This window comes from Bradyrhizobium sp. AUGA SZCCT0177 (assembly GCF_018130125.1).
Taxonomy (GTDB): Bacteria; Pseudomonadota; Alphaproteobacteria; order Rhizobiales; family Xanthobacteraceae; genus Bradyrhizobium.
This window is the reverse complement of sequence record NZ_JAFCMA010000026.1, coordinates 1-57671: the sequence shown is the minus strand read 5'-3', so window position 1 is coordinate 57671 and position 57671 is coordinate 1. Positions and strand designations below refer to the sequence as shown.

Annotated in this window: 47 protein-coding genes and 1 pseudogene (1 of these 48 running past the window's edge); 27 read left to right on the top strand and 21 right to left on the bottom strand. The window is 63.6% G+C overall.

All coding sequences use genetic code 11. The features are described from left to right. The 3 genes in view from JQ597_RS26900 to JQ597_RS26890 are tightly spaced (each overlapping or abutting the next) and all read left to right on the top strand, a layout consistent with a single transcriptional unit that may run on beyond the window. On the top strand, positions 1-499 hold the 3' portion of the coding sequence (locus JQ597_RS26900; protein ID WP_212268375.1) for a branched-chain amino acid ABC transporter permease. It extends 482 nt beyond the left edge of the window; 499 of the gene's 981 nt are visible here — the last part of the coding sequence; its start codon lies beyond the left edge, outside the window; it ends in the stop codon at positions 497-499. Then, positions 496-1230 (top strand): ABC transporter ATP-binding protein, encoded by a 735-nt coding sequence (locus JQ597_RS26895; protein ID WP_212268373.1) that lies wholly within the window; start codon positions 496-498, stop codon positions 1228-1230. Before JQ597_RS26900 ends, JQ597_RS26895 begins: the two co-directional genes overlap by 4 nt. Continuing rightward, positions 1214-1918, top strand: coding sequence for an ABC transporter ATP-binding protein (locus JQ597_RS26890; RefSeq protein WP_211997511.1), 705 nt, complete (start codon positions 1214-1216; stop codon positions 1916-1918). Before JQ597_RS26895 ends, JQ597_RS26890 begins: the two co-directional genes overlap by 17 nt. Positions 1919-2076: 158 nt before the next feature. On the opposite strand, the gene otnC is transcribed toward JQ597_RS26890, so the two are convergent. Next, positions 2077-2742 carry a 3-oxo-tetronate 4-phosphate decarboxylase gene (gene otnC, locus JQ597_RS26885; RefSeq protein WP_212268371.1) on the bottom strand — a complete coding sequence of 222 codons (666 nt, stop codon included), beginning with the start codon at positions 2740-2742 and terminating at the stop codon, positions 2077-2079. A gap of 36 nt (positions 2743-2778) precedes the next feature. Here otnC and ltnD point away from each other — a divergent pair, with 36 nt between their 5' ends. From ltnD to JQ597_RS26850, 7 genes are all read left to right on the top strand, one after another. Further along, a complete protein-coding gene (ltnD, locus tag JQ597_RS26880; RefSeq protein ID WP_249132926.1) occupies positions 2779-3771 on the top strand; it encodes an L-threonate dehydrogenase in 993 nt (330 codons plus the stop codon). 24 nt (positions 3772-3795) lie between these two features. Then, positions 3796-4578, top strand: a complete 783-nt coding sequence (otnI, locus tag JQ597_RS26875; protein WP_212268369.1) for a 2-oxo-tetronate isomerase — start codon at positions 3796-3798, stop codon at positions 4576-4578. Continuing rightward, positions 4575-5852, top strand: coding sequence for a 3-oxo-tetronate kinase (gene otnK / locus JQ597_RS26870; RefSeq protein WP_212268367.1), 1278 nt, complete (start codon positions 4575-4577; stop codon positions 5850-5852). The genes otnI and otnK overlap by 4 nt, the downstream gene beginning before the upstream one ends. 176 nt (positions 5853-6028) lie before the next feature. Next, on the top strand, positions 6029-7720 hold the full coding sequence (locus tag JQ597_RS26865; protein WP_212268365.1) for a methyl-accepting chemotaxis protein: 1692 nt from the start codon (positions 6029-6031) through the stop codon (positions 7718-7720). 225 nt (positions 7721-7945) lie between these two features. After that, complete coding sequence (locus JQ597_RS26860) at positions 7946-9976, top strand: methyl-accepting chemotaxis protein (RefSeq protein WP_249148226.1); 2031 nt, start codon at positions 7946-7948, stop codon at positions 9974-9976. 300 nt (positions 9977-10276) lie between these two features. Then, positions 10277-13456: an efflux RND transporter permease subunit gene (locus JQ597_RS26855; protein ID WP_212268362.1), complete on the top strand. Its 3180-nt coding sequence runs from the start codon at positions 10277-10279 to the stop codon at positions 13454-13456. Further along, positions 13446-14645, top strand: coding sequence for an efflux RND transporter periplasmic adaptor subunit (locus JQ597_RS26850; protein WP_212268360.1), 1200 nt, complete (start codon positions 13446-13448; stop codon positions 14643-14645). Before JQ597_RS26855 ends, JQ597_RS26850 begins: the two co-directional genes overlap by 11 nt. Before the next feature lie 177 nt (positions 14646-14822). Here the strand turns inward: JQ597_RS26850 and JQ597_RS26845 are convergent, their stop codons facing one another. Both JQ597_RS26845 and JQ597_RS26840 read right to left on the bottom strand, forming a co-directional pair. Next, positions 14823-16334, bottom strand: a complete 1512-nt coding sequence (locus JQ597_RS26845) for an acetyl-CoA acetyltransferase (RefSeq protein WP_212268358.1) — start codon at positions 16332-16334, stop codon at positions 14823-14825. A 143-nt stretch (positions 16335-16477) separates the two neighbouring features. Next, a complete protein-coding gene (locus JQ597_RS26840) occupies positions 16478-17611 on the bottom strand; it encodes a nitronate monooxygenase (RefSeq protein WP_211997502.1) in 1134 nt (377 codons plus the stop codon). 233 nt (positions 17612-17844) lie between these two features. Between JQ597_RS26840 and JQ597_RS26835 the strand changes: the two genes are divergently transcribed. Beyond that, positions 17845-19506, top strand: a complete 1662-nt coding sequence (locus JQ597_RS26835) for a flavin-containing monooxygenase (protein WP_212268356.1) — start codon at positions 17845-17847, stop codon at positions 19504-19506. A gap of 114 nt (positions 19507-19620) precedes the next feature. On the opposite strand, the gene JQ597_RS26830 is transcribed toward JQ597_RS26835, so the two are convergent. Beyond that, positions 19621-20772: an aminotransferase class V-fold PLP-dependent enzyme gene (locus JQ597_RS26830; protein WP_212268354.1), complete on the bottom strand. Its 1152-nt coding sequence runs from the start codon at positions 20770-20772 to the stop codon at positions 19621-19623. Between the two features lie 185 nt (positions 20773-20957). Between JQ597_RS26830 and JQ597_RS26825 the strand changes: the two genes are divergently transcribed. After that, the gene (locus JQ597_RS26825; RefSeq protein ID WP_212268352.1) at positions 20958-21320 is read left to right on the top strand and encodes a DUF4870 family protein; all 363 of its coding nucleotides are present in this window, start codon (positions 20958-20960) and stop codon (positions 21318-21320) included. A gap of 23 nt (positions 21321-21343) precedes the next feature. On the opposite strand, the pseudogene JQ597_RS26820 reads toward JQ597_RS26825, so the two are convergent. Next, positions 21344-21580: pseudogene (locus tag JQ597_RS26820) on the bottom strand (ABC transporter ATP-binding protein); the annotation flags it as partial. Between the two features lie 163 nt (positions 21581-21743). On the opposite strand from JQ597_RS26820, the gene yghU reads away from it, so the two are divergent. Next, positions 21744-22640, top strand: coding sequence for a glutathione-dependent disulfide-bond oxidoreductase (gene yghU / locus JQ597_RS26815; protein WP_212268350.1), 897 nt, complete (start codon positions 21744-21746; stop codon positions 22638-22640). A 126-nt stretch (positions 22641-22766) separates the two neighbouring features. Continuing rightward, positions 22767-23522, top strand: coding sequence for an alpha/beta fold hydrolase (locus JQ597_RS26810; protein WP_212268348.1), 756 nt, complete (start codon positions 22767-22769; stop codon positions 23520-23522). A 92-nt stretch (positions 23523-23614) separates the two neighbouring features. Here the strand turns inward: JQ597_RS26810 and JQ597_RS26805 are convergent, their stop codons facing one another. From JQ597_RS26805 to JQ597_RS26770, 8 genes are all read right to left on the bottom strand, one after another. Next, positions 23615-23896 (bottom strand): GNAT family N-acetyltransferase, encoded by a 282-nt coding sequence (locus JQ597_RS26805; protein ID WP_212268346.1) that lies wholly within the window; start codon positions 23894-23896, stop codon positions 23615-23617. 126 nt (positions 23897-24022) lie between these two features. Beyond that, on the bottom strand, positions 24023-24640 hold the full coding sequence (locus tag JQ597_RS26800) for a flavin reductase family protein (protein ID WP_212032306.1): 618 nt from the start codon (positions 24638-24640) through the stop codon (positions 24023-24025). Between the two features lie 241 nt (positions 24641-24881). Continuing rightward, on the bottom strand, positions 24882-26159 hold the full coding sequence (locus tag JQ597_RS26795; protein ID WP_192737444.1) for an acyl-CoA dehydrogenase family protein: 1278 nt from the start codon (positions 26157-26159) through the stop codon (positions 24882-24884). A 125-nt stretch (positions 26160-26284) separates the two neighbouring features. Further along, complete coding sequence (locus tag JQ597_RS26790; protein ID WP_212268344.1) at positions 26285-26818, bottom strand: Spy/CpxP family protein refolding chaperone; 534 nt, start codon at positions 26816-26818, stop codon at positions 26285-26287. Positions 26819-26888: 70 nt separating this feature from the next. Then, positions 26889-27512, bottom strand: a complete 624-nt coding sequence (locus JQ597_RS26785) for a class I SAM-dependent methyltransferase (protein ID WP_212268342.1) — start codon at positions 27510-27512, stop codon at positions 26889-26891. Between the two features lie 31 nt (positions 27513-27543). Continuing rightward, complete coding sequence (locus JQ597_RS26780) at positions 27544-30708, bottom strand: efflux RND transporter permease subunit (protein WP_212268340.1); 3165 nt, start codon at positions 30706-30708, stop codon at positions 27544-27546. Further along, the gene (locus JQ597_RS26775) at positions 30705-31976 is read right to left on the bottom strand and encodes an efflux RND transporter periplasmic adaptor subunit (RefSeq protein ID WP_212268338.1); all 1272 of its coding nucleotides are present in this window, start codon (positions 31974-31976) and stop codon (positions 30705-30707) included. The genes JQ597_RS26780 and JQ597_RS26775 overlap by 4 nt, the downstream gene beginning before the upstream one ends. Before the next feature lie 86 nt (positions 31977-32062). Then, the gene (locus JQ597_RS26770; RefSeq protein ID WP_212268336.1) at positions 32063-32425 is read right to left on the bottom strand and encodes a hypothetical protein; all 363 of its coding nucleotides are present in this window, start codon (positions 32423-32425) and stop codon (positions 32063-32065) included. Between the two features lie 318 nt (positions 32426-32743). On the opposite strand from JQ597_RS26770, the gene JQ597_RS26765 reads away from it, so the two are divergent. Further along, entirely contained in the window at positions 32744-33583 is an 840-nt protein-coding gene (locus JQ597_RS26765; RefSeq protein ID WP_212268334.1) for an outer membrane protein, read from the top strand. Positions 33584-33846: 263 nt separating this feature from the next. Further along, on the top strand, positions 33847-34785 hold the full coding sequence (gene htpX, locus JQ597_RS26760) for a zinc metalloprotease HtpX (protein ID WP_212268332.1): 939 nt from the start codon (positions 33847-33849) through the stop codon (positions 34783-34785). A gap of 785 nt (positions 34786-35570) precedes the next feature. On the opposite strand, the gene JQ597_RS26755 is transcribed toward htpX, so the two are convergent. Then, positions 35571-36350, bottom strand: a complete 780-nt coding sequence (locus JQ597_RS26755) for an SDR family NAD(P)-dependent oxidoreductase (RefSeq protein WP_212268330.1) — start codon at positions 36348-36350, stop codon at positions 35571-35573. 241 nt (positions 36351-36591) lie between these two features. Here JQ597_RS26755 and JQ597_RS26750 point away from each other — a divergent pair, with 241 nt between their 5' ends. The 3 genes from JQ597_RS26750 to JQ597_RS26740 are packed head-to-tail and all read left to right on the top strand — an operon-like array spanning position 36592 to position 38742. Then, positions 36592-37383 carry an enoyl-CoA hydratase/isomerase gene (locus JQ597_RS26750; RefSeq protein ID WP_212268328.1) on the top strand — a complete coding sequence of 264 codons (792 nt, stop codon included), beginning with the start codon at positions 36592-36594 and terminating at the stop codon, positions 37381-37383. Beyond that, complete coding sequence (locus tag JQ597_RS26745; protein WP_212268326.1) at positions 37380-38366, top strand: phosphotransferase family protein; 987 nt, start codon at positions 37380-37382, stop codon at positions 38364-38366. The genes JQ597_RS26750 and JQ597_RS26745 overlap by 4 nt, the downstream gene beginning before the upstream one ends. Position 38367: 1 nt before the next feature. Further along, the gene (locus tag JQ597_RS26740; RefSeq protein WP_212268324.1) at positions 38368-38742 is read left to right on the top strand and encodes a DUF6285 domain-containing protein; all 375 of its coding nucleotides are present in this window, start codon (positions 38368-38370) and stop codon (positions 38740-38742) included. Between the two features lie 114 nt (positions 38743-38856). Here JQ597_RS26740 and JQ597_RS26735 read toward each other — a convergent pair whose 3' ends face one another. Next, on the bottom strand, positions 38857-39636 hold the full coding sequence (locus JQ597_RS26735; RefSeq protein ID WP_212268322.1) for an enoyl-CoA hydratase-related protein: 780 nt from the start codon (positions 39634-39636) through the stop codon (positions 38857-38859). Positions 39637-39840: 204 nt separating this feature from the next. Between JQ597_RS26735 and JQ597_RS26730 the strand changes: the two genes are divergently transcribed. Next, positions 39841-41115, top strand: a complete 1275-nt coding sequence (locus tag JQ597_RS26730) for an acyl-CoA dehydrogenase family protein (protein ID WP_212000641.1) — start codon at positions 39841-39843, stop codon at positions 41113-41115. A 172-nt stretch (positions 41116-41287) separates the two neighbouring features. On the opposite strand, the gene JQ597_RS26725 is transcribed toward JQ597_RS26730, so the two are convergent. Together JQ597_RS26725 and JQ597_RS26720 are read right to left on the bottom strand one after the other, a co-directional pair. Beyond that, positions 41288-42868 carry a fatty acid--CoA ligase gene (locus JQ597_RS26725; protein ID WP_212268319.1) on the bottom strand — a complete coding sequence of 527 codons (1581 nt, stop codon included), beginning with the start codon at positions 42866-42868 and terminating at the stop codon, positions 41288-41290. 219 nt (positions 42869-43087) lie between these two features. Then, entirely contained in the window at positions 43088-43960 is an 873-nt protein-coding gene (locus JQ597_RS26720) for an SDR family oxidoreductase (RefSeq protein WP_212268317.1), read from the bottom strand. Between the two features lie 104 nt (positions 43961-44064). On the opposite strand from JQ597_RS26720, the gene JQ597_RS26715 reads away from it, so the two are divergent. From JQ597_RS26715 to ppc, 3 genes are all read left to right on the top strand, one after another. Continuing rightward, positions 44065-44877, top strand: a complete 813-nt coding sequence (locus JQ597_RS26715; protein ID WP_212268315.1) for a crotonase/enoyl-CoA hydratase family protein — start codon at positions 44065-44067, stop codon at positions 44875-44877. A 135-nt stretch (positions 44878-45012) separates the two neighbouring features. Then, positions 45013-46557 carry an acyl-CoA synthetase gene (locus tag JQ597_RS26710; protein ID WP_212268313.1) on the top strand — a complete coding sequence of 515 codons (1545 nt, stop codon included), beginning with the start codon at positions 45013-45015 and terminating at the stop codon, positions 46555-46557. Positions 46558-46679: 122 nt separating this feature from the next. After that, on the top strand, positions 46680-49463 hold the full coding sequence (gene ppc, locus JQ597_RS26705; protein WP_212268310.1) for a phosphoenolpyruvate carboxylase: 2784 nt from the start codon (positions 46680-46682) through the stop codon (positions 49461-49463). A gap of 81 nt (positions 49464-49544) precedes the next feature. Here the strand turns inward: ppc and JQ597_RS26700 are convergent, their stop codons facing one another. The 4 genes from JQ597_RS26700 to JQ597_RS26685 form a co-directional block, all read right to left on the bottom strand. Continuing rightward, positions 49545-50480, bottom strand: coding sequence for an SMP-30/gluconolactonase/LRE family protein (locus JQ597_RS26700; protein ID WP_212268511.1), 936 nt, complete (start codon positions 50478-50480; stop codon positions 49545-49547). 454 nt (positions 50481-50934) lie between these two features. Beyond that, on the bottom strand, positions 50935-51849 hold the full coding sequence (locus JQ597_RS26695) for an SDR family oxidoreductase (protein WP_212268309.1): 915 nt from the start codon (positions 51847-51849) through the stop codon (positions 50935-50937). Positions 51850-51984: 135 nt separating this feature from the next. Further along, complete coding sequence (locus JQ597_RS26690; protein ID WP_212268307.1) at positions 51985-53124, bottom strand: thiolase C-terminal domain-containing protein; 1140 nt, start codon at positions 53122-53124, stop codon at positions 51985-51987. A gap of 5 nt (positions 53125-53129) precedes the next feature. Further along, entirely contained in the window at positions 53130-53543 is a 414-nt protein-coding gene (locus JQ597_RS26685) for a Zn-ribbon domain-containing OB-fold protein (RefSeq protein WP_212033379.1), read from the bottom strand. A gap of 213 nt (positions 53544-53756) precedes the next feature. Here JQ597_RS26685 and JQ597_RS26680 point away from each other — a divergent pair, with 213 nt between their 5' ends. From JQ597_RS26680 to JQ597_RS26665, 4 genes are read left to right on the top strand one after another with little or no spacing between them, the layout of a single operon-like run. After that, positions 53757-55097 (top strand): acyclic terpene utilization AtuA family protein, encoded by a 1341-nt coding sequence (locus tag JQ597_RS26680; RefSeq protein WP_212268305.1) that lies wholly within the window; start codon positions 53757-53759, stop codon positions 55095-55097. A gap of 1 nt (position 55098) precedes the next feature. After that, complete coding sequence (locus tag JQ597_RS26675; protein ID WP_212268303.1) at positions 55099-55419, top strand: AtuA-related protein; 321 nt, start codon at positions 55099-55101, stop codon at positions 55417-55419. 29 nt (positions 55420-55448) lie between these two features. Next, complete coding sequence (locus tag JQ597_RS26670) at positions 55449-56804, top strand: amidase (RefSeq protein WP_212268301.1); 1356 nt, start codon at positions 55449-55451, stop codon at positions 56802-56804. Then, positions 56797-57483 carry a DUF2848 domain-containing protein gene (locus tag JQ597_RS26665; protein ID WP_212268509.1) on the top strand — a complete coding sequence of 229 codons (687 nt, stop codon included), beginning with the start codon at positions 56797-56799 and terminating at the stop codon, positions 57481-57483. Before JQ597_RS26670 ends, JQ597_RS26665 begins: the two co-directional genes overlap by 8 nt. Positions 57484-57671 lie beyond the last annotated feature (188 nt).

Here is a 57671-nt window from a genome sequence, read left to right as displayed (position 1 = left end):
CAGCAAGCTGCCGTACTTCTACTTTGCGCTGGCGCTGGCCTGCGTCGCCTGGTTCGTCACCTGGTGGCTGGAGGATTCCAAATGGGGCTATTGGTGGCGCGCGGTGAAGGACAATCCGGACGCCGCTGAAAGCCTTGGTGTCGTCGTGTTCAATTCCAAGATGGGCGCAGCCGCGGTCTCGGCGTTTCTGGTCGCGGTCGGCGGCAGCTTCTATGCGCAGTTCGTCTCCTATATCGATCCCGAGAGCATCATGGGCTTTCACATCTCGCTGCTGATGGCGCTGCCCGCGGTGCTCGGAGGCATCGGCACGCTGTGGGGGCCGATGCTGGGGGCCGTCATCCTGATTCCGGTCACGGAATTGACGCGGTCCTATGCCGGCGGTTCCGGCCGCGGTGTCGATCTGATCGTCTATGGCGGCCTGATCATCGCGATCTCGCTGGCGCGGCCGCAAGGCCTGGTCTCGCTGTTCACGCCCAGGCGCAAGGAGGCGACGCGATGAGCACGCCCCTGCTGGAAACCCGCGGCGTCTGGCAACGCTTCGGCGGGCTCGTCGCCAACAGCGACGTCTCGATCTCGGTCGGGCGCGGCGAGATCGTCGGCCTGATCGGGCCGAACGGCGCCGGCAAATCGACGCTGTTCAATCTGATTGCGGGCGTACTGCCGCCGACGCAAGGGACGATCTGGTTCGACGGCGAAGACGTCACCGCGCTGCCGGCAGCCGAGCGGTGCGTGCGCGGCGTGGCCCGGACCTTTCAGGTCGTGAAAAGCTTCGAGACCATGAGCGTGATCGACAATGTCATCGTCGGCGCGCTGATGCGAAACACCGTGATGCGCGTAGCGCGGCAGAAGGCCCATGAAGTGCTGGAGTTCTGCGGCCTGGCCGCGCGCGCCAATGTGCTCGCCAGCGATCTGGTCCCGTCGGAAAAACGCCGCCTCGAAGTGGCGCGCGCGCTGGCGACCGAACCAAAACTGCTGCTGCTCGACGAATGCCTGACCGGTCTTACGCCGCTCGAGGCCCAGACCGGCGTCGAACTGGTACGCAAGGTGCGCGACACCGGCGTTACCATTCTGATGGTCGAGCACGTCATGGAAATCGTGATGCCGCTGGTCGATCGCGCCATCGTGCTCGATCTCGGCAAGGTGCTGGTCGAGGGCAAGCCCGCCGACGTCGTTCGCGATCCGAAAGTCATCACCGCCTATTTGGGGGATCGTCATGCTGTCGGTGCATGAAGTCACCACCGCCTATCAGGGGCTGGTCGCGATCTCGGCTGTCACGATCGAGGTCGCCAAGGGCGAGGTCGTCTGCGTCGCCGGCGCCAACGGGGCCGGCAAGTCGACGCTGCTGAAATCGATCGCCGGCGCCGAGCGTCCGCGTTCCGGCACCGTCACCTTCGACGGCGAGCGGATCGACGGCCTGGCGCAGCATGTCATTACCTCGCGCGGCATCGCCTATGTGCCGGAAAACCGCCGGCTGTTTCCGCGGCTCTCGGTGCGCGACAATTTGCGGCTCGGCAGTTACCTCTATCGCGGCGAAGCCGACCGCGAGGCGCCGCTGGACCTGGTGTTCAAGCTGTTCCCTCGGCTGTCGGAGCGGCTGGATCAGCGCGCCGAAACGCTTTCGGGCGGCGAGCAGCAGATGCTGGCGATCGGCCGCGCGCTGATGACGCGGCCGCGGCTCTTGATGCTCGACGAGCCTTCGCAGGGCATCATGCCGAAGCTGGTCGATGAAATCTTCCAGGCGGTGAAACGCATCCGCGACACCGGCATGACCGTCTTGATCGTCGAGCAGCGGATGGCGGAGTGCCTCGAAATCGCCGACCGCGCCTACATCCTGCAAACCGGCCGCGTGCTGATGCAGGGCAGCGCGGCTGACATCAGGACCAATCCGGATGTAAGGAAGGCGTATCTGGGATTGTAGTTGTGTGAGCGGTGATGGGAGGCCTCTCCACGTCATTGCCTGCGACAAACGCGAAGCGTTTGCGCACGGGAGCGCAGCGACGAAGCAATCCATCTCTCCGCACGCGGCCGCCATGGATTGCTTCGCTACGCTCGCAATGACGGGGCTGGCGGCAATGGCTAATCGTGCTCGTGCCCATGCTCCGGCAGCACCAGCCCGAACACCTTCGTCAAATCCGCCACCTGTTCCGGTGACAGATACCGCGGGTTCAGCCCGCGCAGCAGCAGATACAATTTCGCCGTCTCTTCCAGTTCCTCGATCGCGAACACCGCGGCTTCCAGCGTGTCGCCCGATACCACCGGCCCATGATTGGCCAGCAGCACGGAAGAATATTTGCCGGCCAGTCCCTTGATGGCGTCCGCCACCGCCGGATCGCCGGGCCGGAAATACGGCACCAATGCGGTCTGGCCGCATTTCATCAGGTAATAGGGCGTCATCGGCGGCAATGCGGCGCGGGGATCGATCTCCGGCAGCATCGAGAGCGCCACCGAATGGGTCGAATGCAGATGCACCACGGCGCGCGCGGCGCTGCGGGTCTGATAGAGGGCGGTGTGCAGCGGCACTTCCTTGGTCGGGGCGTCGCCGGAGAGGAGTTTGCCGTCGGGCCCCAGCCGCGACAGCCGGGCCGGGTCGAGCGAACCGAGCGAGGCGTTGGTCGGGGTCACCAGCCAGCCACCATCGTCGAGCCTGACGCTGATATTGCCCGAGGAGCCCGGCGTCAGCCCGCGCTCGAACAGCGAGCGGCCGAGGCGGCAGATTTCCTCCCGAATCCTTGTCTCGCTCATGGCCCAAACCCCGTTTCGCGAGCCTTTTCTCACGCTTTGGCAGCGCGGCCAAGCCGTGATACCCAGAGGCAAAGCCGCAAGGGTCAGACTCCAAGAGCACAAGGAAACGCCACAATGCCAGAATCTGCAAAACCGCGCGCCGCCGTCATCGGGCTGGGCTCGATGGGCTTTGGCATGGCCACCTCGCTGCGCCGCGCCGGGTTTGAGGTGACGGGCTGCGACGTCTCGGCGGAGTCTGTGGCGCGGTTCGTGGCCGACGGCGGCAACGGTGCCAAAACCCCGGCGGAGGCGGCCAAGGCCGCCGATATCGTCGTCAGCGTCGTCGTCAACGCCGCGCAAACCGAAGCCATCCTGTTTAGCGCCAATGGCGTTGCGGAAACCCTGGCCAAGGGGGCGGTGTTCATCTCCTCCGCCACCATGGATCCCGATGTAGCGCGGCGGCTGGCGAAACAGCTCGAGGAAACCGGCCGGCTCTATCTGGACGCGCCGATCTCCGGCGGTGCGCAGCGCGCGGCGCAGGGCGAACTCACCATTCTGGCCTCGGGCAGCGCCGCCGCGTTCGCCAAGGCGCGCCCGGCACTCGATGCGATGGCGGCCAAACTCTATGAGCTCGGCGATGCCGCCGGGCAGGGCGCCGCGTTCAAGATGATCAACCAGCTATTGGCCGGCGTGCACATCGCCGCGGCCTCGGAAGCGATTACGTTTGCCGCCAAGCAGGGCCTCGACATCAAAAAGGTCTATGAAGTGATCACGGCCTCCGCCGGCAATTCCTGGATGTTCGAGAACCGCATGCCGCACGTGCTCGATGGCGACTACGCGCCGCGCAGTGCGGTGGAGATTTTCGTCAAAGACCTCGGCATCATCCAGGACATGGCTCGATCGGCGAAATTCCCGGTCCCGGTCGCCGCCGCCGCGTTGCAGATGTTCCTGATGACGGCGGCCTCCGGCATGGGCCGCGACGACGACGCCTCGGTGGCGCGGATGTATGCCCGCGTTACCGGCACGCATCTGCCGGGCGAGCCGAAATAATCGCGACACACAAGAGGACAGAACATGCCCCGCTTTGCCGCCAATCTCACTATGATGTTCAACGAGGTCCCGTTCCTCGACCGCTTCGACGCCGCCGCGAAAGCGGGCTTCACCGCCGTCGAATTCCTGTTTCCCTATGAGCATCCGGCCGACGAAGTAGGCTCGCGGCTCAAGGGCGCCGGGTTGACGCAGGCGCTGTTCAACCTGCCGCCGGGCGACTGGAATGCCGGCGAAAAGGGTTTTGCGGCGCTGCCGGAACGTTTCGACGATCTCAAGAACAGCCTGCAGACCGCGCTGCCCTATGCGCAGGCGACCGGCGTCAAGCGGCTGCACCTGATGGCCGGGATTGCCGACCGGGGCGATCGCAAGGCGGTAGAGGCCTTCTACAAGTCGGTGGCCTGGACGGCCGAGTTCTTCGCGCCCCATGGCCTCGACGTGGTGATCGAGCCGATCAACTCGCGCAACGTGCCCGGCTATTTCCTCAACGATTTTGGCTTCGCCCGCGACCTGATCGTGGAGCTGAAGATTCCGAACCTGAAGCTGCAGTTCGACATCTATCACTGCCAGATCATCCATGGCGACGTCACCATGCGGCTGCGCGAGATGATGCCAATCATCGGCCATATCCAGATCGCCAGCATCCCCTCGCGCAACGAACCCGACGGCGAGGAGTTGAACTATCCGTTCCTGTTCGCTGAGCTCGACCGGCTCGGCTATGGCGGCTTTGTCGGCTGCGAATATAACCCGCGCGGCAACACCACCGACGGCCTCGGCTGGTTCAAACCCTACGCCGGAGCAAAATCGTGAAATTGTCTTTGGGCTGCATCGCCGACGACTACACCGGCGCATCCGATCTCGCCAACACGCTGACGCGCTGCGGCCTGCGCACGGTGCAGACTATCGGCGTGCCCTCTGACGATCTCGCGCTGCCGGAAGTCGACGCGGTCGTGGTGTCGCTGAAGAGCCGCTCGATCGAGGCGGGCCTGGCCGTCACGCGCTCGCGATCGGCGGAGAAATGGCTGCGCAGCCGTGGCGCTGATCACGTGCTGTTCAAGATCTGCTCGACCTTCGATTCCACCGACGCCGGCAATATCGGTCCTGTGATGGATGCGCTGCGCGGCGACTCCGGCGATGCCATCGTGCTGGTGACGCCGGCCTTTCCGGAAACCGGCCGCACCGTCTATCAGGGCAATCTGTTCGTTGGCGCCGTGCCGCTGAACGAAAGTCCGCTGAAGGATCATCCGCTCAACCCGATGCATGATTCCAATCTGGTGCGGGTGCTGGCGCGCCAGAGCCAGACGAAAGTCGGACTGGTCGACCTTGCAACGCTCGCGCGCGGGGAAGCTTCTGTGCGCGCGCGTCTTGCCGATCTCGCCGGCAAAGGCATCGGCGCCGCCATCATCGACGCGGTGTTCGACCGCGATCTGGAAACCATCGGCAACGTCGCGCTCGATCATCGATTGTCGGTCGGCGCCTCCGGCATCGGGCTCGGCCTCGCGCGGGCGATGATGGCTTCCGGCAAGGCTAAATCGAACGTGACAAAGGCGAACGCCGATGCGCCGGTCGGCGGACCGGCCGCGTGCCTGGCCGGCAGTTGTTCGCAGGCGACGCTGCAGCAAATTGCCAATGCCGAAAAGGCGATGCCGGTTTTGCATCTCGATCCCGACCGCGTCGTCGCTGGCGCGGATGAGGCGCGGCGAGCGCTGGCGTGGGCAAAGGAGCGAATCGGTGACGGCCCGCTGCTGATCGCGAGTAGCTCGACGCCGGATCAGGTCGCAGCTCTGCAATCCCGGCATGGCCGCGATGCAGCCGGACATGCCATCGAGCAGGCGATGGCCGACATCGCGGACGGATTGGTGCAGTCCGGCGTGCGCCGGCTGGTCGTCGCCGGTGGTGAAACTTCAGGCGCCGTGGTCGATCGCCTGGGGATTCCCGGCTTCCTCGTCGGCGCAGAAATCGCTGCAGGCGTGCCGGTTCTGCGCGCGGTGGGCGCGAAAAACGGCGAGATGCTGCTTGCACTGAAATCGGGCAATTTCGGCGGCGCCGAATTCTTTTCCGACGCACTCAAGCTGATGCGCTGAGCGTCCTACGCTATTCATTTCTCAGAGACTTCTGTCGCGTACCGTATTTTTACGGTGCGCCAAATTAACACAACCTGAGAACGAATAAGATTCTGCTGCGTGTAAGGGCGTCGACTTAACCCGCCCGTCGCAACCGGCGCGTCTTGCGCGCGTCCAAAACCAAGAGATTCCAACCCATGCTTGCCAAGTACTCGATCCGCGCCAAAATCATTACTGTCGTTGCCTTCCTGCTGGTCGCGATGACGGGCATGGGCCTGCTGGCGGTCCGCAACATGCGGGCAATGAACGCCGACACCGTTGATATCACGACCAACTGGATGCCGAGCGTTCGCGTGCTCGGCGACCTGCGCGCCGGCGTCATCACCTACCGCAACGTGATCCGCGAGCACATGCTGGTCGGGACGCTGGAAGGAAAGCAGGCCCAGGAAAAAACCCTGGCGAGCGTGGTCGAGAACAACAACAAGATTCGCGCGCTCTACGAGCCGATGATCGCCTCCCCGGAGGAGCGCGCGCTCTACAAGGAATGGTCCGACCTCTGGGAGCGATACAAGAAGGGTACCGAGGAAGTAATGGCGCTGTCGCGCAGTGCCGTCGGCAAGGTTCCGCTCGAGGCGCATGAAATGAACTCGAAGACGGTCAACAAGATCGGACTCGAGGCCGACGCCGTCCTGAAGAAGGACATCGACCTCAACAACGCCGGTGCCGACAGGGCGGCTCAGAGCGCGGCTGACAGCTACGCGTCCGCCTTCATGATGCTGGCCGTGATTCTCGGCGCCTCCGTCATCATCGGCATTGCCGTCAGCATCTATCTGGTTCGCGACGTCTCAACCGGCATCGCTTCCATCGTCACCCCGATGCAGGCGCTGGGCAAAGGCGACCTCAGAGCGGAAGTTCCGCATCAGGGCGAGAAGACCGAGATCGGCGCCATGGCGGACACCTTGCAGGTGTTCAAGCAGGCGCTGATCGCGAAGGAGGCGGCCGATGAGGCCGCGGCCCTTGACGCCGAAGCCAAGATCGAGCGCGGCCGCCGGGTCGACGGCATCACCCGCAATTTCGAATCTGTCATCGGCGAGATCGTGCAGACGGTGTCGTCCGCTTCGACGCAGCTCGAAGCCTCGGCCGGCACGCTGTCGGCGACCGCCGAACGTTCGCAGTCGCTGACGACAGCGGTGGCGGCGGCTTCCGAGGAAGCTTCCACCAACGTGCAGTCGGTGGCGTCAGCGACCGAAGAACTGTCGTCGTCGGTCAACGAGATCAGCCGCCAGGTGCAGGAATCGGCACGCATGGCGACCGACGCCGTCGGCCAGGCCCGCGTCACCAACGACCGGGTCAGCGAATTGTCGAAGGCGGCGAGCCGGATCGGTGACGTCGTCGAATTGATCAACACCATCGCAGGCCAGACCAATTTGCTGGCGCTCAATGCCACCATCGAGGCGGCGCGCGCCGGCGAAGCCGGCCGCGGCTTCGCCGTCGTGGCGTCGGAAGTGAAGGCGTTGGCCGAGCAGACCGCGAAAGCCACCGGCGAGATCGGCCTGCAGATATCAGGCATCCAGGCCGCGACCCAGGAGTCGGTCAACGCAATCCAGGAAATCAGCGGCACCATCGAGCGGCTGTCGGAGATTTCGTCGACCATCGCCGCCGCGGTGGAAGAGCAGGGGGCTGCGACACAGGAAATCTCCCGCAACGTGCAGCAGGCGGCGCAAGGCACCCAGCAGGTCTCGGCCAACATCACCGACGTCCAGCGCGGCGCCAGCGAGACCGGCTCGGCTTCCTCGCAGGTGCTGTCGGCGGCGCAGTCGCTGTCCGGCGACAGCAACCGCCTCAAGCTCGAAGTCGGCAAGTTCCTGGATTCGGTCCGGGCAGCCTGACACCCGGCCGATCACCGGCGAAGAGCCCGGCTCCCAAGGGGGCCGGGCTTTTGCGTTCTGCAACCTTGCAGCGAAATCCGGTTGGGCTACTCGGTAGCCTCTACTGAGCTAAAATTAACCAGTCTTGTTTACAAGAGCACCATCTTTACGGCGCGCGCGCTGTTCGGTGGTTCCCGCTGGCCATCGCCGACTGCGCGTTTTGGGGAAATTTGGGGTTCGCTGACAATGATCAAGCTCAATCGCATCGGATATAAACTGGGCCTGGCCGGCGCCGTCGGCATATTGCTGGCGGGCGGCATGGTGGCCAACCAGATGATGTCGGAACGGGCGATCGAGGCGGCAAACAGCCGTGCGGATCGCTCGCAGCGGGTCATCGACGCCGCGATAACAGCTAATTTGAACGGACGGCAGATCGAGCTTGCCGCGCGCAACATCCGCCTGTCGACAAAGGCCGCGGACGTCGAAAGGAATGCGGCTGAGCTCAATCGATTGAAAGCCACTGAAGCCAAGGCGTTGGATGACGCGCTGGCGATTGCGGCGATACCGGAGATCAAGCAGCGCCTGGAGAAAATCAGGTCGCTGATGAATTCCTACACGACTGGCGTCGATGAGCTGGCGAAGACGCAGCTCAATCTTCTCACGGTGATCGACAAGCGCTCGGCGATTTCGGCTGAATGGACCAAGGCGATCGAGACCCAATTGGCGTCACCCGCGCTGGCCAAGCTCGACAACAAGCTCGAGATCGAAAAGCTGCTGCATATGGCCGACGCCAAGGTCAACGCGTTGCGAGCCATGGTCTGGCGGCTGGGCGCCACCGGCGATGTCAGCCTGATCGCCCAGATCGCCAAGACCCAGGCCGCGCTCAAGGCCAATTTCAACCTGTTGCGGGGCGAGGCCGATGACCGCGATCTGCTGGTGGTGGTCAGTTCGCTGGATTCGATCGTCAAACGTTTCCTGGCCGCCAATGACGAAGTGGTCAAGATCGAGGAATTGAAGGCGGGCATTGTCGCCAACCGCACCGTCAAGTTTGCCCAGGAGGCGGGCACGCAGATGGATAGCCTGGTCGAAATAGCGCGAAAGAACTACACCACATCGAAGGAAGAAGCCGCCGCCGAGACCGAACGGGCCAGCACGGTCAGCCTCGCGATGGGTATCGTGGTGATTATCGCGCTGTTTGCATCGATGGTGTTTTCCTTCCTTGGGATCTCCCGTCCGATGATGCGCCTGAACGGCGCGCTGGGTGAGATGGCCGGCGGCAACCTCGACGTCGTGATTCCCGGCGCCAGGCGCGGCGACGAAATCGGCGACCTCGCCAAGACGGTCACGATCATCAGAGAGAATGCCGAGCAGAAGGCCCGCGACGAAGCCGAGACGAAGATCAAGCAGGACCAGATCGCCGCCCGGCAGCGCAAGGACGACATGATCAAGCTCGCCGATAACTTCGAGACGGCGGTCGGCGAGATCGTCGAGACCGTGTCGTCGGCCTCGAGCGAACTGGAAGCCTCCGCCGGCACGCTGACGTCGAACGCCGAGCGCGCCCAGGAACTGACCACGATGGTGGCCGCAGCCTCCGAGGAAGCTTCCACCAACGTGCAGTCGGTGGCGTCAGCGACCGAAGAGTTGTCCTCCTCGGTCAACGAGATCAGCCGTCAGGTTCAGGAATCGGCGCGGATGGCCACTGCGGCCGTCGACCAGGCCCGCACCACCAACGACCGCGTCAGCCAATTGTCGAAGGCGGCGAGCCGGATCGGCGACGTCGTCGAGCTGATCAACACCATCGCCGAGCAGACCAATCTCTTGGCGCTCAACGCCACCATCGAAGCGGCGCGCGCCGGCGATGCCGGCCGTGGTTTCGCGGTCGTGGCGTCGGAAGTGAAGGCGCTGGCCGAGCAGACCTCCAAGGCCACCGGCGAGATAGGCCAGCAGATATCAGGCATCCAGGCGGCGACCCAGGACTCCGTGAACGCGATCAAGGAAATCAGCGGCACCATCGAAAAGCTGTCGGAGATCTCCTCGACCATTGCCGCGGCCGTGGAAGAGCAGGGTGCTGCGACGCAGGAAATCTCCCGCAACGTGCAGCAGGCCGCCCACGGCACCCAGCAGGTGTCCTCCAACATCACCGACGTGCAGCGCGGCGCCTCCGAGACCGGCTCCGCCTCCACGCAGGTTCTCTCCGCCGCGCAATCATTGTCGGGCGACAGCAACCGTCTCAAGCAAGAGGTCGGCAAGTTCCTCGACTCGGTGCGCGCGGCCTGACCATAACGGGATGACGATACGAAAGCCCGGCCTCCCGAAGGGGCCGGGCTTTTTGCATTTGGTTGCCTGCGTTTGCGGAACGGTGGGCTCCGTACTTCTACCGTACCTCAACCCGCCATCCGGCTGGTCGGCGTGCTGCCCGGCCCGAGCCGGGGCCGGCAGCTATGCCAAGGAAGTGAAGGACGGCTGCGCTGCCCGCGTTGGCTATTTGGCCCCGGTTCGGCTAAATCAGCGCGGTTGAACTGGCCTTTTTTGGATGCCGGTTCTCAGCCCTTCACAGGCCTCGGGATTGCCTCCTAGATGATCGCACTGGTCCGTATTGCGCTGAGCCGGCCCTATACTTTCGTCGTGCTCGCGCTGCTGCTGCTGATCATCGGACCCTTGGCTGCGCTGCGCACGCCAACCGACATCTTCCCGGATATCCGCATCCCCGTCATCGGGGTGGTCTGGAACTATACCGGCCTGCCGCCTGACCAGATGTCCGGGCGTATCATCACGCCGTTTCAGCGGGCGCTGACGACCACCGTCAACGACATCGAGCACATCGTCGCCAATTCCTACACCGGCATCGGGATCGTCAAGATCTTCTTCCAGCCGGGCGTCGATATCCGTACCGCCAACGCCCAGGTGACGGCGATCTCGCAGACGATGATCAGGCAGTTGCCGCCCGGCGCGACCCCGCCGCTGATCCTCAATTACAGCGCCTCCACCGTTCCGATCATCCAGGTGGCGCTGTCCGGTGAAGGGCTGACCGAACAAAACCTCGCCGATATCGGCATCAACCAGCTGCGTACCCCGCTCGTTACCGTGCCGGGCGCGGCCATTCCCTATCCGTTCGGCGGCAAGCAGCGTCAGGTCCAGATCGACCTCAATCCGGCCGCGCTGCAGGCCCGCGGCCTGTCCGGGCAGGACGTCGCCAACGCGCTCGCCGCGCAGAACCTGATCACGCCGGTCGGCACCCAGAAGATCGGCCAGTTCGAATACACCATCCAGCTCAACAACTCGCCGCTTCGAATGGAAGAGCTCGGCGACCTGCCGATCAAGGCGGTGAACGGCGCGATGGTCTATGTCCGCGACGTCGCCTCCGTGCGCGACGGCAATCCGCCGCAGACCAACATCGTTCACGTCGACGGCAACCGCTCGGTCCTCATGATGGTGCTGAAGGCGGGTGCGACCTCGACGCTCGATATCATCGCGGGCATCAAGCAGAAGGTGATCGAGGTCAAGGATTCGCTGCCCGACACGCTGAAGATCGGCTTCATCGGCGACCAGTCGGTGTTCGTGCGCGGCGCCATCGAGGGCGTTGCCGTCGAAGGCGTCATCGCCGCGCTCCTGACCAGCGTGATGATCCTGCTGTTCCTCGGAAGCTGGCGCTCGACCATCATCATCGCCGTCTCGATCCCGCTGTCGGTGCTGGGCGCCATCATCATGCTGTCGGCGATCGGCGAGACGCTCAACATCATGACGCTTGGAGGGTTGGCGCTGGCGGTCGGCATCCTCGTCGACGATGCCACCGTGACCATCGAGAACATCAACTACCATCTGGAGCAGGGCAAGCCGGTCGAGCAATCGATCCTGGATGGCGCCAACCAGATCGTGACGCCGGCCTTCGTGTCGCTATTGTGCATCTGCATCGTGTTCGTGCCGATGTTCTTCCTGCAGGGCGTGGCGCGCTTTCTGTTCGTGCCGATGGCCGAAGCCGTGATGTTCGCGATGATCTGGTCGTTCCTGCTGTCGCGCACGCTGGTGCCGACGATGGCGAAGTATCTGCTCCAGCCGCATGTCCATCATGAGGGCGGGCCGCCGCCGACGCGCAATCCGCTGGTGCGCTTCCAGCGCGCCTTCGAGGCGCGGTTCGAGCGGATTCGCGCCGGCTACCACGATCTGTTGTCGATGGCGCTGGGGCGGCGGCCGCTGTTCGTCACCGGCTTTCTTGCCGTGGTCGCGCTGTCCTTCCTGCTGGTGCCGTATCTCGGACGCAACTTCTTTCCGGCGGTCGATGCCGGCAACATCCTGATGCATGTCCGCACCCAGGTCGGCACCCGCGTCGAGGAGACCGCCAACCAGCTCGCCGACGTGCAGAAGGCGATCCGCAAGATCATTCCGCCCGGCGAGATCGAAACGCTGACCGACAATATCGGCATGCCGATTTCCGGCATCAACATGACCTACAACAACACCGGCGTGATCGGACCGGCGGACGGCGACATCCAGATCAAGCTCAGGGAAGGCCACCGGCCGACGGATGAGTACGTCCAGATTTTACGCGAGCAATTGCCGCGGCTGTTCCCCGGCATGAACTTCTCGTTCCTGCCGGCCGACATCGTCAGCCAGATCCTGAACTTCGGCGCACCGGCGCCGATCGACCTGCAGATCCGTGGCGCGGACACGAAGGCGAACTTCGACTATGCCAACAAGCTGCTGAGCAAGATTCGCCGCATTCCCGGCATCGCCGACGCGCGCATCCAGCAATCGCCCAACGCGCCGACCTTCAACATCGATGTCGACCGCACCCGGGCGCAATATGTCGGTCTGACCGAGCGCGACGTCACCAACAGCCTCGTGGTCAATCTCGCCGGCAGTTCGCAGGTCGCGCCGACCTTCTACCTCAACCCCGACAATGGCGTGTCCTATTCGATCGTGATGCAGACGCCGCAATACAAGATGGACTCGCTCAGCGCCCTGCAGGCGCTACCCATCACGGCGACCGGCAATCCGCAGGCGCCGATTCTCGGCGGCATCGCGGACGTGAGGCGCTCGGCCTCCAGTGCCGTCGTCTCGCAATACGACATCCAGTCGATGGTGCAGATCTACGCGACGCCGCAGGGCCGCGACCTCGGCGCGGTTGCCGCCGACGTCCGGACCGCGATGGCGGAGACGGCGAAGGACGTGCCAAAAGGAAGTTCGGTGGTGCTGCTCGGCCAGGTGCAGACCATGAACAGCGCATTTTCCGGCTTGCTGTTCGGACTGCTCGCCGCCGTGGTGCTGATCTATTTCCTGATCGTGGTGAACTTCCAGTCCTGGTCCGATCCGTTCGTGATCATCACGGCGCTGCCCGCGGCCCTTGCCGGCATCGTCTGGATGCTGTTCACGACGCAGACCACGCTGTCGGTGCCGGCGCTGACCGGCGCCATCATGTGCATGGGCGTTGCCACCGCCAACAGCGTGCTGGTGATCAGCTTTGCGCGCGAGCGTTACGAGGAACTCGGCGATCCCATCGCGGCGGCGCTGGAAGCCGGCTTCGTCCGCTTCCGCCCGGTCCTGATGACGGCGCTGGCCATGATCATCGGCATGACGCCGATGGCGCTCGGGCTCGGCGAGGGCGGTGAGCAGAATGCGCCGCTCGGGCGGGCGGTGATCGGCGGCTTGATCTTCGCCACCATCGCCACCCTGATGTTTGTTCCCGTGGTGTTCAGTATGGTACACAAGAAACAGGGCGTCATTGCCGACGCTGCACCGGAGAGCCCGCATGACCACTGAACAACGCCCGCCGGTATCGCGCCGGAAATTGGGCCTATTCGGGGTCGTGGCGCTGATCGGGGCGGGGCTGATCGTCGCCACCGGCATCCGGGCGCGCGAGGAATCCGGCTCGAAGCTGCGCGAATGGACCGACAACCAGGCGGTTCCGAGCGTTGCCGTCGCGTTCCCCAATGCCCGCGCGCTCAACCCCACCATCGATCTTCCGGGCCGGCTCGAAGCCTATTCGCGCGCTCCAATATTCGCGCGCGTCAGCGGCTATCTGAAAAGCTGGAGCGCCGATATCGGCGCCAAGGTCAAGGCAGGCCAGGTGATCGCGGAGATCGAGGCGCCCGACCTCGACCAGCAATTGCTGCAGGCCCGAGCCGATCTCGTCAGCCAGCAATCGAGCGCGCGGCTGTCAGAGGCCACGCTGAACCGGCGCAAGACGCTGCTCGCCTCGAATTTCGTTTCGATGCAGGAAATCGACGAGCGCACCGCCGACCTCGCCAACAAGAAAGCCGCCGTCAATTCCGGTACCGCCAATGTCGAACGGCTGGAGGCGCTGGCGGGTTACAAGAAGATCACGGTTCCGTTCGACGGCATCGTCACCGCGCGCGAGACCGATGTCGGTGCGCTGATCAATGCCGGTGGCGGCACCGGGCCGGCGATGTTCGTGGTGTCAGACATCACCAAGCTGCGCGTCTATGTCAACGTGCCCCAAAGCTATGTGCCCGCGATCAGGATCGGCGCAAAGGCCGCGCTCACGATGCCGGAATATCCGAACCGCAGCTTTGCGGCGACGGTGGAGGCCTCCTCGCAGTCGGTCGAGGTGGCATCCGGCACGACGCGGATGCAGCTGGCGCTGGATAATTCGAGCGGCGAGTTGATGCCGGGCGGCTATGCCAGCGTGCGGCTGAACCTGCAGCGCGACGCCGTGCCGCTGCACATTCCCTCCAGCGCTCTCATTTTCAACAAGGACGGTTTGCGGGTCGCGACCGTCGGGCCTGACGACAAGGTGCTGTTCAAGACCGTGACCATCGCCCGCGATCTCGGCCGCGAGATCGAACTCGCCTCCGGCGTCGCCCCCGACGACCGCATCATCACCGCGCCGCCCGATGGCATCGCCGACGGCGATCCGGTCCGCGTCGTCGGCGCCGCCGCCAAGGGCAAGCCCACGACGGCGTCGGAAAAGCAGGACGTGAAGGGGTAGGGCGAGCTTCCTTAACCTCGCCCCGCTTGCGGGGAGAGGTCGGCGCGTAGCGCCGGGTGAGGGGGTACAGGTCTCACTTCAAGTGCGCTCGCGGATAGAGCCCCTCACCCCAACCCTCTAAGAGCGAGCTTCGCTCGTCTCGACCCCGCGAAGAGCGGGGCGAGGGAGCAGAGAGAGTCACCCCACCCGCCACTCCAGCACGCCATCACCGGCCGCGACGATCTCGCCGAGCGACCCCACCGGTGTGCGGTCCATGTTGCGCAGATGCGCCAGCGTGGCGCTGTCGCTCGCCGGCACTCGCGCCAGGGCACGCGCGTCATCCGCCGTGCGCATCATCACCACGCCATGCTCGACATCGCCCTTGCCGCCATAGATCACGGTAAAGCTCTCGACCTTGCCCTTGCCTGAGGCTTCCGTGACGAACTCAGGCACGGCGCCCTTGCGGCGGTCGGCCTCAGCCTGAACGCTGGTGTCCTGCGCCAGAGCCTCTCTCGGTGCCTGCCGCGACAGCACCAGGCCATGATGCTTGGTGACAAAGCCGCCCTGACCATAGAGCAGGCCAAGCGTGCCGCCCTCGCGCAGCTTGCGCACCATCGCGCAGGCCGCATGCGTCATATAGGTGTTGAGCGGTGCGCCGAAGAATGTGAGGCCGCCGGTGACGGTGGGCTTCACGTCGGGGCCGAGGCCGAGCGTCCGCCGCGCCATCTTGGGCACGCAGGGAAAGCAGCTGTACAATTCGATCGCGTCGAACTTCCTGCCGTCGCCTTCGACCAGATCCATCACGGCATTGAGCACGGCATTCTGCGGATGGCTCTCGAAGAACTGGTCGCGCAACAGATAATCGCGCGGCTCTTCCGCCGATGCGCCGCCGAGAGGATAGATCAGACGATCTTCGGGCACGCCGGCGGCGCGCGCCTTTGCCAGCGACGTCATCAGGATCGCGCCGCCCATGTTGACGGTCGGGTTGGCCACCATCAGCTTGGTGTAGGGCCAGGCGATCAGCCGGTTTTCCGGCGTCGGCGTTGTGATCTCGTCCGGCGTGAAGTTCTTCTTCAGCCAGGAGTTGGGATTCTCCGACGCCACGCGCGCGTAGGTCGACCACAATTGTCCGGATTCGGCGAGCGCCTCACGCGGCGTCTGGCCCCAATGCGCCGATGTGGCGGACTCATACAGCGGATAGACGGTGATAGGGCGGAACACGCCGAGCGTCACCGCCATCGGCTTCTGGAACGCCGCGCCGCGCTTGGGCTCTTCGACGTCGTGCGCAAACGGCGTCCAGGGCAGGTCGATGCCGGCCCGCTGGGCTTTTGTTGCGGTCGATTGCGCCTCGGCGCCGCACACCGCCGCCACGCTGCATTCGCCGCGCGCGATGCGTTTGGCGGCCTCGTGTAGATAGCGGATCGGGCTCTCGCCGCCGACCGGGCCGTAATAGCAATGTGCAGGTTTCGCGCCGAGCCGCATCGCGAGTTGCTTTTCCGGATCGCGGTAGCGCCAGCTCAGGAAATTGACCACGTCGAGCGAGCCGAGTTCGCCGAGCAGTCTTGCACCGCTATCCACCTCCGCGCGCTTCAGCGCCTGTTCCAGCAGCGCGAGCGGCTCGAGTCCGGCGGCGATATCCTTCGGCCGGTCGACGATTTCGCCGACGCCGACGATGACGGGAATGCGGTCTTCGGGGAGGGATGTTGGCATTTTTTTGTGGCTTTGCTTTTCCAGTGATCAGTTCGCAACTTTCAATTCCGTCATTGCGAGGAGCGCAGCGACGAAGCAATCCATCTATCCGTTATGCCGCGCCATGGATTGCTTCGCTTCGCTCGCAATGACGGCGGAAAGACCTACTCCTCCATCAACGCGTTCATATGCTCGACCGCGTCGACAAAATCTTCCTTGAACTCCTGCACCACGGCGCCGGCGGATTTGACGCTGTCGATCAGGCCGACGCCCTGGCCGACAAAATAGCTGACGAGGTCGCGCGCCTGGACGTTGCCGGCGGCCGCGGCGCGGTCGATCGAGTTGAAGGCGTCGCGGCTGATGATGCTTTGCAGCGGCATCGGCAGCGCACCGGGGCTGTCAGGTCCACGGTCCCAGGCATCCGTCCATACCGAACGCAACTGCCGGGCGGGCTTGCCGGTGCGGCCCTTGGAGCGGATCGCGTCGCGCGAGGACGCTGCGATCATCTTCTCGCGGAAGATTTCGGAGGTCTCGGACTCCACCGTCGCGAGCCACACCGAGCCGGTCCAGGCACCGGCCGCGCCCATCGCCATGCAGGCCGCCATCTGGTGCCCGGTCATGATGCCGCCCGCCGCCAGCACCGGCACGTTGCGGATCGGCTTGATCGCCTTGATCACCTCCGGCACCAGCACCATGGTGGACACTTCGCCGCAATGGCCGCCCGCTTCCGTGCCCTGCGCCACCAGAATATCGACGCCGGCTGCGACCTGCCGAAGCGCGTGCTCCTTGGAGCCGATGAGGGCGGCGACCGGCACGTCGTGCTTCCGGCCCATCTCGATCATCGCCTTCGGCGGGACACCGAGCGCATTGGCAATCAGCCTGATCGGATGGCGGAAGGATACGTCGAGCAACTCCAGCGCGATCTCGGCGTCAAACGGCTGCGGCTGGTTGTCGGCGACACTCTCGGTCGTGAGTTCGATGTTGTACTTCTTCAGGAGATTGCGGGTGAAATCACGGTGCTCTTGCGAAACCCGCTTCTCCAGGCTTTTCCAGGTGAGGTTCTTCTCGCCGGCGGTCGAAATGTTTTCCGGGATCAGCACATCGATGCCGTAGGGCTTGCCGTCGACGTGGTCGTCGATCCATTTCAGTTCCTGTTCCAGCGTCTCCGGCAAGAAGCGGGTCGCGCCCAGCACGCCAAATCCGCCGGCGCGGCTGACGGCGGCGACCACGTCGCGGCAATGGCTGAACGCCAGCAGCGGAAATTCTATTCCCAGCATGTCGCAGATCGGGGATTTCATGGTCGTATCCGTTCCCTGGGGCGGCTTTGGCGCCGCTCGTTGTTGGTTTTTGTTTGCCGTGTTGAAGGGACGCTAGCCCATCGGAGGCTGGGATGCCAAGCGCTCTTCGATCATGAAGGACGGACATTCCACCTCGCAAAATATGCAAAGCAAGGCCGCCGATTTGTGTCTTGCGCTTTGGCGCTATCGAGAGAATGCTGTCCGGCAAATCAAGAATTCTCAAGGGAGTTTCCATGTCCGCCTCGCCATCCGTTTCCGGAAAAGCTGCCGAGAGCTACGACGTCGTTGTGGTCGGCGCAGGCTTTGCCGGCATGTACATGCTGCATAAACTGCGCGGGCAGGGGTTTTCGGCGCGGGTCTATGAGCAGGGCGACGGCGTCGGCGGCACCTGGTACTGGAATCGCTATCCCGGCGCGCGCTGCGACGTCGAGAGCATGCAGTATTCCTATTCGTTCTCCGAAGAACTGCAGCAGGAATGGGACTGGAGCGAGCGCTACGCGCCGCAGCCGGAGATTTTGAAATACGCCAACCACGTCGCCGACCGTTTTGGTCTCCGTCCCGACATCCAGTTCAACACCGTCGTCGAGCGCGCGGAGTTTGACGAGCGCACCAATCTCTGGTCGGTCGCGCTGTCCGGCGGCAAGACCGTGACCGCAAAATTCGTGGTGCTCGCCACCGGCTGCCTGTCGAACGCACGGATGCCCGAGATCAAGGGCCTCGATCGCTTTGAGGGCAAGATCTATCACACCGGTCACTGGCCGCATGAAACGGTCGATTTCACCGGCCAGCGCGTCGGCGTGATCGGCACGGGATCGTCGGGCATCCAGTCGGTGCCTGTGATCGCCGAGCAGGCGAGCCACCTCACGGTGTTTCAGCGCACCGCGAACTTTTCGATTCCCGCCCGCAACGCCATGCTGACCGAGGAAGAGCGGCAGGCGTTCCGCGCCAAATATCCGGAAGTCAGGCAATTCGCGCGCACGGAATCGCGCAACGGCATCTATACCGAAATGCCCGACCGCGGCGCGCTTGACGATGGCGACAACGAGCGCCGCTCCAAATACGAAGCGCGCTGGAACCGCGGCGGGCTCACCTTCATGTCTGTCTACAACAACCTCGCGCTGGACCAGGCCGCCAACGACACCGCCGCCGATTTCGTCCGCGAAAAGATCGCCGAAATCGTCAAGGATCCCGAGAAGGCAAGATTGCTGCAGCCGAACAATCATCCGATCGGCTCAAAGCGCATCTGCATCGACACCGAATATTTTTCGACCTTCAACCGTCCGAACGTGACGCTGGTCGATATCAAGTCCAACCCGATCGAGGAGATCACGGCCAATGCCGTCCGCACCGGCGGCAAGGACTACGAAGTCGATGCATTGGTGCTGGCGACCGGCTTCGATGCGATGACAGGGTCGGTCGCCAAGATCGACATTCGCGGCCGCAATGGACAGACGCTGAACCAGAAATGGGCCGAGGGTCCGCGTACCTATCTCGGCTTAATGAGCGCCGGCTTTCCCAATCTCTTCGTCATCACCGGCCCCGGCAGCCCGTCGGTGCTGTCGAACATGATCGTCTCGATCGAACAGCATGTCGACTGGATCACCGACTGCGTGACCTATATGCGCGACCGCGGCTTTGAGGCCATGGAAGCCAAGAAGGACGCCGAGGATAATTGGGTCGCCCACGTCAACGAAGTCGCCTACACCACGCTCTATCCGCAGGCCAATTCCTGGTACATGGGCGCCAACGTCCCCGGCAAGCCACGGATCTTCATGCCCTATATCGGCGGCGTCGGGCCGTACCGGCAAATTTGCGACGACGTCGCGGCGAAGGGGTATGAGGGCTTTGCGATGACGGGGGCGGAGCCTGCGCAGAAGCGCGCTGCGTCATCCTGAGTTCTATCGTCATGCCCGGGCTTGTCCCGGGCATCCACGCCTTGCTTTCTGCGTTGTTGCAAAGACGTGGATGGCCGGGACAAGCCCGGCCATGACGGAGGGTAGATCAGCGGATCATCCCCGTAACCGCCTTCCCAACACCTCCACAAACCGATCCGCATCCGCCTCATCATTGTAAACATGCGGCGACACCCGCAGCCGTCCCAGACGCGGCGCGACGTAGACGCCGTCGCTCGCCAGTCCCTCGACGAGTCCCGCCGGCATTCCGCCCTTGAACGCCAGGCTCAAAATATGCGGCGTGCGCAGCCGCGCATCCGGTACGCTGACGCCGATGCCGCGCACGCCTTCCGCAATCCGCTCCGTCAGCATCGCGAGCCGCTGCACCACGGCCGCGGCGCCCCATTCGGCCATCATCTCCATGCCAACGGACGCCATCTCCAGCGAAATAAAATAATCGCGCTCGCCCATGTCGAAGCGGCGCGCATCGGGCACGTAATCGAGATCGGTGAAATAGACCGAATTCTCGGCGCGCACGTCGCGGCGGCCGGCTGAGGTCTGCTCCAGCGGAATCCCGTTCTGATGGCGTTTGGCGACATAGAGAAAGGCGCGGCCGTAGGGCCCGAGCACCCATTTGTAGGTCGGGAACAGCATGAAATCCGGATCGAGACGCTTCACGTCCATCGCCAGCACACCGACGCCTTGCGTGGCGTCGATCAGGAACATCGCGCCGCACGCCCTGAGCGCCGCGCTCACTTTGTCGACGTCGACCAGCCCGCCATCCGACCAGTGCACCGAGGAGATCGAGGCGAGGCTGACCGGCGCGGCACCCGATCTATCGATCACGCCCAGCACCGCCGACGTCCAGTCGCCGTCTTCGGGTTGTCGAACCGTCTCGACGGTAAATCCCTGCGCCTCGGCTCGCGTGTGCCATTCCAGCACCGGGGAGGAGTGATCGCTTTCCAGCACGATCACGCGCGTTCCGCGGGGTATCGTCAAAAGCTTTGCCGCCGTTGCGACGCCGTAGCTGATCGAGGGGGTCAGCGCGACATCGGAAGGCTCGGCATTGATCAGCCGGGCAGCAGCCGCGCGCGCGCGTTCGTTCTGCTGGTTGGCAAAGGAAGCCGGGAGCTTCCAGGGCATTCCCTTGCGCCCCACAGCCGCGCGCGCTGCTTCCTGAGTCCGGATCGGCAAGGGGCTGTAGGAGGCGGCATTCAGGTAGCAAATCTCGCGCGGGATATCGAACAAAGCGCGTTGGGAGGCAAGCATCCGGAAGATCTCTCTTGTGGTGACCCGTCCATTATGGCCGATCCCGGCCGGGCCAGCCACAAAGGCATTGCTCCGAGTACAACTCTGCCGCGCCTTATGACTTTATTTGCTGAACCTGGGCTATGGCAGGCGCGACCAAAGGGCGTTCGCAGAGGTCCACGATATCAGTGGCAACAGAGGCGGCCATGTCACTTTCCTACGAAACCCAACGACCCATCGCCTCGGACAATATCGTCGCCGGCGCGGTCTACGTACTTTACGGCGTAGGATATTTCACCGGGATTACAGCGCTGATGGGCGTCATCATCGCGTATGTGAAGGTCGACGATACCGACCCCGTGATGCAGTCGCATTTCCGGTTTCAGATCAGGACCTTCTGGATCGGACTGCTGTACCTTGCGATCGGCATTCCGTTTTCCCTGGTGCTGATCGGCCTGCCGATTGTTGGCTGGTGGTTCATCTGGTCGCTCATCCGCATCGTCAAGGGCGGCCTGTTGAGCATCGAGCACAAACCGATCGCTAATCCGAAGTCCTGGCTGTTCGGATAATCCGGCCGGCGGGAAGCTGCCCCCTAAACCTCCAGCCACTCCTTGCGCACGCCGGCATTGGCGGCGAGTTCCGCCGGTGTTCCCTCGAACACGATGCGGCCGTGGCCCATCACATAGAGGCGGCGGGAAATCTTCAGTGCGATGGTGAGCTTCTGCTCCACCAGAAGAATCGCGGTGCCACGGCGCGCGATTTCGTCGAGCAGGGTGCCGACCTGTTCGACCAGCTTTGGCGCGAGCCCCTCCGTCGGCTCGTCGATGATCGCGACATGGACCTGACGCGGACCGCCACGGGAATTGTTGGGCTGCCATGCAGCATCTTGCGGTTGGCGGCGACAGCCCCAAGGTATACCAGACTCACGCATTGTAATTCCGCCGCGCGGCAGATCGCCTCTATCGGCCGAAAGAAGCCTGGAGCCAACACGAATGAACGACGTTGTTACCGACCCCACCGCCTATGTGCCGCCCCAAGTCTGGACCTGGAATAAAGCAAGCGGCGGCCGCTTCGCCAGCATCAACCGGCCGATCGCAGGCCCCACGCATGACAAGGAACTGCCGGTCGGCCGGCATCCGTTTCAGCTCTATTCGCTGGCGACGCCGAACGGCGTCAAGGTCACCGTCATGTTCGAGGAGTTGCTTGCGGCTGGTCACAGCGGCGCCGAGTATGACGCGTGGCTGATCAAGATCGACGGCAACCAGTTCGGCAGCGGCTTTGTCGCCGTCAATCCGAACTCCAAGATCCCGGCGCTGATGGACCGCAGCGGACCGAAGCCGATCCGGCTGTTCGAATCCGGCGCGATCCTGATGCATCTGGCCGAAAAGTTCGGCGCCTTTCTGCCGGCAGGCGGCGAGGCGCGGGCGGAATGCCTGTCATGGCTGTTCTGGCAGATGGGCAGCGCGCCGTTTCTCGGTGGCGGCTTCGGCCATTTCTACGCCTACGCGCCGACCAAGATCGAATACGCCATCGATCGCTACGCCATGGAGGTGAAGCGTCAGCTCGACGTGCTCGACCGGCGGCTTGCCGACAATGAATATCTCGCCGGCAGCGAATACACGATTGCCGACATGGCCACCTGGCCGTGGTACGGCGCGCTTGCGAAGGGTCTCGTCTACGGCGCCGGCGAATTCCTGTCGGTGCACGAATACAAGAACGTGCAGCGCTGGACCGACGCGATTGCAAAGCGCCCGGCGGTGAAGCGCGGGCGCATGGTCAACCGGATCTCGGGCGATCCGGCCAGCCAGCTGCACGAGCGGCATGAAGCCAGCGATTTCGACACCAACACGCAGGACAAGATCGGCGAGCCGAGCAACGCACCGACGTAGTTCGTAGGGTGGGCAAAGGCGCACTTGCGCCGTGCCCACCACGCTTATCCGTGCAAATAATTGGAGTGGTGGGCACGCTTCGCTTTGCCCACCCTACGAACAAAAAATCCGAACCGAGGAAACCGCATGCCTACTTTCGAAAAAGGCGCCGTTCGTATCCACTACGAGGAGGCCGGCTCCGGCTTTCCGCTACTGATGATCGCCGGCGGCGGATTGAACTCGACGATCGCGGGCCTGTCGGGCAGTTACCCGCCGTTCGATTCCTTCGAGGAGTTCAAGGGCGAGTACCGCTGCATCGCGGCCGATTTACGCAACGCCAATACCGGGCAATCCACCGGCCCGCTCGAGATCGACCGGCCCTGGGATTCCCACACCGACGATCATCTCGGCCTGATGGATCACCTCGGAATCAACAAGTTCATGGTGCTCGGCTTTTGCATCGGCGGCCCCCTGATCTGGAATCTGCTGAGGCGCGCGCCGGACCGCATCGTTGCCGCCGTGCTGGCGCAGCCGTCAGGCTCGCGTCCCGAGATGCGCGATCTGTTCTACGACAACAATACCAAAGGCTGGGCGCCGGAGCTCTTGAAGCAGCGGCCCGACATCACCGCGGAGACAACAGATAAGTTCCTGACCAAAATGTACCGCACCAATCCCGACTTCGTCTTCACGGTGACGCGCGACTTCGTGCGCCAGTGCCGGACACCGGTGCTGATCCTGCCCGACGATATCCCGGCACACCCTTATGCGGTCGCGATGGAGTCGGCGATGCTGGCGCCGAACGCGGAAGTCAGCATGTTTCCGTGGAAGGAGCCCAAGGAGCGGATACCGCTGGCGGTACGCCAGATCCGCTCGTTCCTCCGCGCGCACCGGCCGGTGGCTTAGCTTGTAGGGTGGGCAAAGCGAAGCGTGCCCACCATTTCAACCGCGTTTCGAATGAAAATGGTGGGCACGGCGCAAGCGCGCCTTTGCCCACCCTACGAAGCGCCCAGCAAGTCGTTATCTTCCGGATGCTTGCGCATGTAGCCCTGGATGAACTCGCATTCGACCGTGAGCTTGCGTCCCTGCGCCCGTACTGCATCGAGCGTCGTGCGCGCCAGTTTGGAGCCGACGCCTTTGCCGCCGAGCTCCGGCGGCACTTCGGTATGCACCAGTGTGATCGCGCCTGGCGATTTCCGATAGGCGACAAAGGCGATCGCGCCTTCGATTTCGAGTTCAAACCGGTTGCCGGCTTCATTGTCGCGGAAAGTGTCGGTCATGCGCGATCTCGTTTGGTGCGTAGGGTGGGTAGGGCGAAGCGAAACCCACCGTCTTAATCGGCAGCTATTGATGGGTTTCGCTGCGCTCTACCCATCCTGCAATCTAATCCATCTACAGATTACGAACTACTTCGCCGGAAGTTCCGGCGCCGGCGGGAACACGACGCGGTCGTCGGTGCGGCAGTAGCGGTCGGCGAACATGCGGCCGATCGGGTGGTAGCGCTCCATGTGCACGCGCATGGTCTGCGTATCCCACAATTCGTCGCGGATGTAGAAATTGATGCCTTCACCCATGATCAGCGTGCGGTCGCCATTGACGTCGATGGTCTTCCAGATCTTGCACTCCATCGCCCAGGGCGCGTCGGCCAGCCGCGGCGCGGCGACCCGGGTCGAGGGAGCGAGTTTCAGGCCGAGATAGCCGGGCTCGCCGACATCGGGCGGAAAGTCGCCGCTGGAATCGTGCATTGCCCGCGCCAACGGCTCGTCGGTGAGGTTGACCACGAATTCGCCGGTGCGCTGGATGTTGACCAGCGTGTCCTTGACGCGGCCGTCGGGCCGCAGATTGACCGCGAACATGCACAGCGGCGGATCCTCGCAGAACACGTTGAAGAAGCTGAACGGCGCCGCGTTGACCACGCCGGTCGGACCGACCGACGTCACCCAGGCGATCGGCCGCGGCAGCACGAATCCTGCGAGCAGCTTGTAGCGCTCGCGCGGCTGCAGGTTTTCAGGCGCGTATTCCATGGCGGATTCCTGTTGGGACGGGTGAGGACTCACTGCGAGCGAGTTTGCGGAGGCACCCCCACCCCAGCCCTCCCCCGCAAGTGCGGGAGAGGGAGCGCATCGGTGTTTGTCGAACGATCGAAATCAACATTGGCTGAGCACACTGCTTACCAAGCGGCATGCTCGTCTCCCTCTCCCGCTTGCGGGGGAGGGCGGGGTGGGGGCGCCACTCGGGGACTCCAAGTAAAGCCCCCAGAAAAGCCTACGGCATGCTCAGTTCGTGCCTTCCGACCACCATCCAGTGCACCTCATCCGGACCGTCGGCGAAGCGCAGATGCCGGACGTCCTGGTACATTTCGCCGAGCTGGCTCCATTGCGAAATACCTGTGGCGCCGTGCATCTGGATCGCCTGGTCGATGATCTTGCAGGTGCGCTCGGGCACCATGGCTTTCACCATGCTGACCCAGATCCGCGCTTCCTTGTTGCCGAGCACGTCCATCGCCTTGGCTGCCTTGAGCACCATCAGCCGCATCGCCTCGATCTCGCAGCGCGCCTGCGCGATGATCTGCAGATTGCCGCCGAGATGGGCGATCTTCTTGCCGAAGGCTTCGCGGGTGAGGCCGCGCGACACCATCAGGTCGAGCGCCTTTTCCGCCTTGCCGATGGTGCGCATGCAGTGATGGATACGGCCTGGTCCCAAGCGGACCTGCGAGATTTCAAAGCCGCGGCCTTCGCCGAGCAGCATGTTTTCCTTCGGCACCCGGCAATTGTTGAACCGCAGATGCATGTGGCCGCGCGGCGCGTGGTCGTGGCCGAACACGTGCATCGGGCCCAGGATTTCCACGCCGGGGGTGTCGATCGGCACCAGGATCTGCGACTGCTGCTTGCTCGGCGGCGCGTCCGGATTGGTCTTCACCATCACGATCATGATCTTGCAGCGCGGATCGCCGGCGCCGGAGATGTAGTACTTCTCGCCGTTGATCACCCATTCGTCGCCGACGAGTTTTGCCGAGGTCGAGATGTTCTTGGCATCGGAGGAGGCGACATTCGGCTCGGTCATCGCATAGGCCGAGCGGATTTCACCGGCGAGCAGCGGCTTCAGCCACTTCTCCTTCTGCGCCTTGGTGCCGACGCGCTCCAGCACTTCCATGTTGCCGGTGTCGGGCGCCGAGCAGTTCATGGTCTCCGACGCCATCGGATTTTTCGCGAGCTCAACCGCGATATAGGCGTAGTCGAGGTTTTTGAGGCCCTGGCCGGTCTCGTCATCGGGCAGGAAGAAGTTCCACAAGCCTACTTCCTTGGCCTTGTCCTTGGCCTTCTGCAGGCACGCAAGCTGTTCCGGCGTAAAGCTCCAGCGGTCGGTCTTTTTCTCGCCAAGCTTTGCGAATTCGACCGACATCGGGTCGACGGTTTCGCGGATGAACTTCTTGACGTGCTCGTAGAGCGGACGGACCTCGTCCGACATCCGGAGATCATTGAGCTCTTCGCCCGGATTGAGGTTGTAGGTCGTCGTTCGCGGGATGTAGGCGTGTTTCATCAGGGTCCTCCCATGCGGCGTTTTCCATTCTGCGGATAATCTTTGGAACGCGCCTGTTGGGCCGCAATCTAGACGCCTGCGCGGTCCCAGCACAAGCGGGGCGAGGGTCCGCGCGCAGCGCCCTGCCGCTAATGCATGCGGTGATGCCGCGCCGGGGATTCGGATGCGTATCCCCTTAATTGGGCATATTGCTTCATCTGATCGGGCGACAGGATTTGCGCCGTTTCAAGGTGATATTTCAGATGCGCGTTGCGCAGTTCCGCCTGCGTCTGGCCGATCTTCGTCGTCGCGTCCCTCAGCGCGTCTGATGTGATCGAACGGTTGGCGAATTGCCGGTCGAGCGCGCTTTCCTGCTCGATCAGGTTGAGACCGATCGGTGTCGCTTCCGCTTTCATTGTTTCAAACAGTGTTTGAATCCGTTGCTTCTGCGCGGCCGACAGCGCCAGCCTGTCGGACAATTCCAGCACGTGCATCGGGCCGGGGTAGCCGTTCAGTTCGGCCGCGAGCGCCAGGCCCATGCCCCTGCCGGCCCTGAGATCATCGATCTGCTGCGCGGACAGCGCCTTGATCGAGCGGCCCTGCATCCCCGCATAGGGCGACTGCGCCATTGCGGTGGTCGAAACGAGGGCGAGGATGGTGATGGCGGTGGCAATGGCTTTCATGAAATTCTCCTGCTGTGCGTCGCGATCTTAACAGTCTCGCCGGTGGGCCTTCATCAAAGTCCCGTCAGAATTACTCGACGCGCTGAAAGACGCTGAATTGAAAGCGCTGTTGCGATCCCCAGGGCGTGGCATGGTCGTTGCGCTGGCTTTGCAGCAGCTTGAACCTCGGTCCCAGCGTCTGCCCGAGCCGCGCCGCATCGTAACGCATCACCGGCAGGCCGCTGCATTTCTCGGGTCCGTCCAGCGCGAAGGTCGCGATGATGGCGTGGCCGCCGATCTTCAAACCCTGCTTGAACCGCGCGATGTAGCCCGCGCGGTCACGCTCCTCGGTCAGAAAGTGAAACGCCGCCCGGTCATGCCAGATGTCATACGTCCGCGACGGCTGCCATGTGGTGGCGTCGGCCACAAGCCAATGCGCGCGCGAGGCGCGTTCGCCGAGGCGGGCTTGGGCGGCCTCCAATGCCGCCGCGGATAGATCGAGCACGGTGACATCACAAAATCCCCGGTCGATGAGGTGATCGACCAGCCGTGACGCGCCGCCGCCGATGTCGATGATCGCCTGATGGGGCGCAGCCCCGATCTCGTCGATCAGCGCCAGCGACGGGGCAGGGCTTTCCTGAAACCAGCTGACCTCGTTCTCGCCTTTGCTGGCGTAGACCTTCTCCCAGTGCGCCCGGCGGCTTTCGCTTTCCATTGCGTCCTCCTCCGCGCTGCGGGGGCCAATATCATATTCCGGCCTCGCCTGGCTTGCCATTGAGATTCATCGCCGGATGGAAAACCCGCTCCAGCCGCGCGCCTTTGACCAGCGCATAGATCGCGGGAATCACAATCAAGGTCAGCAGCGTCGATGAAATCATGCCGCCGATCATCGGCACCGCGATGCGCTGCATGATTTCGGAGCCCGTGCCCGTGCTCCACATGATCGGCAATAGCCCCGCCATGATGGCAACGACCGTCATCATTTTCGGCCGCACCCGCTCGACGGCGCCCTCCATGATCGCATCGTAAAGGTCCTGCTTCGTCAGGGCGCGACCTTCGGCCGCCCGGCGCGCGCTGATCTCGTCGAGCGCCTGGTTGAGATAGATCAGCATCACCACGCCGGTCTCGGCGGCGACGCCGGCAAGTGCGATGAAGCCGACGACGACGGCGACCGACAGGTTGAAGCCCAGCCACCACATCAGCCAGAGCCCGCCTACAAGCGCGAACGGCAGCGACAGCATCACAATCATGGTTTCGGTCAGCGAGCGGAAGTTGAGATAGAGCAGCAGGAAGATGATCATGAGCGTCACCGGCACCACGATCTTCAGCCGCGCGGTGGCGCGTTCGAGGTATTCGTAACTCCCGCTCCACATCACGTAAGCGCCCGGCGGGAACTGGATGCTGGCCTTCACCGCGGCCTGCGCGTCGGCGACGTAGCCGCCGATGTCGCGGTCGCGGATATCGACATAGATGTAGACCGCGAGCTGCCCGTTCTCGGTACGGATCGAGGTCGGCCCACGCGATGGTGCGACCTTGGCGACTTCGCCGAGCGGCACCGCGCCGCCGCCCGGCATCGGCACCAGCACGTCACGGATGATCGATTGCGTGTCGCCGCGCAGATCGCGGGGATAGCGCATGTTGACGCCGAAGCGCTGACGCCCCTCGACGGTCGTGGTGACGGTCTGGCCGCCGAGCGCGGTCGCGATCACGTCGTTGACGTCCTGCACCATGATGCCGTAGCGCGCCAGTGCCGCGCGGTCGGGGATAATGTCGAGGTAATAACCGCCGATGCCACGTTCGGCATACGCCGATGACGTGCCGGGCACCGCTTTGAGCACCTGCTCGATCTGTTTTGCGAGCCGGTCGATCTCGACCAGGTCAGTGCCGATCACCTTGACGCCAACAGGCGTTCGGATGCCGGTCGACAGCATGTCGATGCGCGCCTTGATCGGCTGGGTCCAGGCGTTGGAAACGCCGGGAAACTGCAGCGCCCGGTCCATCTCGGCGGTCAGGCTTTCCACGGTGACGCCGGCCCGCCATTCCCCCTTTGGTTTGAGATTGATCACGGTCTCGAACATTTCGGAAGGGGCGGGATCGGTCGCCGTCAGGGCGCGTCCGGCCTTGCCATACACGGAAGCCACCTCTGGAAAACTTCGGATGATCCGGTCCTGGGTCTGCAGCAATTCACCGGCCTTGGTGACGGATATGCCGGGCAGTGTCGTCGGCATGTAGAGCAAAGTGCCTTCGTTGAGGTTGGGCATGAACTCGGTGCCGAGCTGCCGCGCCGGCCAGATCGTCACGGCGAGCATCGCCACCGCCAGCAGGATCACCAGCACCTTGGCGCGCATCACGGCCTTGATGACGGGACGATAGACCCAGATCAGGAAGCGGTTGATCGGGTTCCTGTGCTCGGGAATGATCTTGCCGCGCACGAATATCACCATCAGCGCCGGCACCAGCGTTACCGACAGCAAGGCCGCCGCCGCCATCGCAAAGGTCTTGGTGAAGGCGAGCGGGCTGAACAGCCGGCCTTCCTGCGATTCCAGCGTGAATATCGGCATGAACGACACGGTGATGATCATAAGGCTGAAGAACAGCGCGGGCCCCACCTGTGACGCCGCTTCGATCAGCACATCGATGCGCGATCGCCCAGGCTCGGCGCGCTCCAGATGCTTGTGCGCGTTTTCGATCATCACGATCGCCGCATCGACCATGGCGCCGATCGCGATCGCGATGCCGCCGAGACTCATGATGTTGGAGCCGAGGCCGAGCAGCTTCATGGCGCCGAACGCCATCAGCACGCCGACCGGCAGCATCAGGATAGCGACCAGCGCGCTGCGAACATGCAGCAGGAACACGATGCATACCAGCGCGACGATCACGCTCTCTTCGAACAGGGTGCGCTTGAGCGTATCGATCGCGGCGTTGATCAGGCCCGAACGGTCATAGACCGCGACGATCTCGACCGATTTCGGCAGGCTGCTGGCGATCTCGGCAATCCGCTTCTTGACGTTCTGGATCACGTCCAGCGCATTGACGCCGAAACGCTGCAGCACGATTCCGCTGGCGACTTCGCCTTCGCCGTTGAGTTCAGTGATGCCGCGCCGCTCGTCGGGACCGAGTTCGACGCGGGCAACGTCTTTCAGCAGCACCGGCGTGCCGCCGCTGGACTTGAGCACGATATTGCCGAGGTCGTTGATGCCCTTGATGTAGCCCTTGCCGCGAATGACGTATTCGAACTCGGACAATTCGACGGTGCGGCCGCCGACATCGGCATTGCTGGCGCGGATCGCGTCGCGCATTTTTGGCATGGTGATGCCGAGGTCGCGCATCCGCTGCGGATCGAGCACGACGTTGTATTGCCGGACGAAGCCGCCGACGCTGGCGACCTCGGCGACGCCTTCCGCCTTTGCAAGCGCGAACTTCAGATTCCAGTCCTGGATCGCGCGGGTGTCGGCGAGGTTCAGCTCTTTCGACATGACGGCGTATTGGTAGACCCAGCCGACGCCGGTGGCGTCCGGTCCCATCGTAGGCGTCACGCCCGCGGGCAGGCGCGCCGAAGCGCTGTTGAGGAATTCCAGCACGCGTGACCGCGCCCAGTAGATATCGGTGCCGTCCTCGAAGATCACATAGACAAACGACACGCCGAAGAACGAAAAGCCGCGCACCACCTTTGAACGCGGCACCGTCAGCATCGCCGTGGTCAAGGGGTAGGTGACCTGGTCCTCGATCACCTGCGGCGCCTGGCCGGGATACTCGGTATAAACGATCACCTGGGTGTCGGAGAGGTCGGGAATGGCATCCAGCGGCAGATGTGCCAGCGCATAGAGGCCGGCAGCGGTGGCGAAACCGGCGCCGAACAGCACCAGCAGCAGATTGCGCGCCGACCACGCGATCAGGCGGGCGATCATTGCTGCGCTCCGTCGGCAAAGCCCTTCAGCGCGGCCTTCAGATTGCTTTCCGCATCGATCAGGAAGTTCGCCGAAACCACCACCGGATCGCCCTCGCTGACGCCGTCCCGAACCTCCACATAACCGTCGCCGCGATGGCCGAGCTTGACTTCGCGGGGCTCGAAGCGGCCTTCGCCTCTGTCGATGAACACCGCCTGGCGCCGGCCGGTGTCCATTACGGCGCTCTCCGGAATCGTCAGCACCGGCGCGGAACTGCCGATGTCGATCTCGGCATCGACATACATGTCGTGGATCAGCACCAGATCGGGATTGGCAAGCTCGATCCGCAAGCGCCCGGTGCGCGTCTCCTTGTTGATCTGCGGATAGATGACGTTGATTGTCCCGGTGAAGGTGCGGCCGGGAAAGCCGCGCGCCTTTACGGTCGCCGGTTGCCCGAGCGCGAGCATCCCCATGTCGCGTTCGGCCAAGTCGATGATGGCCCAGAGCTGCCTATGGTCGGCGATCCGGAACAGGACTTCGCCGGGCTGTGCGCGCGCCCCCTCGATGGCGTTGCGTTCGAGCACGATGCCGTCACGCGGCGACGTCCATTCGATGCCGATCGGAACCGTCCGGCTCTTCTCCATTGCAGCGATCGCCGCTTCGGGCACGTCGAGATTCATCACCCGCTGCCGCGACCCCCGGCCGTAAGCAATGTCGCCGCTGGTGGTTTTGGAGTTGATCGTTGAAATGTATTCGGCCGCGGCCGACGATACCGCCGGACTGTAGACTTCCATCAAGGGCTGCCCCTTGGCGACGTGGCTCCCGGTGGTGACGTTCGCAACCTTCTGGATATAGCTTTCGGCCCGCATCGCGATCACGGAGACGCGGCGCTCGTCGAGCTGGATGGTGCCCGGCGCGTGGATCGTGCTGCGGATAATGCGCGGCGCCGCAGGCTCCGACCTGACGCCGGTGCGTTGGATTTTCCCCGGCGACAATTTTACTGAACCGTCATCGCTGTCCTCGCCCTCATAGACGGGGATGTAATCCATCCCCATCGAATCCTGCTTGGGGGTGGGGGAGGTGTCCGGCAGTCCCATCGGGTTGCGGTAGTATTTGATCTTGCGCTCGGCCGGCGCCGCAGATGTCGCGGCCGTGCCGTGCGCGCTGTGGTCCTTCATGTCAGCCGCGGCAAAGCCGGCCACCCCGATTACGGAAATGCCGGCTATTGCGATCACGGCAACGCCGATCAGCGCACCCCAAAAGGCGCGCGAATGCTGCATCGTTTTCATCGTCGAAATTCCCTCAAGCTCACGTGGTCAGCCGCTAAGGCTGCATGCATGGCGGGCGCGCGAACGCGCCGCCGGGACGTCGGGCGTTAAGCCGAACGGACCAGGGAGCGGGGAGGTCTTGGCGGGGGATGTTGGCCGAGGCTGTCGGCCTCGGGGTCGCTGCCGGGCGCCAGCAGCCGGACCGTGACGGGCCGGATTTCAATCATTCCGACCGGCGATGGCGCGTGAAAATTGGTGACCATGCAAAGCGCCATTAGCGGGCACTGGTCGCAATCCATGGGCACGGATTTGTCCGGGCAGCATGGCATCTCGGCGGCCATTTCCGCCGCCACCGGCGCAGTCATGGCCACACCGTTGCCCGCATTCGCAGGCCGGGAAAGCGGCGCAAACACGAGCCCGGCGATCACAAAGATCGCCAGCAGTCGGGAAAGGTGGATCGAGATTTTCACAGGCGCATTTTCTCACGAACCGGCCGCCAAGGAAACCGCTGCGAACCCCTAACCGGATCACTAATCCGCCAGAATTCCGGAGCGGACGGCTTGATTTGCCTCAAATGGCCGACCGCTGGCGGGCGATCCAGCATCCCCGGATCCGGATGGGAGAGCCAAAACGGCACAAGCGCGCGCCGTGAACGCAAGGCCTCCGCGGAGGTTGCAAGCCAGCGCTATTCTACGGACTGTTGTGCCCTGGCAACAGTCCGGCACACAAGGCTCTGATACAGTCTCGGTACATTTACTGAGTCCTGAACGGATCTACCGGAGGTTACTGTGAAAAAACTGGTTGTTGCACTGCTCTTGGTCGCTGCGGGTACTGTCGGCGCATCTGCCGCGGACCTTGGCCCTCGGACCTATAGCAAGGCGCCCGTTGCGGTGGCCCCGATCTATAACTGGACCGGGTTTTACGTCGGTCTGAACGCCGGCGGCGCCTGGAATGACTCCAATCCGACCACCAGGACGCTGTTTCCGGTGGCATCCTACTTTGCCGACAGCAGCGTGACGGCCATTGGGATTGCCGGCGACCAGAAGGTCAATCGCTCCGGTTTCACCGGCGGCGTGACCGGTGGATACAACTGGCAGATCAACAATGCCGTGGTTGGCCTCGAGGCCGATTTCAACTATTTCGGCGTAAGGGGATCGACCGCCAACACCACGGTCTATCCGTGCTGCGCGCCGACCTCCTTCACCATTAATTCGTCGGTATCCACCGACTGGTTGGCAACGGTTCGTGGGCGCGTCGGCTTTCTCGCAACGCCAGCCTTCCTGATCTACGGCACCGGCGGTCTTGCCGTCGCCAACGTGAAGGCCAACTACCTCTTCACCGATACCTTCGCGGCGGCCAATGAATCCGCCTCGATCTCTTCGACCCGGTATGGCTGGACCGCCGGCGTCGGTGGCGAATATGCCCTGATGAACGGTTGGTCGATCAAGGCCGAATATCTTTACGTCGATCTCGGCCGGGCCAGCACGACCAGCAACAACCTGTCGGTCTTTGCGGGTGCGACTCCCTTGCCGCTCCAGACCTTCACCCATACCGTCAATTTGACCTCGAACATCGGCCGGGTGGGCATCAACTACAAGTTCGGCGGCCCGGTCGTCGCCAAATATTGATTTGACGTCTGGATATTCCTGCTGACCGCAGCAGGCGAAAGCCCCGGCATCGCCGGGGCTTTTTTTTATCGATGGAAGGCGCAGCGCAAGCGCCAGAATGGCCTTCGTTCCCGTTCCACCGGATTACATTTCCGTAATCCGCCGTGCCCGCTTCGCCCGCCGCGGCGCCTCGACGCAGCACGGCTTCTTGAAGGGGCCCCGGCGGGCTTCCTACATCTGGGATGCCTGTCACGGCGCATCGCCGCGGCAGCAGGGAGACAAGTATGAGCTATTTCAAGACTGCCATTCTCTTGGCCGGTCTTACCGGCCTCTTCATGGGCGTCGGCTATCTCTTCGGCGGGGCCACCGGCGCCATGATCGCGCTTGTGATCGCCGCCGCGACCAATCTGTTCGCCTACTGGAACTCGGACCGCATGGTGCTGTCGATGTACGGCGCCCATGAGGTCGACCGGCAAACCGCGCCCGACCTTTACAACCTCGTGGCTGAGCTTGCCGGGCGCGCCGGCCTGCCGATGCCGCGCGTCTTCGTGATGGACGAGGCGCAGCCCAACGCGTTCGCCACCGGCCGCAATCCGCAGAACGCGGCGGTTGCCGTGACCACGGGCCTGATGCACTCGCTCAGCCGCGAGGAACTGGCCGGCGTGATCGCGCACGAGCTCGCGCACATCAAGAACCACGACACGTTGCTGATGACGATCACCGCGACCATTGCCGGCGCCATCTCGATGGTGGCGCAGTTCGGCGCGTTCTTCGGCGGCAACCGCGACAACAACCACGGCCCCGGCATCATCGGCTCGATCGCGATGATGATCCTGGCGCCGCTCGGCGCCATGCTGGTGCAGATGGCGATCAGCCGGACGCGCGAATACGCCGCCGACGATCTCGGTGCGCGCATCGTGGGTCAGCCGATGTGGCTTGCGTCTGCGCTGTCCAAGATTGCCGGCGCGGCGCACCAGGTGCCGAACATGGAGGCCGAGCGCAATCCGGCGACGGCGCACATGTTCATCATCAACCCGCTGTCGGGACACGGCGTCGACAATCTGTTCACGACGCACCCCTCGACCGAGAACCGCATCGCCGCCCTGCAGCAGCTCGCGGCGGAGTTGGGCGCGGGCAGCACGGCTTCCGCTGGTGCCGGTCGCAACACGCCGCGCCGCGGTCCGTGGGGCCGCCCCTCGGCCTCGCGCGGCCCTTGGGGATGAAGCTGTAGGTCTCCCACTTTCGTCATTCCGGGACGCGCCACTTGGCGCGGGCCCGGAATCCATTAGGCCGCATGCGCTGTCGCTCGCTGGATTCCGGGCTCTCGCTACGCGAGCCCTCAGATGCGCAATTGCGCATCGGGGAATGACGACGGAGAGATCTGCGACAAATTAACCCGACGGGCAAAATTACGCTTCCCTCGTCGGGCAAATCAGCGGTTTGAATCGTCGCGTCCCGCCCGACAAGAGGGGCGTTGCGCACGTCACGAACGCGCGGCGGGATGCGGTGGACGCTTGTTTGCGCTGAGACGACGGCGTGGATTAAGCGTACGGCAAAACCGTGTGGTCCTGGCGCCCGTTGCCGGCGTCAAGCTGTCGGAGAAGCGTGAGCGGAAACGATAGCGACGGAGTCAACAAGAACTCGTCTCCGGGGAGATCACGGCATAAGCCGTAAAGCCATTGCGCAGGGAAGGCCGGGTGTTCTCCGCTGCCCTGTATGCTCGTGTGCAGCCTACTTAGTGCAAACCGCACACGGGACCGCGGGTGCAGCGCGCACCCGGTCTTCCCTGCGCCCTCTCGATAAGAGGGCGGGAAGTTTCTGGCAAAGCTCGGGCGCAATGCGTCGCGGGAATAATTTTCGTCGTCCCGGCGAAGGCCGGGACCCATACGCCGCGGCCCATCAATTGGAGCGCTGGCGTTGGAGACCTTCTGCAAACAACATCCGCCGCGGAGTATGGGTCCCGGCGTTCGCCGGGACGACGTGTGGAGAGCCAGTCGCCGCGACCTAACTAGAACGCCGTATACCCGCCATCGATCACAAAGCAATCCGCCGTATGATATGACGACGCCTGGCTCATGATGTACACCGCGATGCCGCCGAAATCGCTGGGCTCGCCGAACCGGCGCACCGGAATGCGCGGCATCACGTTGGCGACGAACTTGTCATTCGCCATGATGCCCGCCGTCATGTCGCTCTTGATCCAGCCGGGCAGGATCGCGTTCGCGGTGACGCCGTGACGCGCGAGTTCGACCGCGAGCGCGCGGCACAATGCGTTCAGTGCGGCCTTGGTGCCGGCGTAGTGCTCGTTGCGCGCGGTGCCGAACAGGGAGGCGAGACTCGAGGTCGCGACCAGACGGCCGAACTTGTCGCCGCCTTCCGCGCGCTCGGTCATGTGGCGGGCGGCGGCCTGGAACACGTGGAAGACGCCGTCGAGATTGGTCGCGAACACTTTTCGCCATTCCTCCTCGGTGCGGTCGATGAAGGCGCGCCGTCCGCCGCCGCCGATGCCGGCATTGGCAAAGCAACCGTCGACGCGGCCGAGCGCATCCAGCGTGGCCTTCATCGCAGCCTTGACGGAGGCGGGGTCACTGACGTCGCAGATGCGGGTGTCGACCTTGCCGGGACCCTTGGCGAGGCTTGCTGCCGCGCTCGCATTCTTGTCGGCGTTGCGGCCCCAGATCGAAACGGTGCATCCGGCCGCATTCAGCGCTTGCGCGATGCCGAGACCGATGCCGCCATTACCGCCGGTGACGACAGCGACACGGCCGGAGAGGTCGAAAATGCTCATGAATGTATCCCTTGGGTGTTTCCATTTGGTCTGGCGCGCGTTAGGGCATGATCCGGAAAAGTGGACGCCGGTTTTCCGACAAGAATCATGCCCAAGACAACAAGGTTTGCGCCCAGTGGTGGGCAGAGGTTCAGTCCGACCATGGACAAGCCCGTCAGGAAAATCAAATATGGGCCCAGACAACACATCCGACCCATCGCGCAAGCCTGATAGCGCGTAAACACAACTCGCGAGGAAACAAATGCAGTTCAAGCACGTCACGCTCGATTTCGATGGCTCGGTCGCCATTTTGAAACTCGACCACCAGGAGGTCATGAACGCGGTTTCGATCGACATGCTGGGCGGCCTCGGCGAGGCGCTGGATGCGATCGAGGACAGGAAGGCGGAGGTGCGCTGCCTTGTGATCACGGGGGCCGGCCGCGCGTTCTGTACGGGTGCCAATTTGCAGGGCCGCAACAACGCCAAGCCGGGCCGGGTCAATGCCGGCGCGGCGCTGGAAACCGCGTTTCATCCGTTCCTGCGCCGCCTGCGCAACCTGCATTGCCCGATCGTGACCGCCGTCAACGGCCCCGCCGCCGGCGCCGGCATGAGCTTCGCGCTGATGGGCGACATGATCCTGTGCGCGCGCTCGTCCTACTTCCTGCAGGCGTTCCGCCGCATCGGCCTGGTGCCGGATTGCGGATCGACCTGGTTGTTGCCGCGGATGATCGGCAAGGCGCGCTCGGTCGAGCTGTCGCTGATGGGCGAACGGCTGCCGGCGGAAAAGGCGCTGGAATGGGGCCTCGTCAACCGCGTCCATGACGATGCGGTCTTGATGGAAGAGGCGATGAAGCTGGCGCAGGATCTTGCCAATGGTCCCACGATCGCGCTGTCGCTGATCCGAAAACTCTATTGGGACAGCCCGGAAAACTCCTACGAGGAGCAGCTCAACCTCGAATTCGAGTCGCAACGCATCGCGGGCTCGGCGGAAGATTTCAAGGAAGGCGTCACCGCGTTCCTTGAAAAGCGCCCCGCCAAGTTCAGGGGCAAATGATCGAGGCCGAACTCGGACGCTGCGTCGCCGCCTGGTATCCGGGCGCGACCGGCGTCACTGGCGCGGCAAAACTTTCCGGCGGCGCCAGCCAGGAAACCTGGACGTTCGACATCGTGCACCCGGGCGGCACTGTCGGCGCGATCCTGCGCCGTGCGCCGCCGGGCTATGGCGCGTCACCCGGCCGCGCCGCAGGGCTCGACGCGGAAGCAACGCTGATGCAGCTCGCGCACGACGCTGGCCTGCCGTCGCCGCGCGTGATGCATGTCTTGAAGCCCGAGGACGAACTCGGCACCGGCTTCATCATGCAGCGGATCGAGGGCGAGACCATCGCGCGAAAAATTCTGCGCGACGAACAATTCGCACAAGCGCGCCCGATACTGGCGCGCCAGCTTGGTGGGGTGGTCGCGGGCATCCACGGCTTGCCGGCGGCAAAACTGCCAAAGCTGCGCGAGATGACGGCGACAAAGGAAATCGCCGATCTCGATCGGGAGTATCGCAGTTTTGGCCGGCCGCGTCCGGTGTTCGAGCTGGCACTGCGCTGGCTGCGCGAACGCGATCCCGGCCCGTCAAGGGAAGTAACGCTGGTGCACGGCGATTTTCGCCACGGCAACCTCATCATCGGGCCCGACGGCGTCCGCGCCGTGCTGGATTGGGAGCTGGCGCATTTCGGCGACCCGATGGAGGATTTGGGATGGATCTGCGTCAACTCCTGGCGCTTTGGCGAGATCGACAAGCCGGTCGGCGGCTTTGGTTCGCGCGAGGACCTGTTCGCCGGCTATGAAGCGGCCGGGCGCAAGGCCGATCCCGACCGCGTGATGTTCTGGGAAGTGATGGGCACGCTGCGCTGGGGCATCATGTGCTGCGGCATGATGCAGCGGTTTCGCCAAGGCCCCGATCATTCGATGGAGCGCGCCATGATCGGCCGCCGCTCGTCGGAGACGGAGATTGATTTGCTGAGATTGCTAGCCCCGAGGGGGAAATAAGATGCAGGACGAACCGACACCCACCGAACTGATCAAGGCGGTCGCGGAGTTTCTGCGCAACGAGATCACGCCCGCCATCAAGGGCCACAACGCCTTCAAGCTCCGCGTCGCCATCAACGGGCTCGATCTGGTGACGCGGCAACTGGCGCTGGAAGGCGATAGCGATAGCGCAGAGGCCGCGCGGCTCAAGCAACTGCTCGGCATCGACGGTGCGCTGCTCGACCTCAACCGCGCGCTGTCGGATAAAATTGCCAAGGGCGAAGTCGATCTGCAGACGCCGGGGCTGGCCGATCATCTCTGGCAAACCACGATGGACAAGCTCGCGGTCGATCAGCCGAACTACGCGTCGTACAAGCGGGAGTTGGGGAATAAGTAGGGTAGGCACGATTCTATCGTCATGACCGGCTTGTCCCGGCCATCCACGACTTGGCGTCTGCAACGAAAGACGTGGATGCCCGGGACAAGCCCGGGCATGACGGAGAGAGTGAATTTACTTCCCCAGCCATTTCGGCGCGCGCTTCTCCGAAAACGCCTTCGGTCCCTCGATGTAATCCTGCGAGGCCGCCATCGCCTTCACCGCCGGGTATTCGCGCTGTTCGGCGATCGCCTGTTCCAGCGAGACCGCCATGCCCTTCTGGATCGCTTGTTTGGAGGCGCGGATCGACATCGGCGAGTTCTTGGCGATGGTCTCGGCCCAGCGCTCAGCGGCCGCCAGCGCTTCGCCGGCAGGAACCACTTCATTGACGAAACCGAGTTCAAGGCCCTCCTTGGCCGAGACGTGGCGCGCAGTCAGGATCATGCCCATGGCGCGCTTCATGCCGATCTGGCGCGGCAGCCGGTGCACGCCGCCGGCAAGCGCAGCAAGGCCGACGCGCGGTTCGGGCAATGCGAAGGTGGCATTCTCCGAGGCAATGATGAGGTCGCAGGCCAGCGCGATCTCGAACCCGCCGCCCATCGCGACGCCGTTGACGGCGGCGATGATCGGCTTGTCGCAGTCGAACCGCGAGGTGAGGCCGGCAAAGCCGCCCTTGTCCCAGCCGCGCTTGCCGCCGGCCGCCTGCCATTTCAGATCGTTGCCGGCGCAAAAGGCCTTGTCGCCGGCGCCGGTGACGATTGCGACCCACTGGTCGGGATCGGCGGAGAAATCGTCGAACACCTTGTTGAGTTCGAAATGCGCGTCGATATGCAGCGCATTGTACACTTCGGGGCGATTCAACGTGATGATCGTGATCGGACCCTTGCGTGTGACCTTGGAGAATTTGAGATCCATGTTCGCTCCCGCTGTTTTTCTGTGACGAGGAATAATAGCGCGGTGCCAGCCGCCGGAACCCATTCAATTACGCAAGCGAGCCGCGCGTCACAAGCGATATTCCGTTGCTTGACTTAGGCATGCTCTTCCAACCTTAATCGTAATGCGCCGCCTGGTCCGGCTAGCCACTAAACACAATAAACGACATTTTCGGGAGAGACCGCCGTGGATTTTGCATTGCCCGCCGACCTCGTCGCTTACCTCGACGAACTCGACAAGTTCATCGCGCGCGAGATCAAGCCGCTGGAAGAGGCCGACGACAACATCCGCTTTTTCGACCATCGCCGCGAATGGGCGCGCACCGATTTCGACAAGGGCGGTTTGCCGCGGCATGAATGGGAAGCGCTGCTGCGCAAGGCCAAGAACCTCGCCGATGCCGCCGGGCACTTGCGGTTTGCGATCCCGAAGCGCTACGGCGGCAAGGACGGCTCCAACCTCTGGATGGCCGTGATCCGCGAGCATTTCGCGTCCCAGGGACTGGGCCTGCACAACGATCTGCAGAACGAGCATTCGATCGTCGGTAACCTCCCGATCGTGACCATGCTCGACCGCTATGGCACCGACGAACAGAAGGCGATGATCGACGGTTCGATCACCGGGAAGTACCGCATCACCTTTGGTCTCACGGAACCCGAGCACGGCTCCGACGCTACCCATATGGAAACAAGGGCGGTGCCGGCGACCCGTGACAACGTCAAGGGCTGGATCGTCAACGGCCAGAAGATGTGGACCACGGGCATGCATGTGGCGACGCATTGCGCGCTGTTCGCCCGCACCTCAGGCAATGACGGCGACGCGCGCGGCATCACCTGTCTCCTGGTGCCGGCCAAAGCCGAGGGCGTGAAGGTCGAGGAATATATGTGGACCTTCAACATGCCGACCGATCACCCCCGCGTCAGTTTTACCGACGTGTTCGTGCCTGATGACGCGCTGTTCGGCGAGGTCGGCCGCGGCCTGTCGCTGGCGCAATGCTTCGTGCATGAGAACCGCATCCGGCAGGCGGCGAGTTCGCTCGGCGCTGCCGTCTATTGCATTAACGAAAGCGTCAAATACGCGCGCGAGCGAAAGCCGTTCGGCAAGGCGCTGGCCGAGAACCAGGCGATCCAGTGGCCGCTGGTGGAACTCGCTACACAAGCCGAGATGCTGCGGCTGTTGATCCGCAAGACGGCGTGGGAAATGGACAAGCTGACCCAGGCGGAGGTCGAGCACACACTCTCCGACAGGGTCTCGATGTGCAATTTCTGGGCAAATCGCCTCTGCTGCGAAGCCGCCGACCGCGCCATGCAGGTCCATGGCGGCATGGGTTATTCGCGCCACAAACCGTTCGAGCACATCTACCGCCACCACCGCCGCTACCGCATCACCGAAGGCAGCGAGGAAATCCAGAAGCGGAAAGTCGCGGGATTCCTGTTCGGGTATATGGGGGCAGGGAAGCATTGAGGGGAGTGATGGGCCTCACTCTATCAACACGTCGTCCCGGCCTTGAGCCGGGACCCATAACCACAGGGCGCAGTGTGAGGCACTATATTCAAACAAGGCAACGAACAGCTTGCTGCAATTATTGAAAGCACGGCGTATGGGCCCCGGCTCAAGGCCGGGGCGACAAGAGAGATCAATTCACCTGCCGGTCCTTCCCCGTCCAATACGGGTCGCGCAAACTCCGCCGCAAAATCTTGCCCGACGGATTGCGCGGCAGCGCCTCGAGAAAATCCACCGACTTCGGTGTCTTGAAGCCGGCAATGCGTTCGCGGGTGAAGTTGATGATGTCGGCGGAAGTAGCTTGCTTGCCCGGCTTCATCACCACGATCGCCTTGACCGCTTCGCCCCATTTGTCGTCGGGGATGCCGATGACAGCGGCTTCGGCGACGTCAGGGTGATCGCAGATCGCGCTCTCGACTTCGGCGGGATAGATGTTCTCGCCGCCGGAGATGATCATGTCCTTGATGCGGTCGTGGATGTAGAGGTAGCCATCCTTGTCCATGTAGCCGGCATCGCCGGTGCGCAGCCAGCCGTCGCGGTCGAGCGTCTTGGCGGTGGCTTCCGGCAGGTTCCAGTAGCCGACCATGTTGGAGCCCGAACGCGTGGCGATCTCGCCGACTTCACCGACCGGCAACCGCGTGCCGTCGGCGTCGAGGATCGCAAGCTCAATACCGGGCAGGGCCTTGCCGGCCGAGCGCATGCGGTCGAGGCCCTCGATATGGTCCTCCGGCGGCAGCGCCACGATGGTGCCTGTCGTTTCGGTCATGCCGTACATCTGCACAAAGCCGCATTTGAAGACTTCGATGCATTCCTTCAGCAGCGCCGCCGGTATAGGCGAGGCGCCGTAGAGCATGTATTTCAGCCGCGAGAAATCGACCTGTCTCGCGCGCGGCTGCCGGACCACGAACTGCATCGCGGCCGGCACCATGAACAGCTTTGTAATTCCGGACTGCTCGAAGAAATCCAGCACCTTGGTGGGATCGAACTCGCGCGCGATCACGCCCTTGGCGCCGTGATAGAGCCCCATCACGCCCCAGCCGGAGCCGCCGATGTGAAAGATCGGCATCGCCACCAGCGAGACGTCGTCGGTCGACCATTTGTTCCAGTCGGGCTTCTCGGCTTCGTTGCCGGTCTGCACCAGGTTGAGGAAATTGGCGTGCGACAGCATCGCGCCCTTCGGCTTGCCTGTCGTGCCCGACGTGTAGAGCTGGATCGCGACGTCCTTGGGGCTGATCGGCACCTTGGGGTCATCGCCGCTCTGCGCATCGCGCCACGCCGTGAAATCCGGCCATTCCGGCGCGCCACCTTCGGTGGTGATGACGGTGCGGAGGTCAGGCAGCTGCGGCTTGATGTTGCGGGCTTGCGTGATGAACTCCGGTCCGACGAACAGCATCGGCGCCCGGCAGTCCGCGACGATGAAGGCGACCTCGGGGCCGGCCAGCCGCCAGTTCACCGGCGCCATCACCACATTGGCCTTCATCGCGCCCATCAGCAGTTCGAAATAGATGTCGCTGTTCTTGCCGAGATAGGCGATGCGCTCGCCCGGCTTGACGCCAAGTGCGATCAGCGCATTCGCGACGCGGTTGGTCTTGATGTCGAACTCGGCGAAGCTGGTCTGACGTCCCTCGAATTCATAGACCAGCGCATTGCCGCGGCTCCTGGCGCGCTCGCGCACCATCTCGGCAAGGTTTGCCGGCGCTTGTGTGGCGGACATGTTTCTCCCGTCGTGTCTTATTTTCGTTGCACCGAGTTTGGCGGTATCCGCCAGCAAAAACAATACGGCATGGCTGGCGTTCCCCGGATGCTGCGCAGCGCGCCGCACTTGCGGCGTGGTGCGCTGCTGCGCCGGGGTCCATCTGTGTTGCAGCGAATTGGGTCCCGGCTCTGCGGAGCAGCGTTGCACGCTGCACCGCGTCCGGGACACGAGATAACGTCACCCTCTCGCCGCGCGGTCCTTTTCGTTCTGCGCCTTGATCGAATCGCGCGCATGCTCCCAGTCGGCATCGGACCACTCGCGCAGCTCGTAGAAGTTTCCGCCGGTTGCCAGCGCCTGTGCGCCGTCCATCGCAATGGTCTCACCGTTGATCCAGTCGCAACCGCCCGAGATCAGGAACACGGCAAGGTTCTGCAATTCTTCCATCTTGCCGACGCGGCCCATCGGATTTCTGGCGATGGTGCGTGCACCGGGTTCATCGCCCGGGTTGAGACGCTTGCTCATGCCCTCGGTCGGAATTTCGCCGGGCGCGATGGTGTTGAGGCGAATGCCGTATTTGCCCCATTCCATCGCCAGCGACATGGTCATGGCATGGATCGCCGATTTGCTCATCGCCGACGGCACCACATAGGGCGAACCGTTGCGGACCCAGGTCACGGTGACCGACACCACATTGCCGCGCTGCTTCTCGGCAATCCAGCGGCGGCCGATAGCGTGGGTGACATAGAACGTGCCGTGCATCACGATATTGGCAATCGCGTCGAAGCCGCGTGGCGTCAGGTCCTGGGTGCGCGAGACGAAATTACCGGCGGCGTTGTTGATGAGATCGGTGAGCGGACCGCCGGTCCAGATCTGTTCGATCATCTCGTCGACCGCAAGCGCGTTGCGGATATCGACGCCGTGGCTGACCACACGTCCGCCGTGCAGATCCATCAATTCGGTCGCGGTCTCGTCGCACACGCTCTTGCGACGGCCGCAGATATGGACCTCGGCGCCAAGCTCAAGGAATCGCGCTGCCATGGATTTGCCGAGGCCGGTACCGCCCCCGGTCACGAGAATGCGTCGCCCGGCGAGAAGCTGATCGTTGAACATCGTTTCCACCCGAAAGGAATTGCTGTTAATTGGTCGATTGACTAAATCCGGACAACGCCGTTCTGTAAAGCGATAACAGCGAATAGCAGTGGAGGAGAATTCTCATGGAGCAGCGCGTTTCGATATCGATTTCGGACGGCATTGCCGACGTCCGGCTGGTACGAGCGGACAAAATGAACGCGCTCGATGCCGCGATGTTCGAGGCGATTGTCGCTGCAACTGAACGGCTTGCGCATGAAAAAGGGGTCCGGGCGGTAGTATTGTCCGGCGAAGGTCGGTCGTTCTGCGCCGGCCTCGATATGGGCCGTTTCGCCGCGATGAAGGAGCAGGGCGGTAACGGGATCGCCGGCGGAGAGAAGCGCGACCTTTCCGCGCGCACCCATGGCCTCGCCAATTTTCCACAGCAGGCGGTGTGGGGCTGGCGGCAACTTCCGGTGCCGGTGATTGCGGCGATTCAGGGCGTCGCCTTCGGCGGCGGGTTCCAGCTCGCGCTCGGCGCCGACATGCGCTTCCTCACCCCTGATGCACGGATGTCGATCATGGAAATCAAGTGGGGCCTGGTGCCTGATATGGCGGGCACGCCGATCCTCGCAAGCCTCGTGCGCGACGATATCCTGCGCGACCTCACCTACACCGGGCGCATCTTCTCGGCGCAGGAAGCGATGAGCTATGGCCTTGCAACGCGGATCTGCGACGACCCGCGCGCCGCGGCCTTCGAGGTTGCGCGTGAGATCGCCGGCAAGAGCCCCGACGCGATCCGCGCCGCCAAGCGAATGCTCAACAATTTGTCCGTCGATCCCGGCCCGGCATTGCTTGCCGAATCCGTTGAGCAGATGAAGCTGATGGGCGGTCCCAACCAGCAGGAGGCCGTGCGCGCCAATCTGGAGAAGCGGGCACCGAAGTTTGCGGATATCTAGCTTCTCGCCGTCATGGCCGGGCTTGTCCCGGCCATCCACGTCTTCTTTTCGAAAACAGAAGCAAGACGTGGATCACCGGGACAAGCCCGGTGATGACGGAAACACTCAGTGGTCTCTAATAATGAAAACAAAGCAATGACCGAAACATCCCCCTTCCTCGGCATCATCAGCGGCGAGCGCCGGCGCGAGCACGCCGAGGTCGCCGAGCGCACCGACCGCATCGCCAGCGGCCTGCATCAGCTCGGTGTCAAGCCGGGCGACAGCGTATGCATGCTGATGCGCAACGACATCGCCTTCATCGAGGCCGCTTATTCCGCGATGCGGCTCGGCGCTTACGGCGTTCCCGTGAACTGGCACTTCAAGCCGGAGGAAATCAACTACGTGCTGGAGGATTCCGGCACTTCGGTGTTGATCGCGCATGCCGACATGCTGCATCAGCTGCGGGACGCGATTCCGTCGGGCGTCACCGCGCTCAGCGTGCCGACGCCGCCGGAAATCCTGGCCAACTACAAGATCAACCCCGATCATCTCTCAACGCCGGATTTCGCGATCGACTTCGAATCCTGGCTCCGGCAGCAGCCGCGCTATGACGGGCCGGTGGTGCCGCAGCCGCAGAACATGATCTACACCTCGGGCACCACGGGCCACCCGAAGGGCGTGCGCCGCTTTGCACCGACGCCGGCGCAGAGCGCCAATGCCGAAGCCATGCGAGCGATGATTTACGGCCTCAAGCCGGGCGCGCGCACGATCCTGCCGGGGCCGCTGTATCACTCCGCGCCGAACTCGTTCGGCCTGCGCGCCGGACGGCTTGGTGGCGCGCTGATATTGATGCCGCGCTTCGAGCCGGAGGAATTTCTGCGGCTGATCGAAACCGAGCGGGTCGACACGATCTTCATGGTGCCAACCATGTTCATCCGGCTGATGAAGCTGCCGGAGGAAGTGCGCAGGAGGTACGACGTGTCGTCACTGCGGCATATCATTCACGCCGCCGCGCCCTGTCCGGCCGACGTCAAGCGCGCGATGATCGAATGGTGGGGACCGGTGATCTACGAATTCTACGGCTCGACCGAATCCGGCGCCGTCACCTTTGCCAATTCCGAGGACGCGCTGAAGAAGCCCGGCACCGTCGGCAAGATATCGCCGGGCGCTGAACTGCGCTTCATCGGCGATGACGGGCGCGTGTTGCCGCCGGGCGAGATCGGCGAAATCTATTCGCGGATATCCGGCAATCCGGATTTCACCTACCACAACAAACCGGAGAAGCGTTCCGAGATCGACCGCGAGGGATTCATTACCTCGGGCGATGTCGGCTATATCGATCAGGACGGCTATGTCTTCATCTGCGACCGCAAGCGCGACATGGTGATTTCGGGCGGCGTCAACATCTACCCGGCGGAAATCGAAGCCGCACTGCACGCCGTGCCTGGCGTCCATGACTGCGCGGTGTTCGGCATTCCCGACGAGGAGTTCGGCGAAGCGTTGATGGCGGTCGTGGAGCCGCAACCGGGCGTGACGCTTGATGTCGCCGCGGTCCGCGCCCAGCTGAAGACCTCGCTGGCCGATTACAAGGTGCCCAAGCACGTCGAAATCCAGGCCAATCTGCCGCGGGAAGATTCCGGCAAGATCTTCAAACGCCGCCTGCGCGATCCCTATTGGGAGCGGGCAGGGCGGCGGATTTAGGGGGCGCGCTCCTCAGGAGGAGGTCGGTTAGTTTCTGCACCGCCTCCATCTTTATCTTGCACTGCGGCAAAAAACTTGCACACTCCAGAACTTGCCGGGCAAGCCCTCTGGAGTAGCAAGCCATGTCACCCCAGACCATGCCTTCCGATCCTGAAGTCCGTGCCAATCGCGTCGAAGACGCGGAGGACGCCCGGCTGAGGAACGATATCAGGCTGCTCGGGCGCATTCTCGGCGATACTGTGCGTGACCAGGAAGGCGCCGACGTCTTCGGCCTGGTCGAGCGTATCCGGCAGACCTCGATCCGGTTCCATCGCGACGACGACAAGCCGGCGCGGCGCGAGCTCGAACAGATCCTCGACAGCATGTCGATTAGCCAGACGGTGCGGATCGTGCGCGCCTTCAGCTATTTCTCGCATCTGGCCAACATTGCCGAAGACCAGAACAACATCCGCCAGATGCGGGCGCGGACCGGGCCGGGCGGGGCGCCGCGCGCCAGCATGCTGGCCCAGACCCTGGCGCACGCGCGCACGGCCGGCATCAGCGCCGCCGATCTGCGCAAGTTCTTTGCAAGCGCCCAAGTCAGTCCGGTCCTCACGGCCCATCCGACCGAAGTCCGCCGCAAGAGCACGATCGACCGCGAAATGGAGATCGCCGCGCTGCTCGACCGCAAGGAGCGGGTGCAACTGACGCCCGATGAGGTCGAGGCCAGCGACGAGCAATTGCGCCGCGCGGTGCTGACGTTGTGGAAGACCAACCTCTTGCGCCGGACCAAGCTCACGGTGCTCGACGAGGTCGCCAATGGCCTGTCGTTCTACGACTACACGTTCCTGCATGAGGTGCCGCGGCTGCATTGCGCGCTGGAGGACCGGCTGAACGAGGGCGACAGCTCGAGGGGCGAACTGGCTTCGTTTCTCAAGATGGGAAGCTGGATCGGCGGCGACCGCGACGGCAATCCGTTCGTGACCGCCGACGTGGTGCGCGGGACGCTGAAATTGCAGTCCAGCCGGGTGCTGCGGTTTTATCTGGAGGAATTGCATCTCCTCGGCGCCGAATTGTCGATGGCGGCGCATCTGGCCGATGTTTCCAAGGATTTGCGTGTCCTTGCGGAGCGCTCGCCGGATAAGTCGCCGCACCGAAGCGGCGAGCCCTATCGTCTTGCGGTATCCGGCATCTACGCGCGCCTCACCGCGACCGCGACGCGGCTGGACGTGGAGACCAGACGCCCGGCGGTCGGCGAGGCCGCGCCTTACTCCGATGTCGCGGAATTCAAGGCCGATCTCGATATCCTCTATCGCTCGCTGATCTCGAACAATTCCGGCGTGATTGCGCGCGGGCGATTGCGCCTGTTGCGCCGGGCCGTGGATTGCTTCGGTTTCCACCTCGCGAGCCTCGATATCAGGCAAAATTCGGCGGTGCACGAACGCACCGTCGCGGAGTTGATCGACGCGGCGATGCCCGGCATGTCCTATCTGGCGTTGAACGAGGAGGCGCGGATCGCCTTGCTCGTCAAGGAACTCGGCAACGCGCGTCCGCTGACGTCGGCCTTTGTGAAATACAGCGAGGAGACAATCGGCGAACTCGCGCTATTCCATGCCGCCGCCGACGCGCATGCCCGTTATGGTTCCGCCGCGATCCCCCAGTGCATCATCTCCATGTGCAAGGGGGTGTCCGACATGCTGGAAGTCGCGCTGCTGCTGAAGGAAGCCGGCCTCGTTCGCCCCTCGGGCCGTTGCGCGATCAACATCGTGCCGCTGTTCGAGACCATCGAGGACCTTCAGGGCTCCAGCGGCATCATGGACCGCATATTGTCGCTGCACGATTACCGCAAACTGGTCGACAGTCGCAGCGCGATTCAGGAAGTGATGCTCGGCTATTCCGACAGCAACAAGGACGGCGGCTTTGTCACGTCGGGCTGGGAACTCTACAAGGCCGAAATCGGCCTGATCGAGGTGTTCGAACGCCATCACGTCCGCCTGCGGCTGTTCCACGGCCGCGGCGGATCGGTCGGCCGCGGCGGCGGACCGAGCTATGACGCGATTATCGCGCAGCCCGGCGGCGCGGTGAACGGCCAGATTCGCATCACCGAGCAGGGCGAGATCATCTCCAGCAAATATTCCAACGCCGAAGTCGGCCGCAACAATCTCGAAATTCTGACGGCGGCGACGTTGGAGGCGAGCCTGCTGCAGCCGAAGCACAGCGCGCCGCGTCCGGAATATCTGAAGGCCATGGAGGAATTGTCCGCACTGGCCTTCAGGGCTTATCGCGGGCTGGTCTACGAGACCGAGGGCTTCGCCGACTACTTCTGGGGCTCCACCGTCATCAACGAGATCGCCACGCTCAACATCGGCAGCCGCCCGGCTTCACGCAAGAAAACCCGCGAGATCGAGGATCTGCGCGCGATTCCCTGGGTGTTCAGCTGGGCGCAATGCCGCCTGATGCTGCCGGGTTGGTATGGCTTTGCCAGCGCGGTGGAGACCTGGATTGCGGAACATCCCGAGCAGGGCATGCCGTTCCTGCAGGAGCTCTATCGCGAATGGCCGTTCTTCCGGATGCTGTTGTCGAACATGGACATGGTGCTGGCCAAGAGCTCGATCGCGATCGCCTCGCGCTATGCCGAACTGGTGCCTGACGTGGCGCTGCGCGAAAGCATTTTCGGGCGCATCCGCGGCGAGTGGCATAGCTGTATCGATTTGCTGCTGAAGATCATGCAGCAGGAGCGCCTGCTGCAGAGCAACCCGCTGCTTGAGCGCTCGATCCGCAACCGCTTTCCCTATCTCGACCCGCTCAACCATGTGCAGGTCGAACTGCTGAAGGAGCACCGCGCACAAAACCCCGACGAGCAGGTGCTGCGCGGCATTCAGATCACCATCAACGGCGTTTCGGCGGGATTGCGCAATAGCGGGTAGGAAGCGGCGAATAGCGAATGGCGAGTAGCGAATGGAAAAGTCCCCATTCGCTATTCGCCACTCCCCATTCGCCTCCTCAGGTCACGGCTTCATCGCGCCCTGCGCACTGGTGTAGACGGCGTAGAGCGATGACGAGCCGCAGATGTAGAGCCGGTTACGCTGCATGCCGCCGAAGCACAGGTTTGCGACCGTCTCCGGGACGTGGATCTTGCCGAGCAGATCGCCGTCAGGCATGTAGCAGCGCACGCCGTCCTCGTTCGGATCGCCCCAACCCACGGAGCACCACAGGCGCCCGGCGGTGTCGCAGCGAAGCCCGTCGGTAATGCTGGGCTTGGGCATCTCGGCAAAGACCTTGCTGTTCGAGAGTTTTCCGCCCGCGAGATCCACATCGAACACGCGGATATGTGACGGGTTGTCCGGCCCGTCGGTGAAGCCGGTGTCGCAGATATAGAGCTTCTTCTCGTCGGGCGAGAAGCAAAGGCCGTTGGGCTGCACGAAGTCATCGACGACCATCTTGATGTCGCCGGATTTCGGATCGACCCGGTAGACGTTCTTCTTGTCCTGCTCGGCATCGGCTTTGATGCCCTCATAAAAGCCGCCGATACCGTAGGCCGGATCGCAGAACCAGATCGAACCATCGGCCGCGACGACCGCGTCGTTCGGCGAATTCAGCTTCTTGCCATTATACTTGTCGGCGATGATGGTGATCGAGCCGTCGAGTTCGGTGCGGGTCACCCGTCGGCCGCTATGTTCGCAGGTGATCAGGCGTCCTTCCCGATCGATGGTGTTGCCGTTCGAATTCATCGATGGTTGGCGGTAGACGCTGACGTGACCGTCATCCTCCGAGAAGCGCATGATGCGGTTGTTGGGAATGTCGGAGAACAGCACGTAGCGGCCGGCCGGGAAGTAAACCGGCCCCTCGGCCCAGCGGAAGCCGGTTGCGACGCGCTCGACGGCCATGGTGCCGGCAAAGGCCGGGAAACCGGTAGGCCCGAACGAAACCCCCTTCTTTTTCATCGACTCAAGGCGGGCATCCGGATAGCGGGCCCCGGGTAGCGGACCCAGGGGCAGCGGGCCGGTTGACGGGGTTGGGACACCCGATTGGCCTAGCGGGGCTACGCTTGCCGCGGAGGCCGCTGTCATGGTTACGGCCGTGGTGGCCAGCACGGTTGCACCGCGCAAGAGCGCGCGGCGATCCAGTCCGTTCGCCTTGGCGTCAGTGGAGTGAGGTACATGGGGTAGCGGAGTTGTCATTTTTTCCTCCCAGTTTTTCGTTGGAAGGAAATCATGTGCCCGCAATTGGGCGTAAAGCAGGCGAGTTTCGCTCGAACAACCTGGGGATGGTATTTGGCGCGGAAGTCGTCGCCTCATCCCGAGGGGCCGCGCCAGCGGCGTCCGGAGGGATCGCCGCGGGCTTCGGGGTTCGAGACGCGCGAAGACGCGCGCCTCACAAAGTGCTGACCTTGGTGGCTCAGATCGGATCCCAGGTGAAAACATCGGCCGAGCGATCGAGCTTGGCGAATGATCCCTTCAGCGCCGGCATGCCGTGCTCGGCGATGGTCTGGGGCGTCCAGCCTTCGCTGCGGTGAACCGAGCGCACCGGACGATGCTGGCCGAACAGGAAAATCTCGTTCATGCGCACGCCAAAAATCTGTCCGGTGACGTCCTTGGCGTCGTCGCTGAGCAGATGGGCGCAGACCGGCGCGATCTTCTCCGGTCCCATCTGCTGGATCTTCGCGACGCGCGCCTTCTCGGCTTCGGTCTCGGTCGGGATGGTGCCGATCATGCGGGTCCAGGCGAATGGCGAGACGCAGTTCGAGCGCACGTTGAAGCGGCCCATGTCGAGCGCGATCGACTTCGAGAGGCCGACGATGCCGAGCTTGGCGGCGGCGTAGTTGGCCTGGCCGAAATTGCCGATCAGTCCCGAGGTCGAGGTGAAGTGCACGAAGGAGCCGCTCTCCTGTTCGCGGAACAGCCGCGCCGCGGCGTGGCTGACGTAGAACGAGCCCATCAGATGCACCTTGATGACGGATTCGAACGCTTCCACGCTCATCTTGTGGAAGATCATGTCGCGCAGGATGCCGGCATTGTTGACGACGCCGTCGAGCCGGCCGAAATGATCGGTCGCCGTCTTCACGATCTTGCTCGCGGGGATCGCTTCCGCCACCGACTCGAAATTGGCAACCGCCGTGCCGCCGCGCTTCTTGATTTCTTCCACCACTTCCTCGGCGGGAGCTGCGCTGTTGCCCGCGCCGTCGGCGGCGCCGCCGGGATCGTTGACCACGACCTTTGCCCCTTCGGCGGCACAGAGCAGGGCGATCTCCCTGCCGATGCCGCGGCCCGCGCCGGTGACGATGATGACTTTGTCTTGCAGTGATTTGGTCATGGTGGTTCTCCGTCCTGTTTGTCGATAGCTGAAGGAAGCTCGGTCTTGTCATGCGCGGGCTTGACCCGCGCATCCATCCTTCTTCGGAGGATGATGGATTGCCGGGTCAAGCCCGGCAATGACAGATCAGACCTTTCACTTCTCGTTCGTAAAAATGATCGTGCCGGACGCCGCGAACATGCCGCCGACGCCGTGGCACACCGATATCCTGGCGTCCTTGACTTGCGCCGGCGCGATGCCGCGCATTTGCCGCACGCTCTCCTGCAGCGCATACATGCCGTACATGCCCGAATGCATGTAGCTCAGGCCGCCGCCATTGGTGTTGAGCGGCAGCTTGCCGCCGGGGCGCGTGTTGCCCTCGGCGATGAACCTGCCGGTTTCTTCGTGCGGCATGAAGCCGAGATCGCCGAGACCGAACAGCGGCAGATGCGCGAAGGCGTCGTAGATCATCAGATGATCGACGTCCTTGTGGGCGATGCCGGCCTCCTTGAACGCGAGCGGTCCCGCCGTCGTGAAGGCGCGCGAGGAGTTGAAGGTCTCCATCTGGCTGACCATCGGCGTTTCCACACTCTCGCCGGTGCCGAGGATATAGACCGGCTTCTGCGGAAAATCCTTGGCGCGGTCGGCCGAGGTGAGGATCAGCGCGCCGCCGCCGTCGGTGACGAGGCAGCATTGCAGGATGCGGAACGGATAGGCGATCATCTTCGAGTTCAGCACGTCCTCGACCGTGATCGGCGCCTTCATGGTGGCGCGCGGATTCTTCGCGGCCCATTCGCGCTGCACCACCGCGACCATGGCGATCTGCTCATGGGTGATGCCATAGGTCTTCATGTAGCGCAGCACGGGTATCGGAAACATGCTGGGCGGACCGAACACGCCGAACGGCGACTCGAACTGGCCGTTGAGGCTGTCCGGCGGCGTCGAGCGCGGCAGCTTTCCGATCATCGACTTGCCGCTCTCGGCGTGCGTGATCAGCACGGTCTTGCAGAGGCCTGCCTCGATCGCGGCCGCGGCGTGGCGGACATGCAGCATGAACGAACAGCCGCCGACGGAGGTGCCGTCGACCCAGGTCGGCTTGATGCCGAGGTAATGGGCGATCTGCTGCGGGGTTTCCACCGCGGTGGCGATGCCGTCGATGTCTGACAGTTTCAGTCCGGCATCGGCGATGGCGTTGAGCGCCGCATCCGCGTGCAGCTGGATCTGCGACATGTTCGGGATGACGCCGAGTTCGGTGGTCTCGGCGGCGCCGACGACGGCGACCTGGTTTCTGCGCATGGTGCTTAACCCTTCGCCGGACGGAACTGGGGAAGGGTGATCTTGTCGTCGAGCTTTTCGAAGGCGACCTCGAGCTTCATGTCGAGTTCGAGCGCTTCGGGCGTCTGCGGGCAATCGATGATGTTGCTCATCATGCGCGGACCTTCGTCGAGTTCGACGACGGCGATCGCGTAAGGCGGCGTAAAGCCGGGCGCGGCGGGGCGATGGTTGATGACATAGCTGTAAAGCTTGGCCTTGCCGCTCGCCTTGAACACGCTGACCTTGCGCGAGGCGCAGGACGGGCAGAACGGGCGCGGCGGGAAATAGACGTTGGCGCAGGCATCGCAGCGCTGCAGGCGCAATTCGCCGGCCGCAGTACCGTCCCAAAAATGCTGGGTTTCCGGGGTCGGCTTCGGTTTAGCGCGCGCTGGCTCCGCCATATCAGGCATTCCTCCTTGAGGCGGGCATCGGCCCGCATGTTGCGATCTTGATGCGACATTTGACCATTCCCCGTCAACGGTCCAGCCGTGCCGCCGCATGGCCGCATTCCCGAGAAGCCAAGGGTGCGTGGAGGGCGCTTGTATGCCAGTGATTTCCCGCGCTAGGGTGTTGCTGATTGCGCCGCACGGAATGAGCGCGATGACGGAGACGATGTGCGAACGATTCGAATAGGATCCGGTGCCGGCTATTCGGGCGATCGCATCGAGCCCGCGATTGAACTCGCCGAAAAGGGCGACATCCAGTACCTGGTGTTCGAGTGCCTCGGCGAGCGCACGGTAGCATTGGCGCAGCAGGCGCGCATGAAAAACCCCGACGGCGGCTACGATCCGCTGCTCGAAGAGCGGATGCGTGCGGTGCTGCCGATTTGTGCGGCCAAAGGCGTCAAGATCGTCACCAATATGGGCGCGGCCAATCCGGAAGCCGCCGCACGCCGGACCGCCGAGATCGCGAAGTCGCTTGGGCTGTCCTCGCTGAAAATCGCCGCCATCGTCGGTGACGACGTGCTCGATGCCTGCAAGGACGGCGATCTGCCGATCATGGAATTCGACGGCACCATCAAGCAGCTCGGTAACCGCCTGCTGTCGGCAAATGCCTATCTCGGCGCCGAGCCGATGGCAGAGGCACTGATTGCTGGCGCCGATATCGTCATCACCGGGCGGGCTTCCGATCCGGCGCTGTTTCTGGCGCCGATGATCCACGCCTTTGGCTGGGCGATGGACGACTGGAACTTGCTCGGGCAGGGCACCGTCGCCGGGCATCTGCTGGAATGTGCGGGCCAGATCACCGGCGGCTATTTTGCCGATCCTGGCTACAAGGATGTTCCGGACCTGGCGCGGCTCGGTTTTCCGATCGGTGAAGTCGGCGAGGACGGCAGCCTTGTCATCACCAAGGTGAAGGGTTCCGGTGGCGCGGTAACGGCACGGACTTGCAAGGAGCAGTTGCTCTACGAGGTGCACGATCCCCGGCAGTATTTCCAGCCGGACGTGGTCGCGGATTTTTCGCAAGTGACTATTGAGGAGATCGGGCCCGATCGTGTTCGCGTCAGCGGCGGGCGCGGCCACCAGCGAACCGAGACACTGAAAGTCTCGGTCGGCTATGTCGACAGCTATATCGGTGAAGGGCAGATTTCCTACGCCGGCCCCGGTGCGCTGGCGCGCGGCCGGCTCGCGCTGGAGATCGTGCGCGAACGGCTGAAGTTGACGGGCGTGGAATCCAACGAGTTGCGGTTCGAACTGGTCGGCGTCGATTCCCTGCATGGCGCGGAAGTCTCGGGCCGCACGAACGAGCCCTATGAAGTGCGCGTTCGGGTCGCGGGGCGCACGGAAAATCTGCGCGAGGCGGTCAGGATCGGCAACGAGGTCGAAACGCTCTATACCAACGGCCCTGCCGCCGGCGGCGGCGCCTGGAAATCGGCGCGTGATGTGGTCGCGGTGGCGTCGGTGCTGTTGCCGCGCGATCTGGCGAAACCGCAAGTTCGTTTCGTGGGGGCATAAGGTGAAGCTGCGCGAGATCGCCCATTCCCGCACCGGCGACAAGGGCAACACATCGAATATTTCCGTCATCGCCTATGATGCGAAGCATTATCCGCTGCTGCGCGAGCAGGTCACCAGCGAACGGGTGAAGGCGCATTTCGCCGGGGTCGTCGAGGGCGAAGTGGTTCGCTACGAGCTGCCCAATCTGTCGGCCTTGAATTTCGTGATGACGCAGGCGCTCGGCGGCGGCGTCACCCGTTCGCTGGCGCTGGATGCCCATGGCAAATCGTTGAGTTCGGCCCTGCTCGATCTCGACATTGATCCCGGATCAGACGACAAGTAGCGAAGCAAAGAGAAGCAGCGAGAGAACTCATGCCGAACACAACAACATTTGCCTCACTCGCCGCCGATCTCGAAAGCGGAGCGACTTCCGCCCGCAAGCTGGTCGAGGAATGTCTCACCAAAATCGCCGACGCCTCGGGTGAGGGGTCACGCGCGTTCATCCATGTCGACAAGGAAGGCGCCCTGGGCGCGGCGGACGCGATGGACCGGCTGCGCAAGGCGCACGCGGTGCCGTCGCCGTTTGCCGGCATCCCGGTCTCGATCAAGGATTTGTTCGACATCAAGGGGCAGGTGACCCGCGCCGGCTCGCGGGCACTCGAGGAAGACTGCACGCCGGCGGAGGCCGATGCGCCCGTGGTGGCGCGGTTGCGCCGGGCCGGCTTCATCGTGATCGGCCGCACCAACATGACCGAGTTCGCCTATTCCGGCATCGGCATCAATCCGCATTACGGCACGCCGAAAAGCACCTGGAACCGCAGCGTCGGCCACGTGCCCGGTGGCTCGTCCTCGGGTGCGGCGGTCTCGGTCGCCGACGGCATGGCCCATGGCGCGCTCGGCACCGATACCGGCGGTTCCTGCCGGATTCCAGCGGCCTTCAACGGCATCGTCGGCTTCAAGCCGACGCAACGCCGCGTGCCGCTCGACGGCGGCGTGCCGCTGTCCTTCTCGCTCGACAGTTTCGGGCCGCTGGCACGCACGGTGCAGTGCTGCGCGACGATGGACGCCGTGCTGGCTGATGAGCCTGAGCTACCGGTGTTGCAGCCGCGCCCTGTCAGGGGCATGCGGCTGGCGGTGCCGACCACGGTCGCGCTCGATGATCTCGATGACGAGGTCGCCAGGACGTTCGAGCGCGCATTGGAAACGTTGTCGCGGCAGGGCGCGCTGATCGAACGGATCGAGGTGCCGGAATTTCTCGATGTCGGCGCGATGAACGCCAAGGGTGGCTTTGCGGCTTCGGAAAGCTATGCCTGGCACCGCTATCTGATCGTGAGCAAAGGCGACGTCTACGATCCCCGCGTGCACGTCCGCATTCTGCGCGGCGAAGGCATGAGTGCGGCCGACTATATCGATCTGCTCGGCGCGCGAAAGTCGTTCATCGCGCACACCGAGGCGCGCATCGCGCCCTATGACGCGCTGGTCATGCCGACCACGGCCAACACCCCGCCTGTCATTGCCGACCTCGCCGATGACAAGGCGTTTGCCACGCAGAACCTGCGCGCGCTGCGCAATTGCACGCTGATCAACATGCTCGACGGCTGCGCGATCTCGCTGCCCGCGCATCGCGAAGGCGAGGTGCCGGTCGGGCTCATGCTCGCGGGAGCGGGCGGAAGAGACCGCTGCATCTTTGAACTTGCGGCCGGAATGGAGAATGTCATCCGTGGTTGATCTTACCTTTACTGTTCAAGACAAGGGCGCGCCGACGCCGCTGACGCTTGCGATCGATCAGGCCGTGATTGCCGGCTGGACCGGGCGCGATCCGGTGGCGCGCGACAAGCACATTGCCGAGTTGGAAGCGATCGGCATCGCGCGGCCGGCCTCGACGCCGATCTACTACCGTGTCTCCGCGTGCCGGATCACCACCACTGACAGCATCGAAGTCAGCGGCGGCGATTCCAGCGGCGAGGTCGAGTTCGTGCTGATCGGCTGGCAAGGCCGCGTCCTTGTCGGCTGCGGCTCCGACCATACCGATCGCCAGGTGGAAGCCTACAGCGTCACGGTTTCAAAACAGATGTGCGACAAGCCGATGGCCTCCGTGCTGTGGGAGCTGGAGGACGTCATTGGTCACTGGGACCAGATGATCCTGCGCTCCTGGGCCGTCATCGACGGCGCGCGGGTGCTGTACCAGGAAGGCACGCTCGATGCCATGCTGCCGGTCAAGGACCTGATCGAACGCGGCTTTGGCGGCAAGGGCCTGCCGGATGGTTGCGCGATGTTCGGCGGCACCTTTGCGGCCAAGGGCGGCATCCGCCCGGCGAGCCGGTTCGAGTTCGAACTGGAAGACCCGGTGCTGAAGCGCAAGATCGGCCACGGCTATGATGTGATTGCACTGCCGGTGCTGGGTTGATTTGTCGTCCCGGCCTAGTGCGCAATTGCGCACGGGGGCCGGGATCCATACCGCGTGATCTGTCGGTAAGGCACGACGGCAGAGGCCTTTCGCAACATTCCAGCCGGTGGTTATGGGTCGTAAGTCTCGGTGCCTCGATTAAGATGGGGCGATCGAGGCGGGCGTTGCGGGGTTTATGGGAGGTCGTT

What these genes read in the sequence shown, in the direction of transcription:
- JQ597_RS26895 (WP_212268373.1), top strand. Translation starts at nt 496, where the DNA reads ATGAGCACGCCCCTGCTGGAAACCCGCGGCGTCTGGCAACGCTTCGGC.
- JQ597_RS26890 (WP_211997511.1), top strand. Translation starts at nt 1,214, where the DNA reads ATGCTGTCGGTGCATGAAGTCACCACCGCCTATCAGGGGCTGGTCGCG.
- otnC (WP_212268371.1), bottom strand. Translation starts at nt 2,742, where the DNA reads ATGAGCGAGACAAGGATTCGGGAGGAAATCTGCCGCCTCGGCCGCTCG.
- otnI (WP_212268369.1), top strand. Translation starts at nt 3,796, where the DNA reads ATGCCCCGCTTTGCCGCCAATCTCACTATGATGTTCAACGAGGTCCCG.
- JQ597_RS26865 (WP_212268365.1), top strand. Translation starts at nt 6,029, where the DNA reads ATGCTTGCCAAGTACTCGATCCGCGCCAAAATCATTACTGTCGTTGCC.
- JQ597_RS26860 (WP_249148226.1), top strand. Translation starts at nt 7,946, where the DNA reads ATGATCAAGCTCAATCGCATCGGATATAAACTGGGCCTGGCCGGCGCC.
- JQ597_RS26855 (WP_212268362.1), top strand. Translation starts at nt 10,277, where the DNA reads ATGATCGCACTGGTCCGTATTGCGCTGAGCCGGCCCTATACTTTCGTC.
- JQ597_RS26850 (WP_212268360.1), top strand. Translation starts at nt 13,446, where the DNA reads ATGACCACTGAACAACGCCCGCCGGTATCGCGCCGGAAATTGGGCCTA.
- JQ597_RS26845 (WP_212268358.1), bottom strand. Translation starts at nt 16,334, where the DNA reads ATGCCAACATCCCTCCCCGAAGACCGCATTCCCGTCATCGTCGGCGTC.
- JQ597_RS26840 (WP_211997502.1), bottom strand. Translation starts at nt 17,611, where the DNA reads ATGAAATCCCCGATCTGCGACATGCTGGGAATAGAATTTCCGCTGCTG.
- JQ597_RS26835 (WP_212268356.1), top strand. Translation starts at nt 17,845, where the DNA reads ATGTCCGCCTCGCCATCCGTTTCCGGAAAAGCTGCCGAGAGCTACGAC.
- JQ597_RS26830 (WP_212268354.1), bottom strand. Translation starts at nt 20,772, where the DNA reads ATGCTTGCCTCCCAACGCGCTTTGTTCGATATCCCGCGCGAGATTTGC.
- JQ597_RS26825 (WP_212268352.1), top strand. Translation starts at nt 20,958, where the DNA reads ATGTCACTTTCCTACGAAACCCAACGACCCATCGCCTCGGACAATATC.
- yghU (WP_212268350.1), top strand. Translation starts at nt 21,744, where the DNA reads ATGAACGACGTTGTTACCGACCCCACCGCCTATGTGCCGCCCCAAGTC.
- JQ597_RS26810 (WP_212268348.1), top strand. Translation starts at nt 22,767, where the DNA reads ATGCCTACTTTCGAAAAAGGCGCCGTTCGTATCCACTACGAGGAGGCC.
- JQ597_RS26805 (WP_212268346.1), bottom strand. Translation starts at nt 23,896, where the DNA reads ATGACCGACACTTTCCGCGACAATGAAGCCGGCAACCGGTTTGAACTC.
- JQ597_RS26800 (WP_212032306.1), bottom strand. Translation starts at nt 24,640, where the DNA reads ATGGAATACGCGCCTGAAAACCTGCAGCCGCGCGAGCGCTACAAGCTG.
- JQ597_RS26790 (WP_212268344.1), bottom strand. Translation starts at nt 26,818, where the DNA reads ATGAAAGCCATTGCCACCGCCATCACCATCCTCGCCCTCGTTTCGACC.
- JQ597_RS26785 (WP_212268342.1), bottom strand. Translation starts at nt 27,512, where the DNA reads ATGGAAAGCGAAAGCCGCCGGGCGCACTGGGAGAAGGTCTACGCCAGC.
- JQ597_RS26780 (WP_212268340.1), bottom strand. Translation starts at nt 30,708, where the DNA reads ATGATCGCCCGCCTGATCGCGTGGTCGGCGCGCAATCTGCTGCTGGTG.
- JQ597_RS26775 (WP_212268338.1), bottom strand. Translation starts at nt 31,976, where the DNA reads ATGAAAACGATGCAGCATTCGCGCGCCTTTTGGGGTGCGCTGATCGGC.
- htpX (WP_212268332.1), top strand. Translation starts at nt 33,847, where the DNA reads ATGAGCTATTTCAAGACTGCCATTCTCTTGGCCGGTCTTACCGGCCTC.
- JQ597_RS26755 (WP_212268330.1), bottom strand. Translation starts at nt 36,350, where the DNA reads ATGAGCATTTTCGACCTCTCCGGCCGTGTCGCTGTCGTCACCGGCGGT.
- JQ597_RS26750 (WP_212268328.1), top strand. Translation starts at nt 36,592, where the DNA reads ATGCAGTTCAAGCACGTCACGCTCGATTTCGATGGCTCGGTCGCCATT.
- JQ597_RS26745 (WP_212268326.1), top strand. Translation starts at nt 37,380, where the DNA reads ATGATCGAGGCCGAACTCGGACGCTGCGTCGCCGCCTGGTATCCGGGC.
- JQ597_RS26740 (WP_212268324.1), top strand. Translation starts at nt 38,368, where the DNA reads ATGCAGGACGAACCGACACCCACCGAACTGATCAAGGCGGTCGCGGAG.
- JQ597_RS26735 (WP_212268322.1), bottom strand. Translation starts at nt 39,636, where the DNA reads ATGGATCTCAAATTCTCCAAGGTCACACGCAAGGGTCCGATCACGATC.
- JQ597_RS26725 (WP_212268319.1), bottom strand. Translation starts at nt 42,868, where the DNA reads ATGTCCGCCACACAAGCGCCGGCAAACCTTGCCGAGATGGTGCGCGAG.
- JQ597_RS26720 (WP_212268317.1), bottom strand. Translation starts at nt 43,960, where the DNA reads ATGTTCAACGATCAGCTTCTCGCCGGGCGACGCATTCTCGTGACCGGG.
- JQ597_RS26715 (WP_212268315.1), top strand. Translation starts at nt 44,065, where the DNA reads ATGGAGCAGCGCGTTTCGATATCGATTTCGGACGGCATTGCCGACGTC.
- JQ597_RS26710 (WP_212268313.1), top strand. Translation starts at nt 45,013, where the DNA reads ATGACCGAAACATCCCCCTTCCTCGGCATCATCAGCGGCGAGCGCCGG.
- ppc (WP_212268310.1), top strand. Translation starts at nt 46,680, where the DNA reads ATGTCACCCCAGACCATGCCTTCCGATCCTGAAGTCCGTGCCAATCGC.
- JQ597_RS26700 (WP_212268511.1), bottom strand. Translation starts at nt 50,480, where the DNA reads ATGAAAAAGAAGGGGGTTTCGTTCGGGCCTACCGGTTTCCCGGCCTTT.
- JQ597_RS26695 (WP_212268309.1), bottom strand. Translation starts at nt 51,849, where the DNA reads ATGACCAAATCACTGCAAGACAAAGTCATCATCGTCACCGGCGCGGGC.
- JQ597_RS26690 (WP_212268307.1), bottom strand. Translation starts at nt 53,124, where the DNA reads ATGCGCAGAAACCAGGTCGCCGTCGTCGGCGCCGCCGAGACCACCGAA.
- JQ597_RS26685 (WP_212033379.1), bottom strand. Translation starts at nt 53,543, where the DNA reads ATGGCGGAGCCAGCGCGCGCTAAACCGAAGCCGACCCCGGAAACCCAG.
- JQ597_RS26670 (WP_212268301.1), top strand. Translation starts at nt 55,449, where the DNA reads ATGCCGAACACAACAACATTTGCCTCACTCGCCGCCGATCTCGAAAGC.